The sequence below is a fragment of the Bremerella cremea genome (assembly GCF_039541315.1).
Classification (GTDB): Bacteria; Planctomycetota; Planctomycetia; order Pirellulales; family Pirellulaceae; genus Bremerella; species Bremerella cremea.
Map to the genome: position 1 here is coordinate 57672 of NZ_BAABFZ010000001.1, position 57671 is coordinate 115342.

The 57671-nt window shown below is 56.0% G+C and carries 54 protein-coding genes (2 of these 54 cut by a window edge); 25 read left to right on the forward strand and 29 right to left on the reverse strand.

The window, feature by feature from the left end; all coding sequences use genetic code 11:
- A protein-coding gene (locus ABD890_RS00260; RefSeq protein ID WP_345084177.1) for a DUF932 domain-containing protein crosses the window boundary here: on the forward strand, nucleotides 1–450 show its 3' end. 624 nt of this gene lie to the left of the window's left edge; 450 of the gene's 1074 nt are visible here — the last part of the coding sequence; the start codon falls outside the window, past its left edge; it ends in the stop codon at nucleotides 448–450.
- A gap of 109 nt (nucleotides 451–559) precedes the next feature.
- Here ABD890_RS00260 and ABD890_RS00265 read toward each other — a convergent pair whose 3' ends face one another.
- The 7 genes from ABD890_RS00265 to uvrA all read right to left on the reverse strand — a co-directional run bounded on the left by ABD890_RS00265 (nucleotide 560) and on the right by uvrA (nucleotide 10593).
- On the reverse strand, nucleotides 560–1750 hold the full coding sequence (locus tag ABD890_RS00265; RefSeq protein WP_345084180.1) for a metallophosphoesterase: 1191 nt from the start codon (nucleotides 1748–1750) through the stop codon (nucleotides 560–562).
- A gap of 159 nt (nucleotides 1751–1909) precedes the next feature.
- Nucleotides 1910–3628 (reverse strand): hybrid sensor histidine kinase/response regulator, encoded by a 1719-nt coding sequence (locus ABD890_RS00270; protein WP_345084183.1) that lies wholly within the window; start codon nucleotides 3626–3628, stop codon nucleotides 1910–1912.
- Nucleotides 3629–4031: 403 nt separating this feature from the next.
- Nucleotides 4032–5087: a hypothetical protein gene (locus ABD890_RS00275; RefSeq protein WP_345084186.1), complete on the reverse strand. Its 1056-nt coding sequence runs from the start codon at nucleotides 5085–5087 to the stop codon at nucleotides 4032–4034.
- Nucleotides 5088–5221: 134 nt separating this feature from the next.
- Complete coding sequence (locus tag ABD890_RS00280) at nucleotides 5222–5803, reverse strand: hypothetical protein (protein WP_345084189.1); 582 nt, start codon at nucleotides 5801–5803, stop codon at nucleotides 5222–5224.
- Between the two features lie 108 nt (nucleotides 5804–5911).
- A complete protein-coding gene (locus ABD890_RS00285; RefSeq protein ID WP_345084193.1) occupies nucleotides 5912–6946 on the reverse strand; it encodes a ThiF family adenylyltransferase in 1035 nt (344 codons plus the stop codon).
- Nucleotides 6943–7746: a hypothetical protein gene (locus tag ABD890_RS00290; protein ID WP_345084196.1), complete on the reverse strand. Its 804-nt coding sequence runs from the start codon at nucleotides 7744–7746 to the stop codon at nucleotides 6943–6945. The genes ABD890_RS00285 and ABD890_RS00290 overlap by 4 nt, the downstream gene beginning before the upstream one ends.
- A gap of 3 nt (nucleotides 7747–7749) precedes the next feature.
- Nucleotides 7750–10593, reverse strand: a complete 2844-nt coding sequence (uvrA, locus tag ABD890_RS00295) for an excinuclease ABC subunit UvrA (protein WP_345084199.1) — start codon at nucleotides 10591–10593, stop codon at nucleotides 7750–7752.
- 171 nt (nucleotides 10594–10764) lie between these two features.
- Here uvrA and ABD890_RS00300 point away from each other — a divergent pair, with 171 nt between their 5' ends.
- The 3 genes from ABD890_RS00300 (at nucleotide 10765) to ABD890_RS00310 (ending at nucleotide 14362) form a co-directional block, all read left to right on the forward strand.
- On the forward strand, nucleotides 10765–11139 hold the full coding sequence (locus ABD890_RS00300; protein ID WP_345084201.1) for a cupin domain-containing protein: 375 nt from the start codon (nucleotides 10765–10767) through the stop codon (nucleotides 11137–11139).
- Between the two features lie 76 nt (nucleotides 11140–11215).
- Nucleotides 11216–13243 (forward strand): NAD-dependent DNA ligase LigA, encoded by a 2028-nt coding sequence (gene ligA, locus ABD890_RS00305; protein ID WP_345084204.1) that lies wholly within the window; start codon nucleotides 11216–11218, stop codon nucleotides 13241–13243.
- Between the two features lie 132 nt (nucleotides 13244–13375).
- The gene (locus ABD890_RS00310; RefSeq protein WP_345084207.1) at nucleotides 13376–14362 is read left to right on the forward strand and encodes a glycosyltransferase family protein; all 987 of its coding nucleotides are present in this window, start codon (nucleotides 13376–13378) and stop codon (nucleotides 14360–14362) included.
- A gap of 114 nt (nucleotides 14363–14476) precedes the next feature.
- On the opposite strand, the gene ABD890_RS00315 is transcribed toward ABD890_RS00310, so the two are convergent.
- A complete protein-coding gene (locus tag ABD890_RS00315; RefSeq protein WP_345084210.1) occupies nucleotides 14477–14737 on the reverse strand; it encodes a hypothetical protein in 261 nt (86 codons plus the stop codon).
- A gap of 360 nt (nucleotides 14738–15097) precedes the next feature.
- On the opposite strand from ABD890_RS00315, the gene ABD890_RS00320 reads away from it, so the two are divergent.
- The 3 genes from ABD890_RS00320 to ABD890_RS00330 all read left to right on the forward strand — a co-directional run bounded on the left by ABD890_RS00320 (nucleotide 15098) and on the right by ABD890_RS00330 (nucleotide 18469).
- Nucleotides 15098–16102: a hypothetical protein gene (locus ABD890_RS00320; protein ID WP_345084213.1), complete on the forward strand. Its 1005-nt coding sequence runs from the start codon at nucleotides 15098–15100 to the stop codon at nucleotides 16100–16102.
- Nucleotides 16103–16389: 287 nt separating this feature from the next.
- Entirely contained in the window at nucleotides 16390–17460 is a 1071-nt protein-coding gene (locus tag ABD890_RS00325) for a DUF481 domain-containing protein (RefSeq protein ID WP_345084216.1), read from the forward strand.
- A 115-nt stretch (nucleotides 17461–17575) separates the two neighbouring features.
- Complete coding sequence (locus tag ABD890_RS00330; protein ID WP_345084219.1) at nucleotides 17576–18469, forward strand: ThuA domain-containing protein; 894 nt, start codon at nucleotides 17576–17578, stop codon at nucleotides 18467–18469.
- Between the two features lie 6 nt (nucleotides 18470–18475).
- Here the strand turns inward: ABD890_RS00330 and ABD890_RS00335 are convergent, their stop codons facing one another.
- Nucleotides 18476–18820, reverse strand: coding sequence for a rhodanese-like domain-containing protein (locus ABD890_RS00335; protein WP_345084221.1), 345 nt, complete (start codon nucleotides 18818–18820; stop codon nucleotides 18476–18478).
- A 133-nt stretch (nucleotides 18821–18953) separates the two neighbouring features.
- Here ABD890_RS00335 and ABD890_RS00340 point away from each other — a divergent pair, with 133 nt between their 5' ends.
- The 12 genes from ABD890_RS00340 to ABD890_RS00395 all read left to right on the forward strand — a co-directional run bounded on the left by ABD890_RS00340 (nucleotide 18954) and on the right by ABD890_RS00395 (nucleotide 29758).
- Nucleotides 18954–20234, forward strand: coding sequence for a CCA tRNA nucleotidyltransferase (locus tag ABD890_RS00340; RefSeq protein ID WP_345084224.1), 1281 nt, complete (start codon nucleotides 18954–18956; stop codon nucleotides 20232–20234).
- Nucleotides 20235–20294: 60 nt separating this feature from the next.
- On the forward strand, nucleotides 20295–20816 hold the full coding sequence (locus tag ABD890_RS00345; RefSeq protein ID WP_345084227.1) for a hypothetical protein: 522 nt from the start codon (nucleotides 20295–20297) through the stop codon (nucleotides 20814–20816).
- 100 nt (nucleotides 20817–20916) lie between these two features.
- Nucleotides 20917–21618, forward strand: a complete 702-nt coding sequence (locus ABD890_RS00350) for a hypothetical protein (protein WP_345084230.1) — start codon at nucleotides 20917–20919, stop codon at nucleotides 21616–21618.
- A 40-nt stretch (nucleotides 21619–21658) separates the two neighbouring features.
- Nucleotides 21659–21829: a hypothetical protein gene (locus tag ABD890_RS00355; RefSeq protein WP_345084233.1), complete on the forward strand. Its 171-nt coding sequence runs from the start codon at nucleotides 21659–21661 to the stop codon at nucleotides 21827–21829.
- Between the two features lie 85 nt (nucleotides 21830–21914).
- A complete protein-coding gene (locus ABD890_RS00360) occupies nucleotides 21915–24134 on the forward strand; it encodes an acetylxylan esterase family protein (RefSeq protein WP_345084236.1) in 2220 nt (739 codons plus the stop codon).
- A gap of 214 nt (nucleotides 24135–24348) precedes the next feature.
- On the forward strand, nucleotides 24349–24714 hold the full coding sequence (locus tag ABD890_RS00365) for a SpoIIAA family protein (protein ID WP_345084241.1): 366 nt from the start codon (nucleotides 24349–24351) through the stop codon (nucleotides 24712–24714).
- Nucleotides 24715–24770: 56 nt separating this feature from the next.
- Nucleotides 24771–26021: an RNA polymerase sigma factor gene (locus ABD890_RS00370; RefSeq protein WP_345084244.1), complete on the forward strand. Its 1251-nt coding sequence runs from the start codon at nucleotides 24771–24773 to the stop codon at nucleotides 26019–26021.
- 119 nt (nucleotides 26022–26140) lie between these two features.
- Nucleotides 26141–26542, forward strand: a complete 402-nt coding sequence (locus ABD890_RS00375; RefSeq protein WP_345084247.1) for a YciI family protein — start codon at nucleotides 26141–26143, stop codon at nucleotides 26540–26542.
- 30 nt (nucleotides 26543–26572) lie between these two features.
- Complete coding sequence (locus ABD890_RS00380) at nucleotides 26573–27061, forward strand: DUF1579 domain-containing protein (RefSeq protein ID WP_345084250.1); 489 nt, start codon at nucleotides 26573–26575, stop codon at nucleotides 27059–27061.
- A 62-nt stretch (nucleotides 27062–27123) separates the two neighbouring features.
- Nucleotides 27124–27681, forward strand: a complete 558-nt coding sequence (locus tag ABD890_RS00385) for an SRPBCC family protein (RefSeq protein ID WP_345084253.1) — start codon at nucleotides 27124–27126, stop codon at nucleotides 27679–27681.
- A gap of 86 nt (nucleotides 27682–27767) precedes the next feature.
- Nucleotides 27768–28181, forward strand: coding sequence for a DoxX family protein (locus ABD890_RS00390; protein ID WP_345084256.1), 414 nt, complete (start codon nucleotides 27768–27770; stop codon nucleotides 28179–28181).
- A gap of 365 nt (nucleotides 28182–28546) precedes the next feature.
- Nucleotides 28547–29758, forward strand: a complete 1212-nt coding sequence (locus ABD890_RS00395; protein WP_345084259.1) for a PcfJ domain-containing protein — start codon at nucleotides 28547–28549, stop codon at nucleotides 29756–29758.
- A gap of 99 nt (nucleotides 29759–29857) precedes the next feature.
- Here ABD890_RS00395 and ppdK read toward each other — a convergent pair whose 3' ends face one another.
- A complete protein-coding gene (gene ppdK, locus ABD890_RS00400; RefSeq protein ID WP_373356981.1) occupies nucleotides 29858–32530 on the reverse strand; it encodes a pyruvate, phosphate dikinase in 2673 nt (890 codons plus the stop codon).
- A 389-nt stretch (nucleotides 32531–32919) separates the two neighbouring features.
- On the opposite strand from ppdK, the gene ABD890_RS00405 reads away from it, so the two are divergent.
- Entirely contained in the window at nucleotides 32920–33597 is a 678-nt protein-coding gene (locus ABD890_RS00405; RefSeq protein WP_345084262.1) for a CPBP family intramembrane glutamic endopeptidase, read from the forward strand.
- Nucleotides 33598–33683: 86 nt separating this feature from the next.
- Entirely contained in the window at nucleotides 33684–34136 is a 453-nt protein-coding gene (locus ABD890_RS00410; RefSeq protein ID WP_345084265.1) for an SRPBCC family protein, read from the forward strand.
- On the opposite strand, the gene carA is transcribed toward ABD890_RS00410, so the two are convergent.
- Nucleotides 34133–35287, reverse strand: a complete 1155-nt coding sequence (carA, locus tag ABD890_RS00415; protein ID WP_345084268.1) for a glutamine-hydrolyzing carbamoyl-phosphate synthase small subunit — start codon at nucleotides 35285–35287, stop codon at nucleotides 34133–34135. The two genes, ABD890_RS00410 and carA, sit on opposite strands and share 4 nt — an antisense overlap.
- Nucleotides 35288–35695: 408 nt before the next feature.
- The gene (locus ABD890_RS00420; protein ID WP_345084271.1) at nucleotides 35696–36952 is read right to left on the reverse strand and encodes an aminotransferase class I/II-fold pyridoxal phosphate-dependent enzyme; all 1257 of its coding nucleotides are present in this window, start codon (nucleotides 36950–36952) and stop codon (nucleotides 35696–35698) included.
- Between the two features lie 201 nt (nucleotides 36953–37153).
- Between ABD890_RS00420 and ABD890_RS00425 the strand changes: the two genes are divergently transcribed.
- On the forward strand, nucleotides 37154–37618 hold the full coding sequence (locus ABD890_RS00425) for an OsmC family protein (protein ID WP_345084274.1): 465 nt from the start codon (nucleotides 37154–37156) through the stop codon (nucleotides 37616–37618).
- Here ABD890_RS00425 and ABD890_RS00430 read toward each other — a convergent pair.
- The 11 genes from ABD890_RS00430 to ABD890_RS00480 all read right to left on the reverse strand — a co-directional run bounded on the left by ABD890_RS00430 (nucleotide 37615) and on the right by ABD890_RS00480 (nucleotide 48265).
- A complete protein-coding gene (locus ABD890_RS00430; protein ID WP_345084277.1) occupies nucleotides 37615–38754 on the reverse strand; it encodes a hypothetical protein in 1140 nt (379 codons plus the stop codon). The genes ABD890_RS00425 and ABD890_RS00430 overlap by 4 nt on opposite strands.
- Nucleotides 38755–38946: 192 nt before the next feature.
- Nucleotides 38947–40857, reverse strand: coding sequence for a peptidylprolyl isomerase (locus tag ABD890_RS00435; protein ID WP_345084280.1), 1911 nt, complete (start codon nucleotides 40855–40857; stop codon nucleotides 38947–38949).
- Nucleotides 40858–41158: 301 nt separating this feature from the next.
- Entirely contained in the window at nucleotides 41159–41719 is a 561-nt protein-coding gene (gene frr / locus ABD890_RS00440; protein WP_345084283.1) for a ribosome recycling factor, read from the reverse strand.
- Nucleotides 41720–41859: 140 nt separating this feature from the next.
- Entirely contained in the window at nucleotides 41860–42336 is a 477-nt protein-coding gene (locus ABD890_RS00445) for a PH domain-containing protein (RefSeq protein WP_345084285.1), read from the reverse strand.
- Nucleotides 42337–42442: 106 nt separating this feature from the next.
- On the reverse strand, nucleotides 42443–43189 hold the full coding sequence (gene pyrH, locus ABD890_RS00450) for a UMP kinase (protein ID WP_345084288.1): 747 nt from the start codon (nucleotides 43187–43189) through the stop codon (nucleotides 42443–42445).
- Nucleotides 43190–43353: 164 nt separating this feature from the next.
- On the reverse strand, nucleotides 43354–44217 hold the full coding sequence (tsf, locus tag ABD890_RS00455; protein ID WP_345084291.1) for a translation elongation factor Ts: 864 nt from the start codon (nucleotides 44215–44217) through the stop codon (nucleotides 43354–43356).
- Between the two features lie 169 nt (nucleotides 44218–44386).
- On the reverse strand, nucleotides 44387–45106 hold the full coding sequence (rpsB, locus tag ABD890_RS00460; RefSeq protein WP_345084294.1) for a 30S ribosomal protein S2: 720 nt from the start codon (nucleotides 45104–45106) through the stop codon (nucleotides 44387–44389).
- A 302-nt stretch (nucleotides 45107–45408) separates the two neighbouring features.
- A complete protein-coding gene (locus ABD890_RS00465; protein ID WP_345084297.1) occupies nucleotides 45409–45750 on the reverse strand; it encodes an anti-sigma factor family protein in 342 nt (113 codons plus the stop codon).
- 71 nt (nucleotides 45751–45821) lie between these two features.
- The gene (locus tag ABD890_RS00470; protein WP_345084300.1) at nucleotides 45822–46583 is read right to left on the reverse strand and encodes a Crp/Fnr family transcriptional regulator; all 762 of its coding nucleotides are present in this window, start codon (nucleotides 46581–46583) and stop codon (nucleotides 45822–45824) included.
- Between the two features lie 388 nt (nucleotides 46584–46971).
- Complete coding sequence (locus tag ABD890_RS00475; RefSeq protein ID WP_345084303.1) at nucleotides 46972–47637, reverse strand: redox-sensing transcriptional repressor Rex; 666 nt, start codon at nucleotides 47635–47637, stop codon at nucleotides 46972–46974.
- 202 nt (nucleotides 47638–47839) lie between these two features.
- Nucleotides 47840–48265 (reverse strand): type II secretion system protein, encoded by a 426-nt coding sequence (locus ABD890_RS00480; RefSeq protein ID WP_345084306.1) that lies wholly within the window; start codon nucleotides 48263–48265, stop codon nucleotides 47840–47842.
- 670 nt (nucleotides 48266–48935) lie between these two features.
- On the opposite strand from ABD890_RS00480, the gene ABD890_RS00485 reads away from it, so the two are divergent.
- The 3 genes from ABD890_RS00485 to ABD890_RS00495 all read left to right on the forward strand — a co-directional run bounded on the left by ABD890_RS00485 (nucleotide 48936) and on the right by ABD890_RS00495 (nucleotide 52071).
- Nucleotides 48936–50501: a hypothetical protein gene (locus tag ABD890_RS00485; RefSeq protein ID WP_345084309.1), complete on the forward strand. Its 1566-nt coding sequence runs from the start codon at nucleotides 48936–48938 to the stop codon at nucleotides 50499–50501.
- A 132-nt stretch (nucleotides 50502–50633) separates the two neighbouring features.
- A complete protein-coding gene (locus tag ABD890_RS00490) occupies nucleotides 50634–51125 on the forward strand; it encodes a dihydrofolate reductase (RefSeq protein ID WP_345084312.1) in 492 nt (163 codons plus the stop codon).
- Between the two features lie 136 nt (nucleotides 51126–51261).
- Nucleotides 51262–52071, forward strand: a complete 810-nt coding sequence (locus ABD890_RS00495) for a GNAT family N-acetyltransferase (RefSeq protein ID WP_345084315.1) — start codon at nucleotides 51262–51264, stop codon at nucleotides 52069–52071.
- An 82-nt stretch (nucleotides 52072–52153) separates the two neighbouring features.
- On the opposite strand, the gene rplS is transcribed toward ABD890_RS00495, so the two are convergent.
- The 6 genes from rplS to ABD890_RS00525 all read right to left on the reverse strand — a co-directional run.
- A complete protein-coding gene (gene rplS, locus ABD890_RS00500) occupies nucleotides 52154–52504 on the reverse strand; it encodes a 50S ribosomal protein L19 (protein WP_105355473.1) in 351 nt (116 codons plus the stop codon).
- A 26-nt stretch (nucleotides 52505–52530) separates the two neighbouring features.
- A complete protein-coding gene (trmD, locus tag ABD890_RS00505) occupies nucleotides 52531–53247 on the reverse strand; it encodes a tRNA (guanosine(37)-N1)-methyltransferase TrmD (protein WP_345084319.1) in 717 nt (238 codons plus the stop codon).
- Nucleotides 53248–53261: 14 nt separating this feature from the next.
- Nucleotides 53262–53717: a 30S ribosomal protein S16 gene (gene rpsP / locus ABD890_RS00510; RefSeq protein WP_345084325.1), complete on the reverse strand. Its 456-nt coding sequence runs from the start codon at nucleotides 53715–53717 to the stop codon at nucleotides 53262–53264.
- A 51-nt stretch (nucleotides 53718–53768) separates the two neighbouring features.
- On the reverse strand, nucleotides 53769–55226 hold the full coding sequence (gene ffh / locus ABD890_RS00515) for a signal recognition particle protein (protein WP_345084328.1): 1458 nt from the start codon (nucleotides 55224–55226) through the stop codon (nucleotides 53769–53771).
- 290 nt (nucleotides 55227–55516) lie between these two features.
- Nucleotides 55517–56530: a nucleoside hydrolase gene (locus ABD890_RS00520; RefSeq protein ID WP_345084331.1), complete on the reverse strand. Its 1014-nt coding sequence runs from the start codon at nucleotides 56528–56530 to the stop codon at nucleotides 55517–55519.
- Between the two features lie 79 nt (nucleotides 56531–56609).
- Nucleotides 56610–57671 carry the 3' portion of a thioredoxin-like domain-containing protein gene (locus ABD890_RS00525; protein WP_345084334.1) on the reverse strand. 744 nt of this gene lie beyond the right edge of the window, so the window shows 1062 of its 1806 coding nt (coding positions 745–1806); its start codon lies beyond the right edge, outside the window; its stop codon occupies nucleotides 56610–56612.

The window sequence follows — 57671 nt, forward strand, 5'->3', positions numbered from 1 at the left end:
AGCTACGACAACGGCGAAGGCTATGCAGGTCTGCGGCAACGATTCGAGAGCTCGCAAACCTCGTGGGCTTCGCTGAACGAGTGCAACAAGCTTTACAAACTGCTGTTCAAATGGGATCGGGCGAAGTCGTTCGATCGTCCCAACGTGCTGACCGATTTCCATCGTTTAACCGGGCGTATGAACCAGCTTTATGGGCTGACCAACCTGGATGCCCTCAGTGAGAAACGACTGCGAGTGCTGCCCGCCAAGTGCCGGGTATACGACCTGGTGAACTTCGCCAGCGAGGTCGCCACGCATCACGCTGATGAAGGAGCCTCGCGAACGCTCCAGGCTTACATCGGCAGCTTGATTTCCGACGAATACGACATGGAGGGAACCGCGATCGAAGCTCCCGAATTCGCCGACTTCTTTGTCACCGACAATCGGCCTGCCAACGCCTTGATGAACTGAGTTGACTACTCCACTTGCCCTTGGAGTGTTGGCAACGCCCCAACCAAAGTGATCGGTCTTCACGCCGCCGCTTTGTTGGGGCTTGCTGCGTTCGAAGAGGGAGCGAACCTTAGTCGCGGGTTCGCAGGACTAACTGCGTAATCTCTGGCGGGCAATTCCAACGCAAAGGGCTGGTGCCTGAAATCCCACGACTAACGTGCATCAGCGTCGGATCAACGAAGAAAGTTCCACCAGCGTACCTGGTTCCGTAACGACTTGGACTGACCACAGGACCAATCACCGGCAAGCGAATCTGTCCGCCATGATTGTGCCCGGCCAGCATCAAATCGAAATCGTTCGCCCGCGCCCAGTTGATCTGGTCTGGCGTGTGGGAAAGTAAGATTCGGAACGGGCGCTGCTCGAATTGGCTTAGATCGAAGCTGTCCAAATCGGCGGCCGGTGGATGCCAGGGCAATTCGTTGCCTGCCATCAACACGGGATAATCGCGAATCATTAGGGTCAGATGTCGACTACCCAGATCGATCATTCCCTCGTCGACCAAAACCTTGCGGGCCATGCCCTTATCCAGCAAACGGTTCTCGTGATTGCCAAGGATGAAATAGGTTCCGCAGTCGGCCGTCAGACCGGCGAGCGTTTCTGTCCAAGGAAAGCATTTGTCACGGTCGAAGATGTCGCCTGCGATCATGATCATTTCACTCTGCAGGTCTTGGGCCTGGTCGACCACCTTCCGGTAGAAGTCCTGGGCCATGTGCCCCTTCAGATGTAGATCGGAGAGATGCGTGATCGTGAAGCCGTCGAGCTCTTCTGGAAGTCGCGGCAGAAACAGTTCTTTGCGATCCACTTCCAATCGCAGAATCTGGTTCGCTGGGATCATGCTGGCGACCTTCGTACTGGTCGAAGTGAGCCACTGCGGAGCCTTCTCGTCAAAGTTGAACGACGCGAGCAGCCGCTCATTAAAGTATCCTGCCGCGATATGAGCATCACGCTGATAAAGCAGCCACAGAAACGACGCCACGAAAAAGGCGATCACCGACAGCGTTCCGTAAACAAACCAAACGTAGTAAAGCGTCGAATACGTGACCGGATCGCCCTCAACCGGCTGCCAGTTGAGAGGTTGTTGAATCCACCACACCAGGAACAGCGAAGGAATCAGTACCGACATGATGTAGGTCGTGAACTCGGCCGTATCAATCAGCCACTGCTTGTAAGGAAAACTATGAACAAAGCAGTGAAGTCGCGTCCAGATTGCCAGATGGCCGATGCCTGCGATCAGCATCAGCACCGCCATGAGTGCATACATTATGAGCCGAAGTTTTGGTGGTTGTTGCCCTAAGACCGCTTAAGAATAGGTGGGATCATCTGGTGTTACCAGACGACATCGCGGCAGCCCTACGGAACTTTACATTGCGAAACGTCCCAGAAGCGGTACGAGCAAACGCCAGCTTCCTGAAGAAGTGCGTTAGGTAGAGTGCGTACCCGCGAACGCGGTCATAACCCGTTCAACCGTTTCGACCAGTTGATCGAGGCGGAATGGCTTGTAGAGGACCGCGTTCGGCAGCAGACCTGCCTGGCGAGCCTTCACAATCGAGTGGCCTGGGTCGTAGCCGAAGCCGGTCATCAGGACCATCGGGACGGGGGAGATAATGCCGCCCAATTTCACCATCAACTGATGCCCCGACATATCGGGCAGGTGCACGTCGCTGATGATGACATCGTATCCGGTGGAATGCAGTCCGGCCCGAACCATGCAAAGGGCTTCGGTCCCGTCGTGTGCCGTTTCGACGTCGCAGCCGTATCGATCCAAGAGGGCGTGAGCCGCACTGCGAACCGATTCGTCCGCGTCGGCAACCAACACGCGAGCCGCTTTCAACAGCGGACGCTGCTCTTGCTTGGCCGAAGCTGGGACCGCTTTGGCAGGCGTCATTTTTTCGCCAACGCGCTGGATCACGCGTTTGATGTCGCGGCTATTCTGAATGATGTTCTTCAGCCGCTCGACCACTTCTTCATCGTGACCGATGTAACGCTGCATCACGTTCACGGCGTCGTTCAAGATCTCGTCGATCGGCAAGGCGACCGCGCTATGAATCGCTTCGACACTCGCTTGAGCCGTATTGGCTTGCTGAGCGACGAGCAATTCCAGCGTGTTCAAGGCGACCGCCAGATCGCGGCAGAAGATCTCGAGAAACTGCAGATCGCTGTTGGTGAAGGCCCGTGGTTCAGGGCTTTCGACGTTGAACGATCCAATGACTTGGTCGTGCAGCAGCAGCGGAACGGTCAGCGAGCTCTTCGCTCCCTTGAAGCCTTCCAGGTACAGCGGATCTTTGCTGGTGTCTTCGCAAAGGTAGCTCTTGCCGGTCGAGGCCACGAAGCCGGTCACGCCATTGTTCGTGCTTTGAGCGTACAGTTCGCGTTCGGCTGCTTCTTTGTCGATACCCACCGACAGCAGCGGAACCAGTTCTCCGGTTCGCTGATCTAGCAGACGAATTTCGATCACATCGAAGCTGAGCAGATCCTTTGTGTAGTGCAGGATGTTGCTCTTCAGCAGTTCGATCCGCTCGGAAACCTCCATGTTGAAGATTTCTTCGGTCGTCAGATCGGCTAGTTCCATCCCGGCCCGATGAATTGCGTCGAGCTTTTGTCGCTGAATGACTTCATCGGTAACGTCGCGGACGGTAACGATGAGGTTATTCGGCGGAGCCGACGGTGTCATGACCGGGGCCGCGTGTACATGGAAGTAACGATTGTCTTCCGTGCGAAGCGTCGACCCGCTCGCCTCCCCGGTCGTCATGGCCGTATGAAACGGACAGTAATCCGGACCAAGGATCTCGGGGCTGTTAAGAGCTGCGTAGAAGTTCTGGCCAACCAGATCGCCTCGGTTGGCCCAACGCGCCAAACAGGCATTCACCCACAGGATGGTGTTGTCGCGATCCAACATCGCAACACCGTCGGGCATACCGTCGAGGATGTGCTCGTTCTCAAGCAGATTGCTGATGCGGCTCGAGACCTCCTGATGGGAAGTCGAGATGAACAGGCCGCTATAGGGGGCACTTCGAAGTTTGGCAATCACGCGAAGTGGATTATGCACTTCCGTGACTTCAAAATCCTGGCGAAGTTCCTCAACGACATTGGTGTCGTTAGTAGCATCGCACAGGCACAGGATTTTGGGTTTCGCCGCCAACCCCAATACTCCCTAACAAATTTGCTTTCGCGTCAAACCGACTTCAACGAAATTATACGCTCAGATTCCGTGTGTACAATTCAAAGCCCGTCTAGTACCGATTCGGCGATCTAATGGGCAAAAATTAACCAACACGCAAACTTTGCCGAATTTCCCGGGACGCGAAGTTATTCATAATGCTTATTCCGAAACTAGGAAAACCCAATTCGCAAAGATTTTGGGTCGCCTCATCGAAATTTTATGAGTGACTCGCGGGAGATTCTCCCAGGCTTCTCATTGTTACCATTATCTATCGTAATGGAAGCATTGTCCCCCGAATTCTTGGAAAATCCAGGTCGAAAGTAGAAGTCCTCCAACCTTGCCTCACCAGCCCCATCGTTCCTTCGGACGATCGGAATCCCCACTACCGAGAGGCAGTCGACACTTGCGTGGTGGGATCTAAAGAGAGCCCCACTCCTGACTCGGCAAACTGGGGGTTCCAGGCCTGAAGCATCCTGAGGCCAAGATAGCCCCCTAGATGCTCATCGGAGGGTTCCAGAATCATAACCGACACATCTTGCATCGAGATCGTGCCGATCCTTAGCTGCGTAAGCTTTCCGCTTCGCGCACTCGCTTTTTGCCCGCCAGGCAGGGTGATCGATTCGACTTCGCCGAGACTTCGCAGCCCGACCGAGTAAGCCATGTTTGAGGTAAGAATCAGCTCGTTGGTCTTAGGGGAAACCGTAACGACCGTTGGATACTGGTCACCTAGGACAATTCCAATTCGCTTCTGCTGTCCTTGAAGAAACAACGGAATCTCATCCAGGTTCATCGATGCTCGCGCTTTGCGGACAACCTGTTCGACCTGCTCGGCACGAAATAGCGGCCCCAGGTTCTCACGTGGCTGCTCGGCAATCCACATGTGTGCGGACTCGGGCAATTCGTGATAACGAGCATGGATCTGTCCATTTTGTGCTTCGATGCGAATCGCCAACACTGAAGCTTGTTGATGCATCAACGTCAACGATTCAAGCATGGCCCGCATATGAGGCTGCCCGCCGAAGCGATCGGGAGCAACGCCGTCCCGCAGTTCACGCTTTAAAAGATCGATCTGCTGCTGGACCTTTTTCTCTTCGTCGGTCCCCACTGCGTTGCGTTTCATGGCAACGGCAATCTGGTCGATCAACTTCGAGGCGACCTGCTGACGTTGCCAACGCTGGGCGTTGTCGGCCACGGCCAATTCGACCTGGCGACGCAGAGGAGTCGTCCGTTTGACGATCTCTTCCAGCGTGTCGATATCGCGTTTTAGAGCCAGCTCTTCCTTCAAAACCCACTTCGAGCCGAATTTCTCGAAGCCTCGACTTTCCAGTGGATTGCCCTGGTCGGCAGCATGAGCCAGACAGGAAATCAAGCCAATCAGGCCGATTCCGAGTATGGCAGCCGAGAATGAAGGGCGCGCGAGCGATCGCTGCATGGACATCACAAACTGGGATGAGCTGGAAAAGGAATCGGAGGGAGCGAGCATTACTCCCCCCGGGAACTACCCAGTTTGCAGCGAATCGAGAAATCTTGCAAACGATTCGCGGAAAAAGATTGGGCAAAAGCCCCCCGGGTTTACGGGAAGGTCGCTTCGATCTCGGCAAGGCGGGCATCCTCCGCCTTATTGGTACGATCGCCAAAGCGGCCCAGCACATCGCCGACCGCCATGGCCACGGCCCGCGATCGCTTCATGATGCATTCTTTCATTTCCGCAACTTGCTGCGGATTCATCTGGGCCAGAATGGCTTGCATGTACTTCTGCCAGGTCGCCAAGCCATCTTCGGTCGGGCCAGACGACAGCCAGTCGTTCAGAACCTCGAACCCTGGATCGCCCGGCTTCATGTTCCATTCGCCAGCCATCTTCATAATCAGGTCGCGTTCTTCGATGCCCAAAATGCCGTCTGCGTAGGCGACACTTACCATTGGGTACATCGTAAGTGCGGCCATACTTCGAGCCGTAATGCCCATATCCAGCAGCGATTGAATCAGCTCTTTGTCGTCGATGCCGATTGCCTTGGACAGTTCATCAACGCGCTGTTCTTCGGCAATCTGTTCCCGCAGTCGACTCCAAAGCTCCTCGTTCTGCTTCACGAACATTGCGTCCAACATGTGTTGGTAATCGGACTCTTTGAACGGATGATGAGGTTGTTGCGTCACGGGAAAGTTCCTTGCTCGCATGGGGGTTAATCTACGAATGCGAATAGCCGTCTGCTGCTCTCTGTATTGTACTGCGATCGACTGGCTGAAACCAGAATACCCGGGGAGCTAAGTCCCGATATAGCGGGCATGTAGCGTGCGTGCTTCGGCGGGATCGCTGGTCCCGTGAACGATGCACCGGCCATCGCCAAATAGCGTGAAAGCATGATCGCCAATATTGGCCCGTAGAAGGTACGCGTTGGCCTCGACACTTCCCAGCGGCTTCAGCTTTTCCGCGAAAGCCGTCAGGTCGATCGGGTCGCCATCGGGGAAGCTCAATTGCACCGCATCGCGACCACACAGCACCGCCGATTGACTGCCACGCTTGCCATCCAGCCACTCGTAATTGCGCTGACCACAGGCCGGGCAACTCGCGTTGCCTGCCACGTTGCCAAGTTTCACTTGCCGCAGGCGATTGTCCCAAAGGTCGATCACATTCAGCGTGCGGCTGACCTGGTCTTGATGGCCACTTAAGATCTTCAGCACTTCCATGCTCTCCATCGAAGCGATCACGCCGATGATCGGTGCGAGAATACCTGCCGTGTCGCAGGTCGGCGTGGTGCCCGGAGGGGGCGAGTCGGGCACGATGCACCGCAGACAGGCGCCTTCGCCCGGCAGGATGGTCATCGTCTGCCCTTCGGCACCGATGCATCCGCCATAGACCCAGGGAATCCCCAGCTTCAGCGATGCATCGTTCAACAGAAAGCGGATCTCGAAGTTATCCGTTCCGTCGACAATCACATCGACGCCCTGGCAAAGCTGCTCGATATTGCGATGATCGACGTCGGCAATCTGTGCGTCGATGCGAATGTCGGCGTTGGCTGCTTGCAGATGGTTCTTCGCCGCGATCGCTTTGGGAAGTCGGCGGCGAACGTCTTCTTCGGTGTAGATGAACTGCCGCTGGAGGTTGTTCCACTCGACGTAATCGCGGTCGACGATCCGCAGCGTGCCGACCCCGGACCTAGCGAGCGTGTTCGCAATGACCGAACCAAGAGCCCCCAGACCAACGACCAACGCAGTCGATCGAGAGAGCTTCTCTTGGCCTTCGCGACCGACTCGCGCGAAGCTCATCTGACGGGCATAGCGGTCAAAAGGATCGGTCATTGATTTTCTTTCGCTAAAAGCCACAGACCGGCGTACTCGGCACCTCGACTTAGTTCCGCCTGAAATCGATCGCAATCGGTCCGAAGCTGCTGTGGCGATGCGCCATCGGTCTTCCATTGTCGCGTTGCCACAACCGGAAGTCGACGACCGGGCGTCCAACCTTCCACCAACAACTCTTCCGGCACCACCACGAAATGAGCCCAATCCGGCAGAGTGCTTTCCCCAGAGATCGCCGCACCGATCAGCAGATGTGAATGGACCAGTCCTGTGGGGTTCGATTCCGCGGGCAATACCACCATTTGTACCGAGGCCGCCTGACTTGCTTCGGCCAGCATGGCATCCGCGGGGCCATCCATCCAAACAACCAAAGGCTGGCCCGAAAGCGAAGCAGCCTGAAGCATCTCCGGCGTTGGCCGCCTGACGATAGGCACCAGATCGGACGTTTGCCAGCCGACGAATTCACCAGAAGAACTCGAAGCCGCGCGGATCAGCCAGCGGAATTCATTTTGGTAGAAGCTCTCGCCACGAGCGCGAAGTTCACGCAGGCCAATCACCTGATCGGTGTCGTTGACTTGATAAACGGCCGGGGCCTGGGGCGTCCAAAGACTTGGCTCCGGTACGATCGCTTTCCAAGCCGCTTGCTCCCCAAGCATGGCCGGGCGAAACGGCAAGCGGGAAGTCAGCGTCTTGCCTCCCTGAATGAACGGGCCCTCTAGGTACTTTGGCTCCCCAGTCGGTGAATCGCCGGGCACGTACCAAACTTCCACCTCCAGCGACGAGGTCTTCCCCTGACGCAGCATGCCCTATGCCTTCAACGTCTTAAGAGCCGCCGCCAAATGCTTGCCGGTCACCGAGGCAGGATTCTCTGCGATCTCCTCAGGCGTTCCCATAGCGACCACGTTGCCACCCTCATCGGCGGCACCTGGGCCGAGGTCGATGATATAGTCGGCCGCCATCATCACATGGATGTTGTGCTCGACCACAATCAACGAGTGACCGATCTGCAGCAAGTTCGCGAAGCAGTCCAACAACTGGACAATGTCGGCGAAGTGCAAACCGGTGGTCGGCTCGTCCATTAAGAACAGCGTTCGAGCCTTTTTCGTCGTCGCGAGATTTCCGGCCAGCTTCAAACGCTGAGCTTCCCCGCTCGATAGCGTATTGGCCGGCTGTCCCAGACGCAGATAGTCGAGGCCAACTTCGTTCAGCAGGTTCAACTTGGCTTGAACCTTCGGCTGCCCGCGGAAGAAGACGAACGCTTCACGCACCGTCATATTCAAGACGTCGGCGATGCTCTTGCCGCGATAGGTGATCTCGAGGACTTCCTTCTTGTAGCGTTGCCCCTTGCACTCAGGACACTTCACATAGACGTCCGCCATGAACTGCATATCGATGGCGATATGCCCATCCCCGTTGCAACTTTCGCAGCGACCACCTTGGACGTTGAAGCTGAAATGGCTGGCCGTCAGATTGCGAGTCCGGGCCTGCATGGTCGAGGCGAAGACGTTACGAATTTCGTCGAACGCCTTGATATAGGTCACCGGATTGGATCGCGGCGAACGTCCGATCGGTCCTTGATCGACCAAAACGACATCATCGATCTGTCCATCGCCGAAAACGTCGTCGTAGGGCAGGCTTTGAATGTTTTCTTTTCGCTTGCGGCGGCAAAGAGCCGGGTAAAGCGTTTGATCGACCAGCGAGCTTTTGCCGGCCCCAGAGACGCCCGTTACGACGGTCAGAACGCCGAGCGGGAACTCGATCTCGAGGTTTTTCAGGTTGTTGCCCCGAGCTCCCTTCAGGCGAACGCGGCCGTGGGTAGTCGATCGGCGATCTCGTTTCCGCACAACACTTCGCCGGCCAGAAAGGAACTCGCCAGTGAGGCTGTCTTCGTCCCCTTCGATTTCATTGGGAGAGCCTTGGAACATGATCTCACCGCCACGTTCGCCGGCGCCGGGACCGAACTCGATGATCTGGTCGGCGGCACGAATTAGTGTCTCTTCGTGCTCGACAACCACCACCGTATTGCCTCGATTCCGCAGATCGACAATTGCTTTGTTCAACCGGGAAATGTCGCTGGGGTGTAGCCCGGCAGTTGGTTCATCGAGAACGTACAGCATGTTCACCAGGCTAGATCCCAGGGTGCTGGTCAGCGTCACCCGTTGGGCTTCGCCTCCACTGAGCGTCCGCAACGAACGGTCCAGTGCCAGATAGCCCAGCCCGACAATGCATAGGTATTGCAGTCGAGCTAGCACCTGAGGCATCACCTGGCGGCACAAAGCACTTTGATAGTCGGTCAGTTCCAGGGCATGAAAGTGAGCCAAGGCGTCGACGATCTTCATCGACGAGATCTCGGCGATGTTCTTGCCCCCAACCCGCACGGCCAACGCTTCTGGCCGAAGACGGGTACCATGGCAGGCCTCGCACATGCGGAAGCTTCGCCATCGGCTGAGGAACACTCGCATGTGCATCTTGTACTTGCGGCGTTCGAGCCAGGCAAAGAAACCTTTCAGCCCGCCAAACTCTCGTTCCGGAACCCCTTCGACAATCAAGTTGACTTGCTCTTCGGTCAAGTCGCGGTAGGGGGCATTGATCGGCAGATCGTAATCGGGAGCCAGGGCGATCAGCTCTTCCAGCTCGTGCTTGTAGGCCGGCGTGTTCCACGGAGCGATGGCACCCTCCGCGATCGATTTGCGTCGATCCGGAACAATCAGGTCCATGTCCATGTCGATAATGTTGCCGAAGCCTTCACAGTCGGGGCAGGCCCCCAGCGGGCTGTTGAAGTTGAACAACCGTGGATCGGGTTCGATGAACTCAAGCTGACACGCTTCGCAGCGAAGCTGGGTGCTATAACGCAGGCTTTGCCATGGTTGTCCGTCGATCTCGACCGGAACGCTGTGCCCTTGCAGCTTCCCGCTCTCTTGTGGTTGAACCAGGATTTCGCACACGCCGTCACCATGGGCGAAGCCAGCTTCCAAAGATTCTCGCAAGCGTTCGGCCTTCAGCGACTCGAAGGTGAGACGATCGAGCACCACCGAGATTGTTTCGCCTGCCTCCAGGCGTTTGGTGAGCGGTTCGTCGAGATCTGGCGTCAGCGAGATGGTTTCGCCACCGACGATCGTGCGACTGAAACCATCTTCACGAAGCTGCGTGATCACCCCTTCGCATTCGTCCTTCTCGCAAACGACCGGGAAGGCGACCATCATGCGGCCAGTTCCCTCGGAAGCGATGATCTGATCTGCGACACGGCCAGGGGTATCTTTCGTGATCGGCTGCTGACATCCAGGACAGACGATCGTTCCTATCTTGCTGAACAGCAGCCGTAGATAATCGGTCGTCTCGGTCGCCGTGCCCACGGTCGAGCGGCTGGAGCGAGTATCGTTAACTTTGGTAACGGCCAGCGCCGGTGGAATGTTATCGATCCGGTCGGCGTCGGGTTTTTCCAGCCGGTCGAGGAACTGCCGGGTGTAAGCGGAAAAGCTCTCGATATAGCGTCGTTGCCCTTCGGCATACAACGTATCGAGGGCCATGCTGGTCTTTCCACTTCCACTCACGCCGCAGAAGACGATGAGTTGGCGATGCGGTATGTCGAGGTCGACCTTTTTCAGGTTATGAACTTCGACCCCTCGGGCTTCGATCTGCAGTGTCGACAAGGTTCGCCTTTCCCTGGAGTTTTTCCATCATGGCAAATGAATTTTTTATGGTACCGGGAATTTCGGCCTGAGAATACCAGGGGAATAGGTGTCCGCTTGTTCAGCGGTTGGGGGTGCGATAAGTTTTGAGATGTTCCCTATTTCCAGGCCAAATCGTAGTTGGGTAGCGTGATGAAGATTCAAAATATCGACCAGGGAGAAGCAACCAAGGTCGAAATGGCCGGCGTTGCCGGGTGCCAGGTGAAGCAATTGATCAGCGAACGGGACGGTGCCCCACTGTTTGCCATGCGTCAATTCGAGGTCGCCCCAGGCGGGCATACGCCACATCACCATCACCCCTACGAGCACGAAGTTTACGTAATCGCCGGGGAAGGTGTCATTCTAGAGAACGAAACGCCCCGTCCGATCAAAGCAGGCGATGCCATTCTGGTCGAACCGGACGAGATCCACCAGTTCCGTAATACGGGCGAAACTCCGCTGAAATTCCTCTGCCTGGTGCCGAATGCGGCCAACAATGCCCAGTTTCCGCCTGAGTGCCAGGACTAGTCGCACGTAACCTCTGCTTTCGAGAAGCCCTGATCCCCTGCCCTGGCCAAGCTCGGGCAACATTGGAAGGTTTGTCATGTCGATCGAGACGGATATCGAGAAACTGCGCGACGAGATCCGCATTCACGACCGCAAGTATTACGTCGAAGCGAATCCGGAACTTACCGACCTCCAATACGATCAGCTTCTCAACAAGCTGAAGCAGCTCGAAGCGGAAAACCCTGAGCTGATCACGGCCGACAGCCCCACACAGCGAATCGGTGATGCGCCGGTCTCGCACCTCGATCAGTTCGAGCATCGCATCCCGATGCTCTCGATCGACAATACCTATAGCATCGAAGAATTACAGAAGTACGGCGAGCGAATCGCCAAGCTTCTGCCGGACGAAAAGATTGCCTGGGTCGTCGAGCTGAAGATCGACGGGGTGGCGGTCTCGATGCTGTATGAAAATGGCGTCCTGACACGGGCTCTTACCCGTGGCAACGGAACCGTGGGGGACGATATCACTCACAACGTGCGAACCATCGCCGATGTCCCGCTCAGGCTCACCGGTGACGACGTGCCCCCGGTGCTCGAAGTTCGGGGCGAAGTCTATATGACCAACGCTGACCTGGTGAAGCTGAACGAAAAGCAAGCCGCCGCCGGCCAGCCTGCCTACAAAAACACGCGCAACGTGACCGCTGGCACGATTCGTCTGCTTGATCCCCGGATCGCCGCAGAACGTAAACTGCGGGTATTTTGCCACGGCGTGGGATATGTCGAGGGGCTGAAGGCGTCGTCGCACTCCGAGTTTTTAAAGGAACTCAACTCGTATGGCTTGCCGGCGACTCCCTTCGTGCAGTCGTTCGTTGATTTTGAGTCGGCGATCGAGCACTGCCAGGAACTGATCGAGTCGCTGCACGAGCTTGAGTTTGAAGTGGATGGCCTCGTTTTGAAGGTCGACCGCTTCGAGCAGCGGGAAAAGCTAGGCTCGACCTCGAAAAGCCCACGATGGCTGATCGCCTACAAGTTCGAGAAATACGAAGCGATCACCAAGGTCAACAATATCGAAGTCCAAGTGGGCAAAACGGGGGCAATCACGCCGGTTGCGATCCTGGAGCCGGTGGAGCTGGCCGAAACAACCGTTTCGCGTGCCAGTCTGCACAATGCCGAGGAAATTGTCCGCAAGGATGTTCGGATCGGCGACGTCGTGGTGGTCGAGAAAGCGGGAAAGATCATCCCGCATATCGTCCGGACCGAGAAGCACGAGCGCAAGACCGACCTGCCGCCGTTCCCCTTCCCGACCGAATGCCCTTCGTGCAACACGCCCGTCGTCAAAGATGAAGGTGGCGTCTACATTCGCTGCCCCAACTGGCAAGGCTGCCCAGCCCAGATCAAAGAGCGAATTCGCTACTTCGCGACGCGCAACGCGATGGATATCGAAGGTCTGGGAGACAAGCTGGTCGATATGCTGGTCGACGAGAAACTGGTGAAGACCTACGGCGACCTCTATCGCTTGACGTCCGATCAAATCGCCGCCCTGCCCCGCATGGGAAAGAAGTCCGGAGACAAGCTTGTCGCCGCGGCGGAAGACAGCAAGTCGCGTGGCCTCGGCCGGCTGCTCAACGCCCTTTCGATTCGCCACGTCGGTGCCCGCGGGGCCGAACGACTGGCGGTCCATTTTGGTTCGATCGAGAAGCTGATGGATGCCTCGCAGGAAGAGATCGCTGAGATCGAGGACATCGGTGAAGTGATCGCAGCTTCGGTTCGCGAGTTCTTCCAAAGCGAGTTCGGCCAGGAAACGGTCGCCGATCTGCAAGGCGTGGGGGTCTCGATGGAGTCGGCCAAACGGAGTGAAGCGGCTGGCCCGGCGGTCTTCGACGGTTTGTCGTTCGTCGTCACCGGCTCGCTCGAGAAGTTCACTCGGGACGAAATCGAGCAGCTCATCCGCGATCGAGGGGGGAAAGCCTCGGGAAGCGTCTCGAAAAAGACCAGCTATCTGGTGGCCGGCGAGAAGGCAGGCAGCAAACTGGCGAAGGCGGAGTCGCTAGGGGTCCCGGTGCTGACCGAAGATCAGTTCGCCGAGCTTCTGGCCGAGAAAGAAGCGGGCGCCAGTTCTAACTAACCTCGCTCAGATTGGGTTAGTTTCAAAACGGACTATTTGATATTGTCCGTGTCATCTTATGGAACAATCGACTTCGGTCGGGGCGGGCAGATCTACCCGGACCGATATGCTAGCGTCGCAAGGATGCTTTCAATGCGAGTTTGTGGTTTTACGATCCTGCGGGATGGCGTTCGTTTCGGCTACCCATTTGTCGAGAGTATCAAATCGGTTCTCCCGTTGGTGGATCGTTTTGTCATTCAGGTCGGCGACTGCTCCGATAATTCACTGGAAGTGCTGAAGTCCATCCGCGATCCCAAGATCGAGATCGAAATCACGCCTTGGGATCCGGCGATGCGCAAAGCAGGCGAAGTTCTCGCTTACCAAACCAACCTGGCATTCGATCGCTGTGACGGCGATTGGTGCTTCTATATCCAGGCCGACGAAGTCATCCACGAATCGGACTATCCGGCGATTCGGAAGGCGATGGAAACCAACTGGAACAAGCCTTGGGTCGAAGGGCTTCGTTTCCGTTACCTTCACTTCCGCGGCGACTATAACATTCGCGATCCGCTTGGTTATCGCCGGCAAATTCGCATCGTTCGCAACGATCGTCAGATCCGCAGCGTGGGCGATGCATGCGGCTTCGGCAAGAATGGCCGCCGGCTGAACTCGGCCATGATCAATGCCCGGGTCTTCCACTACGGGTATGTTCGTCCTCCGAAGGCGATGGCCGAAAAGAGTGCCCAGTTCGAGCAGTTTTATGTGTTCGATAAGAAGGGCAAGCAAGTCACCAAGATCAAAGATCGTCCGCTGGAAGCAGTGGGCGAGTACATCTACGACATGCAGTCGTGCGTCCCCTATCGCGGTACCCACCCAGCCTTGATGCACGATCGTATCGAGGCCAAAGACTGGGAAACGCCCGACTTCAAGCATGTTCCGCTGTGGCGAAACAAGTTCTGGTGGCATGGCCGGCTGAAGAAGGCCTTTCCACAACTGTTCAACCCGCGACGCCCTCGCGTGGAGCAACCGAAAGCAGAACCACAACCGGAGCCTGAGCCGGAAGTGAATCCGATTGCCGGCAAGATCACGCCACCGGTCCAAGCGACCACAACGAAGAGCTCGCAGGCCAAGGCCGCTTAGGTCCTGCGACTTTGTTCTGCGAATTGAAACAACAACCACACGAAAAAAGCCATCCGCTTTGAAACAACGGATGGCTTTTTCTGTTTTGTGATCTGCTGGATTAGCCAGCGTCGACTACTTGGTCGATGGCTCGATGTCTTTCAGCGAGCGACCCAAACGCTTACGAGTACCGCCGCGCGTGCTGCTGCTGCTGGTGCTCGACGAGTTGGTCAGCTTCTGCTGTGCCTTGGCGTTCTGCATAAAGCCCAGGATGTTGTTGTCCGACCCATCGGCTTCGGTCGGCATGCCGATCTCTTCCACGGCGTCAGAAACGCCGAGCAACACGGCCGACTTGACCCCGTTGCGCATCCATTCAAAGAAATTGAAATTGCTCATACTCAGTACCCTTTCGTGAACCGCCCGAGACTTACGTGGGGGCGGAGAGTATCAAAGTCCCGGTTCCCAGGTCCAGGGCAAATCGGTGCTGTTTCTGGCTGATTCTGGTCGTCAGACAACCAGGTGCTGGCATGCCTCAAGGATCGTGCAACGTTGAAATCTTCGCTTTTGGCCCCTTCTGATGGCTGATCAGACGCACAACCTGAACACCCGGCACAATCTGATCGCGCGAGCCCGCATTGAAAATAGGCAAGGTAAAAAGACCTGCATGCTTGCATAAAGCTTGACGATAACCAGTGCTATCGTATGGAAACGATTGGCTAATTTGGATCAATGCTGGCCGCAGGAGGCAGGTGCACGATGAGGGACGGATATCGCAACACCCACGACTACGATGGGGAAGAACACGGGTATGAACCCTATAGCTGGGGTTCATTTGCTTTTGGGATCATTCTAGGTGTGATCCTGGTTTACATCTTTGCCGTTCGCCCGTCGGAGGAGCAGCTACACGATCTGAACATTCGCGTATCGCGGATGGATCGTTCAGTCGAGAAACTCGGCAAGGCTGCCAAGACGATCACCGGCACAAACGATTTGCTCGTTTCGCTCGAGCAGCAGAAAGATCTGGCGCAACGCGTCAGCACCATCAACGACAAGTTGCTGGCGCAATTTGCTCGCCTCTCGAAGATCGAACTGGCGATGAACGATGCCGAAGTCACGCTCGATCGCATTGCGAGTCTGCACGACCGCGTCGCGCAGCAGTACCCAGCGGCAATTCAAGCCGAGAACGTCTTTAACCAGTCGGCCAGCTTGAACTCGCAGTTGATTCTCGCTCAAGACGACGTTCGCCGTGCCAAGCTGACGCTGGCCGACCTGGTGAACATGCAGAACAACGTTTTGCTGCAAGCAGAGCACTCGAAGCGAGCCGACCTGGTGATGAGCAATATTTTTGCCATGCAGCGGGAACTGGCTGAAAACGCTTCTCGTACCGAAAAAGCTCGACGCGTTGCGGATCAGATGATCCAGATTGAAGCGGATTTGATCTGCCAGACGGGAGATTCTCAATTTGCGGTTCAATCTTTGGAGCAGCTTCTGACGATGCAAAAACAATTGAATCGCGCTGGTCGCACCATGGAGGATGGACAGTCCACCGTGGGGGAGCTGGTAGCTCGGGAGCAAAACCCGCAGCCCGCTTCGTCTCCGTCCTCACTCGGAGCACCGTGGAAAGCAGTCCAGAGCCTGACCACGCAGCAGCGACTCCTACCGATCAATGCTGTGGAGTTGCAACGGTTTGTGAAGCACCTGACTCAGGATGCTCCACCGTATGTTGCCGACCTTGTCGCGCCCGCTGCCAAGGTACGCTAAAGCGACTGCTCCACCGCCGATGCCGGTAGAGCCACGCGATCGACAAAACATGTGCAGTTAAATACGGCGGCACGGAGGTCATAAGTCCTTGTACGCCAGCACTGAAGAGCGTCCCTAGTTGCTTGCAACCGGGGACGCTCTTTTTTTGTTTCTTGCTCGCTTCCGCCAGCTTTACGCTGGTAATTCTTCAGAGCGCTAACGATTGGTATTGGCGTCATACCGGAATTTCCTTATACGACTCATCTCCATGATTCCCCTCCAAGGAGTTCGAGAAGGAAATTCCCCGTATGGGATGGTTCTCCCCAAAATCCATCTGCGCATTGGCTCTGCTAACGCTGGCAGCGATAGCAGTCCCGGCTACCGGTGACGAAATCGAATCCTTCGATTCGATTGGACTCAGCTACTTCGAACAATCGCCTGGCGATATCGCCACGGCCGAGTTCGTCCATTACCTGATGCCGGCCGACGACGTGCAATCGTCTATCGATGGCTCTCTCGACGTCCCCGAGCTGCTGCCTCCTTTGCCGGCCGAACCAACTCTCGCTAAACAAGCCGAAGCGGAAACGGTTGAGAAGCCGGAAGGGGAAAAGAAAGATCCTCCCGAGGATGGCGAAGAAGAAGGTGAGCCGGTGGAAGAAGAACCTTCCTATGGTTACCTCGATTACGTTCCCTACGGCCAATATGGCCATATCGACTACTGGCTGGGTGAATCGAAGTGGAGCAAAAGTGCCGAGCTTGGCTTGAACGGCCAAACAGGTAACACCGAATCGAACAGCTTGCGTGTCGGCTCAAAAATCAAGCGTGAAGGCCAATACACGATCTTCACGTCGGAATTCAAGCATCTGCGAACCGCCGGCCCGCAAGGCCTCACGCAGAACAACGCCTTCTTCAAGCACAAGCTGGAATGGCCGTTGAAGGTCTATAAAGACTGGTCGCTCTACGAGAACACAAATCTCGAATACGACGAGTTCAAAGCCTTCGATCTCCGCCTGGTCTTCAATGGTGGTGTGAGCTACAAGGCATATAAGACCGACATGACTGATTTCACGCTCAATGGTGGTGCGGGTTTTAACCAAGAGTTTGGCAGCCCACAGAAAGGGATTGTCCCGGAAGCGAATCTGGGATTCGACTTCAATCACTCGATCACCGTTGGGCAAAAGCTGGCAATGAACTTTGACTTCTATCCCTCGATGGAAGCAGACCAGGGATACCGCTTTACGAACGAAGCGAGCTACACGGTCGCAATCCGCGAAGGCCTGTCGCTGAAGATCAGTGCCAACGATCGCTACGATAGTACGCCCAACAATCGCAAAAGAAACGATCTGGATTACGCCTGTTTGCTACTTTGGGAATTCTAAACCATCCCAATGGGCCGTTCTTTCGCATGGCACCTTAGGTTCATCTATACTTGAGACGCGTCGAGTGACACGTCTCGACATCACCTAAGGAAATTCCCCCTCGGAGCTGCCGCCCATGCGTACCCTTTTGCTGAGCTGTGCCTGCTTGTTGCTGGCTGCCTTCTCGACTGTTGCCCAAGCTGAAGACGCCAAGCTGAAGGCACTCATTGTCGATGGACAGAACAACCATGGCGTGTGGCCGAAGACGACCCAGATGATGAAGCAATATCTGGAAGAGAGTGGCAAGTTCACCGTCGACGTCGCTTCGACCGAGTCGAACTCGACCGCCGGCTTCGCCCCGAAATTCGCCGACTACGATGTCGTCATCAGCAATTACAACGGCCAACGCTGGCCAGCCGAAACCGATCAGGCTTTCGTGGAATACGTGAAGCAGGGAGGCGGTTTCGTCGTCGTGCACGCCGCCAACAATGCCTTTGGCGACTGGGACGAATATAACCGGATCATCGGCCTGGGTGGCTGGGGCGGCCGCAACGCCAAAAGCGGACCGTATGTCTACTTCGACAAAGAAGAAAAGCTCGTTCGGGATACCCAGCCGGGCAACGGTGGCCATCATGGTAGCCAGCATCCGTTTCAGGTCGTCATCCGCGATGGCGATCACCCGATCACTGAAGGGATGCCGAAGTCTTGGATGCACACGCAAGACGAGTTGTACGATCAGCTACGTGGCCCTGCAGAAAACATGACCGTTCTCGCCACCGCCTATGCCGATCCAGCGACTGGTGGCAGTGGCCGGCACGAACCGATGATCATGACGATCGACTACGGCAAGGGACGTGTCTTCCACACGCCGATGGGGCATGGCGACTACTCGATGGAATGCGTCGGCTATATCACCACGTTTTTGCGTGGTACCGAGTGGGCCGCGACCGGCAACGTGACGCAGCCCATTCCAGACGACTTCCCGAAGCCGCACGAATTGTCGAAGCGGCCTTACGAAGAAAAGAAGTAGCCGAGATTAATAGGTCGGCATGCTCGGATCGATGTCCTGGGCCCAGGCATTGATCCCGCCGGCCATGTTCTGAACCTTCGGAAAACCTTGCTGGCGAAGCCACTGCGTCACCCGCATGCTTCGCCCGCCATGATGGCAATGCACCACGATGTGCCGCTGGCGATGCGGTTCGAGCTCGCCGACGCGATCTTGCAGTTCGCTCATCGGGATCAACGTCGAGCCCTCGATCCGCACCAGGTCGAACTCGTTCTGTTCGCGGCAATCGAGCAGCAGAAAGTCGGCGTTTTCTTTTTGCAGGTTGTTCACATCGAGACAGGTCGTCTCAATCGGCAGGCTGGTTTCTTCAGACATTCCTATTTCCTGGAGAGTGTAACGGACTCGCAAGGTCGAATCTAAGGGATAGCACTGTCCATCGTCCAGTGGGACGTAATCTGCTAAGGTGGATGCTTTCCCCTTCGCCCCACTTTCCTTCGCCAGTGAAACCATGAGTCTCGATCTCGCCGCAACGCAGGCATTTTCGATCGAAGTAATCCAGACTTTGAAACAGTCCGGGTTTCAAGCCCTCTGGGCGGGGGGATGCGTTCGCGATCTTTTGCTGAATCGCCCCTCGAAAGACTTCGATGTTGCCACCAATGCGACGCCGGACCAAGTACGAGACCTGTTCGGCCATGATCGAACCTTGCCGATTGGTGCCTCGTTTGGTGTGATTACTGTCCAGGGAGGCAAACGTCGGGGCCAGGTCGAAGTCGCCACCTTCCGCACCGACCTGGGCTACAGCGACGGGCGCCGCCCCGACGAGGTCCGCTTCACGTCTGCCGAAGAAGATGCCCAGCGTCGCGACTTCACGATCAATGGCATGTTCTACGATCCGATCGAAGAGCAGGTCCTCGACTTTGTCGGAGGCCAACGTGACCTGAAAGCGGGCCTGGTCCGCAGCATTGGCAATCCCTATCTGCGATTTGAAGAAGACAAACTGCGGATGCTTCGGGCAGTCCGGTTCAGTTCGACGTTCAACTTCGCCCTGGAGTTACAAACGCAGCATGCCATCCGCGAATATGCGACCCATATCAGCGTGGTCAGCGCCGAACGCGTCGCGGCCGAGTTGCGGCGAATTCTGACCGACGAACATCGTATGATCGGCGTGCGGATGTTGCGCGACCTCACCTTACTCGACGAGATCTTGCCGGAGGTCGCTCCGGTAGTTGGCCATGCCCTGCGTTGGAGCGAAACTTACCATGCCCTGCAGCGGCTCCGGACGCCAGACTTCCGTGCGGCGATGGCGATCTTGCTGCGGTACACCTGCCAGCGAGACTTGGCCGAAACGCATCCCTTCAAGCCGATTGCTCCGGTGCTGGAAGTTTGCCAGCGGCTGAAGCTGACCAACGACGAGACGAAGACGATCCAATGGCTTATCCGCCACGAACATACCGTTCGCCATGCCGATCAGGTTGCCTGGCCGAAGTTGCAGCGGTTGCTGATCGAAGAGAATGCTCCACTGCTGATCGAAGTCGGCCGAGCGATCCAGACATCACGGTACAACTCGAGCACCGGCGTGGAATATGCCGAGTCGCGGATGAGCCTGCCCGAGGAAGACCTCAATCCCGATCCCCTGCTGGCGGGCAACGACTTGATTCAAGCGGGTTTTAAACCAGGCCCCCGTTTCCAGTCGCTGTTGGAAGCAATCCGGGACGAACAACTCGAGAAGCGGATCCACACCAAGGCCGAGGCACTCGCTTTTGCCGAAACGCACTGGAACGATTCGTAAAACGAAAACTTCAACCGACCACCGACAAGACAACTACGGACCTACCACAAGGATATTTCGATGGAAATGCTGCTCGATTTGGTGATTCGCTGGGCTCATATTTTGCCGGCAATTATCTTGGTCGGCGGAACGCTGTACATGGTGATTGCCCTGCACCCAGCCATGAACGCGACCGAGTTCGCCGAAAAGCCGGAACTGAAAACAGCCATTCGCCAGCGATGGTCCAAAGTGGTGATGATGTGCGCCGGCTTGCTATTGCTCAGCGGAATTGTCTCGCTGGTTCTGCAGGCCACCCGGTACGACTTTCCGCAGAAGTACTATCATGGCGTCGCTGGCATCAAGCTGCTGATCGCTCTGGTCATTTTCTACATTGCCAGCTTGCTGGTCGGCCGAAGCCAGAATGCCGAAAAGTTCCGGGAAAAAGAGGGGTTCTGGCTGAAAGTGAACGCCACGCTGGCCATTATCGTCGTGCTGATGGCTGGTACGCTGCGAGTCGCCGAGCGGGTGCCCAAGCATTCCGGTTCTGACGATTCTCCGGCCTCGGAGGCCGCGGCCACGCCTTCCCATGCCGAGAATTCTTAACGTTTGAGGGCGGACTGACTAAGATGGAAGATGCGGGCAAGCCATTTTCGATATGGCTGCCCCTCCTTCATCTCCCCCTCGACGTTAGGTGCTTATCCCCATGTCCAATACCGCCCAGGCGTTGGCCATCCTGAAACAGGCCCGCGATACCCTGATGGCTCGCATGACCGAAGCCATCGTAGAGCAAGCCGAGGAAATCCAAGCAGATGCCGCTGGCGAGTCGTTCCTCAGTGAGATCGAATCGCTGTACGACCAGATGGGACACAAGTTGTCGCATCTCAACCAGATGATCTCGAATCTTCCGGCTGATTCAGCGAGTGAATCGCCTCCTCCGATCTACGATCTCGAGGAAGAAGAGGAGGAAGAGGTAGCCACGGAGAACGTACGCCTGCCCCACTTCCCCTTGGCCAAGCAACCATCGTCCGAGGTACCGGTAGTCGTCGATCGAGGCGATATGATTGGTCTGCCAGCCCCTGGAGTAAGTCAGCCCAAAGCTCCAGCATTTGCACGCTTTGTATCGCTGATCGAACAAGGGGAACTCGACCCTGCTGGTGACCTGATTGCCCAGATTCTGGGCCTCTCTCCTTATGTCGGAATGCAATGTGCCAAGGCCTTCTCGGCCCGGTATACCGAAGACCCGATCGTTGTTACCAAAGCGATGAAGATTCGGGAACATGTCACCCACAATCGCTACAACGATGCCCTGATGCTCATTCACCACTGCTTCGGATTGCAGGGCATCGAAGCAATGATCGCCATGCAAAAGATGCGTGAGATTGTTGCGGTGGCGTCCAACAGCTAGTAAAACCACCCTTTTCAACGACCACATTCAGGAAGTCTTCATGGACAAGAAGCAGAAGAAGCGTCTCGATATCCTGCAGAAGAAGATGCAGACCTTGAACCAAAAGCTGGCCGGCGTCAAAGCTCAAGCCGACGAGCCAGGCGAGGTGGAAGCCGTCGAGCAGGAAATCATCAAGACCCGCGAAGAAATCGAAAAGCTCAAGGCGTCCTAAAAAGACTCGCATCCCACTCGCGCGTCACGTAAACTGCTAAGCACTCCTCGTCCCTCGCCTACCTCCGTTCTGGACGAACTACGTGATGCGATCAACTCATGCTTCCCATGTGGCAGGCAGTCTTGTGCTGCTTGCTTTTCTATTGGTATCGACCGTCGCGGCACAGCAGTCGGTCCGAGTCCTTCCCCAAGGACAACTACCCGACGATGCCCGTCTGGCACCTCCCAAAGATCTGGAAGGGTACTTTCCCTTTACGCCGCCCGAGAGTGCCCCGCAGTGGCAAGCCCGGGCCGAGAAGGTCCGCACCCAGCTAAAAGTGGCTTTGGGGCTCTGGCCGATGCCTCCCAAGACTGATTTGAACTTCGAACAATCCGGCCGCCGCGAGTTCGAAGACTATGCGGTCTCGAACGTCAAGTTCGAGGGAATGCCAGGATTGTTTGTCACCGGCAACCTTTACGAACCGATTGGCAAACAAGGCCCCCTGCCCGGCGTGCTGTGCCCGCATGGTCACTGGGAGAACGGCCGTTACTACGTTGCTGACGATAAAAGTCTCGACGAACAACTGGCCAACGGTGCCGAGACCGATCGAGAAGCGGCCAAAAACCCGATCCAGGCCCGCTGCGTCCACCTGGCTCGGATGGGCTGCGTGGTGCTGCAGATCGATATGCTTGGCTATGCCGACAGCCAACAGCTTTCGTTCGACCTGGTTCACAAGTTCGCTCGCCAGCGTGCGGAAATGAATACCAACGAGCGTTGGGGTTTCTTCAGCCCCCAGGCCGAATCGCACTTGCAGTCGGTCATGGGCCTGCAGATTTGGAACTGCATTCGTTCGCTCGATGTTCTTGAGTCCCTTCCGAATGTCGATCGCAAACGACTGGCGGTCACCGGTGCCAGTGGCGGTGCCACGCAAACAATGCTGGTCGCCGCGATCGATCCTCGCGTCTCGACCTGTTTCCCGGCTGTGATGGTTTCCACCGCGATGCAAGGGGGATGCACTTGCGAGAACTGTTCACTTCTTCGTATCGGAACCGGTAACGTCGAGTTTGCCGCCATGTTCGCACCAAAACCACAAGGCTTGACTGCGGCGGACGACTGGACCGTCGAGTTCGAGACGAAAGGCTATCCCGACCTGAAGAAGCTGTACGCCTTGCTCGGTGCCGAAGATCAGGTCGAACTGACCTCACGTACCGAGTTCGGCCACAACTACAACGCGGTCTCGCGAAGGGCGATGTATACGATGTTCAATCGTCTGCTGGGCCTGGAAGCGTCGGTCAACGAACGCCCTTTCCAGCGGCTCTCGCGTGACGAGCTTTCGGTCTGGACGAATGAAACGCGACCGACCTATCAGGCTGAATTCGAGCGAGACCTGCTGGAGCTTTGGACCAACGAAACGGAAAAGCAGATTCAGCCTCTTTTGAGTGGCGATCAGGCGGCATTTAACAAGTACCGCGAGATGATTTCGACCGCGTTCGAGGCAATGTTGCCCGAAGCAGATTTCCAACCAGGTACGCTCGATATTTCGATCAAAGTCAAAGAGCAGCAGGAAGACTATCTTCTGATCGCTGGACTGCTGAACGACACCACTGGCAAGACACAGTTGCCGACGCTGTTTCTTTACCCCAAGGACAACTGGAATGGGCACACTGTCGTCTGGCTGACCAGCCAGGGCAAAGCAGGCCTGTTCGATGAAGGAGGCCGACTCAAGGCAGAGGTCGCCAAGCTGGTTTCCGCTGGGGTTTCAGTCGCTGGCGTCGACTTGCTTTACCAAGGCGAGTTCCTGCCGGATGGTCAGCCGTTTCAACAGACCCCGCGCGTCGACAACGAACGCGAAGCAGCCGCTTACACACTGGGCTACAACTACAGCGTCGCTGCCCAACGCGTCCACGATATTCTCACCTCGGTCGCCTTCATGCGAACGCACGATCGCGAGCCGAAGTCGATTGGCCTGGTCGCCCTCGAAGGTGAGATGGCGGCCATCGGGGCTGTCGCGATGGCCCAGCAGCCTGATGCGTTTGACTTCGCACTGCTGCAGACCGATGGCTTTCGGTTTGGCGAGGTCGATTCGATTCGCTCTCCAAACCTGCTGCCTGGCGGGGCGAAATATGGCGACGTGCCAGCCTTCCTCGCGCTGGCGGCACCCAAACTGATGCGAGTGATTGGCGAAACCGATCCGGCCAGCCGGAAGATCGTCCGTCACGCTTACGAACTGGCCGGAAAGCAAGATCAACTGACCGATGGCGACGGTGACATGCCTCCGGTAGATTGGCTTTTGAACGTGCTCGGCGGCGTTAGTTCAGAAAAATAGTTTCCAGCATTGGTAGCTTTCCACCCGTATTGGCTGGCAAGCTGTAACTCTGAGGCATAATGGGCAGGCAAGTTTCGATGGTTCGAGGACTCGCCTTTTGGGAAAACGTCTCCTAGGATTCAACTGGCCCACGCTGCCCCGTAGAATAAATGTGTCTACTGGGGGCTGATTCAACACCCACGGAAACGTATGCAAACTAAGGGAGCGACACGCAATGAGTGATAACTTGGAAGTTGTGCATCTGAAAGATCTGACGATCGTCCGTATCACTGGCAAGCTGACGGCTGCCGATTACGAAACGTTCGTACCGGAAGTCGAAAAGCAGATCCAAGAGTTCGGTAAGCTCCGCCTCCTGGTCGAACTGCATAACTTCCACGGCTGGACCATGGGCGCTCTGTGGGACGACATCAAGTTCGATTCCAAGCACTGGGGCGACATCAAGCGTCTGGCGATCGTTGGCGAATCGAAGTGGGAAGCAGGCATGGCAGTCTTCTGCAAGCCATTCACTTCCGCCAATGTGAAGTACTTCGACCACACCAAGCTGGAAGAAGCCAAGAAGTGGTTGGTTGAGGAAGAATAAATCCTCGGTCGGCTGTTCCTCTTTCCCCGCACAAACGCCAGGAGGAACTCTCCACGATGGTGGAAGAGGATCCGCAATCGGTTCGTCAATTTGTCGACGAACTTTACCGCAACGAATCGCGCCGCATCTTTGCCACGCTGGTGCGATTGCTGGGAGACTTTGACCTGGCCGAAGAGGCCATGCACGAAGCCTTTGCCAGCGCAGTTCAAAAATGGGAGGCCGAGGGTATCCCGAATAACCCTCGTGCCTGGCTCGTTTCGACGGGCCGATTCAAGGCAATCGACACCATCCGGCGGCGTGTTCGTTTCGACGAATCGCTCGGCGAGATTGCCAAGCGACTCGATGCCGACCACGACCAGTTCGCCGCCATCGACGACGAGAAAATCGAAGACGATCGCTTACGACTGATCTTTACTTGTTGCCACCCGGCAATCCCGGCCTCCGCCCAGGTCGCGTTGACCTTGCGAGAAGTGTGTGGCCTGCGAACCGAAGAGATCGCCTCGGCTTTTCTCACTTCGCCCCCGACGATCGCCCAGCGGATAGTGCGTGGCAAGCAAAAGATCCGCGACGCCGGGATCCCGTTCGAGGTCCCCATGATCCCGCAGATGCCATCGCGGCTCGATTCGGTCTTGGCCGTGATCTACCTGGTCTTCAACGAAGGCTATTCGGCATCGTCCGGCGAAACGGCGACGCGACGCGATCTCTCTGAAGAAGCAATTCGCCTGGGAAGGCTGCTAGTATCGCTTCTACCCGACGCGGAAGCGATGGGCCTGCTCGGACTCATGCTGATCCAGGAATCGCGAAGGCAGGCCCGTACGGCCTCCAACGGCGATATCATCCTGCTGGAAGACCAGGACCGCTCGCTTTGGAATCAGCAGGCCATTGCCGAGGGTGCCAAGATGATTCAGGATGCCCTCAACACGCGTCGGTTTGGCGTTTACACGATCCAAGCAGCGATCGCTGCAGTGCACGCCGAAGCAGCTTCCTCGGCCGAGACCGACTGGTCACAACTTGTTGCTCTGTATGACGTTTTGGCACGCATCGAGCCCTCGCCGGTCGTTTATTTGAACCGCGCGGTCGCCGTGGCGATGCGGGACGGGGCCGAAGCTGGTCTCGCCTTGGTCAACGAAATCCTTTCTTCTGGCTCGCTGGAAGATTACCATCTGGCGCATGCTGCGAAAGCTGATCTGTGCCGCCGATTGGGCCGAAATACCGAGGCAATCGCCTCGTACGAGCGCGCCCTTCAATTGGCCAAGCAAGAACCGGAACGACGGTTTCTGGAAGGTCGCCTGCGCGAGCTTCGTTGAGGCAACTCTACCTGGCGATCCGATTCTTTTTCAAAATTCTTTTCGCACGTTGTCGAAATGGCCTCTTCTTGAGCGACCAATAGGCAAACACCAAACTTCTTGTGATGGGAATCGATGACATGAAATTTGTCTGCCTCGGATATATCGACGAATCGGTTTGGGACAGCTTGAGCCCGGAAGCCAGCCAGAAGATCTTTGAAGAGTGCATGGCATATGATAACGAGCTCCGCAAAGGAGGCCATTTTGCTGGCGGCGGAGCGCTCGATAACTCGAAGAATGGCGTGACCCTCCGTTACCGGAACCCCGACGTCGACGTGACTGATGGCCCGTTTGCCGAAACCAAGGAACAAATCGGCGGCATCTTGTTGCTCGAGGCCCGTGACTTGAACCATGCGATCCAACTGATGTCGAAGCATCCAGGCGTTCGCATGGGACCGTTCGAGATTCGTCCGGCCGACGAAGCCACCAACCTGATGATCATGGAAACGTCGCAGCGTTTGGCTGCCGAACGTGACAACTAACCCTTTTGCTCTGACACCTGGAGAAAACCAATGCGTGAAGAAGCTCAAGCCGAGCATGCCTGGCTCGACAACCTGGTCGGCACCTGGACGATGAAATCGGAAATGGTCATGGGCCCGGACGAACCGCCCCATACCAGCGAAGGAACCGAAGTGGTCCGCAAGCTTGGCGACTTATGGGTGATTGGTGAGATGGAAACCACCAGCGAGACAATGGCCGACTGCACTGGCAAAACGATCCTGACGCTGGGTTACGACCCGAAGCAGAAGGCGTTCGTCGGAACCTTCATCGCGTCGATCATGACGTACCTCTGGATCTACGAACGAGGCACTCTGGACGATGCTGGAAAAGTCCTGACGCTGAATGCGAACGGGCCAAGTTTCGTCAGCGAGGGGACGGTCGCCTATCAGGACATCATCGAAATCGTTGACGCCGATCATCGCATCTTGCGTTCGCAAGTGATCGACGACAACGAAGTCTGGCATCCGTTCATGACCGCCCACTATTATCGGCAAAAGTAGTCCGCCGAGTCTTACCTGGCTGAAAGTTTCGCCCGATGTCTTCCACTTCGGTTCCACGAAAAATGCTTACCATCGTTCTGTACCTCATCGCAAGCCTGGTCGGGCTCGTGGTGATCTTACTGATCGTCCTGGCGTTCCGTCCAAACGAGTTCGCCATTTCTCGCTCGCTGAAGATTGATGCTCCGGCCGAGGTCATCTTCCCGCACGTGAACAGCATGGCGGCCTGGGAAACCTGGTCCCCTTACGAGAAGCTCGATCCCAACATGCAGAAGACGATCACTGGTCCGGAATCGGGCGTCGGCTCTGAGATGAAGTGGAACGGCAATGGCAACACCGGATCAGGCTCGACAACGATTGTCGCCAGCCAGCCTTACGAATCGATCGCGATTGATTTGAAGATGAGTGCTCCGATGAAGTGCGACAACGATGTGCTGTTTACTTTCCAGCCAGAAGATGGTGGAACCGTCGTGACCTGGAGCATGTCCGGCAAGCTGAATATGATGGCGAAATTCGCCCATCTGATTTTGAATGTCGACAAGATGTGCGGCGATCAGTTTATCGAGGGACTTACTTCCCTGAAGGAACTGAGTGAGCAGCAAGCCGCCGCGTCGGAAACTTAGTGCAGCCGAATCTTAGAGACATTTGATACGCAACCGCGATACAATCAGCTATTCCGTTCAACTGGCACATACGACGAGACGACGAAATGAATGAACCATCCCCAGAACCGCCCCCCATCCAACCAGGGGCAACGCCTGCGGCGGCCAAATGGACCGGGCGGGTCCTGTCGGGCCTGATTGGCTTGCTGCTGATTGCCAGTGCGCTGGGCAAGCTGGCTGGCGGTGCCCCCGTCGAAGAAGGCTTTTCGCAATTGGGCCTGCCACTGGAAATGCGTTTTCCGCTGGGCGTGCTGGAACTGGTGATCGCGATCATCTACCTGGTCCCCTACACGTCGATCCTCGGGGCGATCCTGCTGACTGGCTACATGGGTGGCGCGATCTGCACGCATTGGCGTGTCGGCGATCCGTTCATCATTCAATCGGTGATTGGCGTGCTGATCTGGTTGGGTGTGTTTCTGCGAGATCGTCGGCTCTGGTCGCTGATTCCTTGGCGAAGCTAATGCGCTGCGACGCCCCGGCGATCGGATTCGCTCGAAGCATTTCAAGGCCCTGACGTTCGTTCTGGTGACGCGTCCAGGGCCTTTTTCATGCGCCTGATCAATTTCCGGGCGAACCTTTCCCGGCCGACTTGTCTCTCTTTTGCCAATGCGGGGAACTATCTTGGTTCGATTGTGCCCGCCAACATCGTTCACTCAAACTGCCCTGCGATGGTTCGCAGAGGCGTCAGGATTTCAAGCCATGCTCTTGTATTGCGGACAAGTGGATTTCTAGCCAGGTCGTCTTTGACCTGACCTTCACTAACGTCGTCAGTCGTTGATTGCGCTGACGATAGGTCCGTACATATCGATAGAGAGCATGGATTTCTATGAGATCTCGTGATCATTACTTTCACCAAATCATGGACGAGCTCCTTGCTTGCCATCAGCCAAGTGGTGGCAACAATCGACGTGCCTATTGGAATCTCGTCACTCAGGTTCGCCGCCTTTCCGATCTGTTAAGCCCTGGTCCCAGTCGACCGATTCGCGATCCGATGGAGCTGCGGGCCTACATCCGCACGCTGAAGACGGTTGCCGAGAAACGACTTCACTGGGCAAACACTCCTGAATCGTGGATTCCACCGCAAGCGAAAGGGGGGCCGCTTAGTCACCGCGTGACGTTGCGTTCGCTGCTGGGTCATTTGTTCGAGCGTTATCCGGTGCCGGACTTCATGGCCTACTCGTGGCTAAGCACAAACGCCGTGCGCTGGCACGAAGCACTTTACTTGCACCTCGCATCGGGCAAAGGGGTTCGGCAGTTTCCGGATCGTCCTGCGATTCCGCTCCCTCCGAAGGCGGCCCGGTTCTTCATGCAGGCCCCGGATGACTTCACGCCGACCGAGGCGATGCGTTGGAGCCAACTACGAAGCTACGGCGTGCGCAAGAAGATCGCCACAGAGATTGCCAGGTACACCACTGCCGGGTCCGAAGTCGGCAACGAGAGCTTCTGGGAAACCGTCTTCCGATTCTTCGTTCGCGAAAACGTTACGAATGAAGACGAAGCGTTCGCGATCTACGATTTCATCGAAGAGCAGAAGTTTCGCCCTGGGATCGAAGTCTGGGGACGTGGTGCCGATGAGCGCCCACTGCAGCCAGACTTCACCATGAAAGGCCGCACGCTCAAGTCGCTGAGACGGAACATGACCAACTGGCGTGAACAGATCCTGGCCAAACGGCCTGAGCTGGCGATGAAGACATTCCAGTGGGACAGCTCGCCGTTTCGATCGATGGTGCACCAGGAAGGCAATGTCAAATGGCTGATGTTCGAGCTGCTGAGCGATCGAGCTTTAATCCTGGAAGGAGCCGCGATGGATCACTGCGTGGCGACCTACATCGACTCGTGTGCGAAGCACCGATGTTCAATCTGGTCACTGCGTGTGCACGAGCAAGGTATTCCGAAACGGATGGCCACGATCGAGGTCATGCCGAACGAGAAGAGCATTGTTCACGCGAAAGCAAAGTGCAACAACCAGATCGACGACAACTCGCATCGGATTCTGAAGTACTGGGCCGAGCGGGAAGGCCTGAAGCTTGAGATCTAGCTGGGCACTCAAGAAAAGAAAAACGCCGACCTGGGTTCAGGTCGGCGTTTTGCGTTTTATCATTTCGCCGAAGCAGACCACGCGAGGCGTGGTAACGGCTTACTTGTTGTGACGGATCGCAGCCTGAGCAGCGGCCAGACGAGCGATCGGCACGCGGAATGGCGAGCAGCTCACGTAGTCCAAGCCGACGGTGTGGCAGAAGTCGATCGAAGCAGGATCGCCACCATGTTCACCGCAGATACCGCACTTCAGACCATTACGTCCCTGACGTCCCTTGGTGACGCCCATTTCGACCAGCTGACCAACACCGGTGGTGTCGAGCGACTGGAATGGATCGGTCGGCAGGATTTCCAGACGGGTGTAGTCTGGCAGGAAGGTGTTGACGTCGTCACGGCTGTAACCAAAGGTCATCTGCGTGAGGTCGTTGGTACCGAAGCTGAAGAATTCAGCGTACTCAGCGACTTCGTTCGCCGTCAGAGCAGCACGCGGAATTTCGATCATGGTACCGATCAGGATATCGAGCTGACCGCTGTAGCCCTTGTCGGCCTTGGTCTTTTCGATGGTTTCTTCCGTCTTGGAACGCAGCAACGAAAGTTCGGCAGCCGTACCGACCAGCGGGATCATGATTTCCGGCATGGCGTTGATACGGTTCTTCTTGCATTCGATCGCCGCCTCGACGATCGCGGTGACCTGCATTTCCAGGATTTCTGGATAGGTCACGCTCAAGCGGCAACCACGGTGACCGAGCATCGGGTTGGATTCGTGCAGAGCAGCGACGCGCGACTTGACCTTGGCTGGCGAAACGCCGAGCATTTCGGCCATTTCCTTCTGAGCCTTTGGATCGTGCGGCAGGAATTCGTGCAGCGGTGGATCCAACAGACGAACGGTTACTGGCAGGTTCTTCATCGCGGTGAAGATACCGACGAAGTCTTCGCGCTGGTAAGGCAGCAACTTGGCCAGAGCGGCACGACGATCTTCTTCGGTTTCGGCGAGGATCATTTCACGCATGCTGGTGATGCGATCTTCTTCGAAGAACATGTGCTCGGTACGGCACAGGCCGATACCTTCCGCACCGAAGTCGCGAGCACGCTGCGAGTCTTTCGGAGTGTCGGCGTTGGTACGAACACCCAGGGTGCGGTACTGATCGGCCCACTTCATGACCTTGGCGAAGTCGCCCGACAGCTTTGGTTCGCTGGTTTCAACGGAACCTTCCATGACCTGGCCGGTCGAACCGTCGATCGACAGGACGTCGCTGTGCTTGTAGGTCTTGCCACCGACTTTGATCTTGCGACCCTTTTCGTCGATTTCGATTTCACCGGCACCGGCGACACAGCAACGGCCCCAACCACGAGCAACCACAGCAGCGTGGCTGGTCATACCACCGGTCGAGGTCAGAATACCAACGGCCGAGTGCATGCCGTCGATGTCTTCCGGGCTGGTTTCCTTACGGACCAGCAACACTTTTTCGCCAGCGTGGGTACGTTCGACAGCTTCTTCAGCGGTGAAGGCCAAAGTACCGACCGCGGCACCTGGCGAAGCTGGCAGACCGATCGTCAGAACCTTGGCGTTCTTCTTCGATTCTGGCGTGAAGCTTGGCAGCAGAAGCTGGGTCAGGTCGTTCGCTGGAATACGCAGCAGAGCGGTCTTTTCGTCGATCAGACCTTCTTTGACCATGTCGCAGGCGATCTTCACGGCAGCCGCACCGGTACGCTTACCGTTACGCGTCTGCAACATGAACAGCTCACCCTTTTCGATGGTGAACTCGATGTCCTGGACGTCTTTGTAGTGAGCTTCCAGGGTGTCTTTGATTTCAAGCAGTTGCTTGTAGACGGTCTTGTTCCACTTGCTCATTTCGGCAACTGGCTGCGGGGTACGAATACCAGCAACCACGTCTTCGCCCTGAGCGTCGATCAGGAACTCGCCGTAGAACTTGTTTTCGCCGGTCGAAGGGTTACGGGTGAAGGCCACACCGGTACCACAGTCCTGACCCATGTTGCCGTAAGCCATGCTCTGGACATTGACGGCGGTACCCAGCAGACCACGGATGCCTTCGACTTCGCGGTAGCGAACGGCACGGGTCGTGTTCCACGACTTGAAGACCGCTTCGATGGCCAGCTCGAGCTGCTTCATCGGGTCTTGAGGGAAATCTTCGCCGGTGTACTTCTTGTAGATCGCCTTGTACTCGTTGCACAGTTCGATCAGACCTTCCGCAGGAACTTCGTTGTCCTGACCGGCGTTGTACTTCTTCTTGATCGCGGTGAACGCGTGCTCGAAGTGATCGCGATCGACTTCCATCACCACGTCGCCGAACATGTCGATCAAGCGGCGGTAAGCGTCGTAAGCAAAACGCTGGTTGCTGGTGGCATTGGCCAGGGCGACCACCGATTCGTCGGTCAGACCGAGGTTCAGAATCGTGTTCATCATGCCCGGCATCGAGACAGCTGCACCGGAACGAACCGAAACCAGCAGCGGGTTCTTGTTGTCGCCAAACTTCTTCTTCAGTTCCTTTTCGAGGGTGGCGACACCTTCGTGAACTTCGTCCATCAGACCCTTAGGCAGCTTCTTACCAGCCTTGTAGTAGTCAGCACAGACCTGGGTGGTAATGGTGATCCCGGGAGGAACTGGCAGACCGATCGAGGTCATGTCGGCCAGGTTCAAACCCTTACCGCCGAGCAGATCCTTACCGACACCTTTGCCTTCGGTCTTCGTTTTACCGAAGTAGTACACCATCTTCGTAGGCTTGGATTGCTTCGCTGCCTTTTTCTTGGCCATGTCTGGAAACCTTTGAATGTCACAAACGCTGGAGTGTTGATCGGTTTGAGGGCTCACCCATTCTGCCTGCTCACAGGTTGGTCCTGTTAGCTCTATACAGAGGGGCCGCATTTCGAGCGAATATAAGCTGAAAAGTTTACTTGAGAATGCAAGCAAGCGTCAACCAGCCCCCATTTTGCGTCGATTAACAAGGCAGATTCCGGGAATCGGACGATTGAAAGCTGTCTGACGGTTTGGCGCCAGGCGTGGTAAACGAGACAATGCAGCAGGCATTCTCGTTGCGATTGGGTTAAGATCGATCCTTCACCGATCCGATTGGCCCTCTTCGAGAGGTTACCTCAGCAAGCCTCCGACCTCCCTGGCGACCACCGCGTTTCCTGGCATTTAGCGTGTTTGACGACGAAGACGATTACGATTTCGAAGATCCTATCGGACCGACCGTGCCTGCACGCGAACGGGCCGAGTGGTTTATTCGAACGGCCGTCTTGTTCGAGTCGTTTCTGGCCTTCGTCGCGATCGGCTTAGGCTGGGCCGTTGGGGTCGCTCCGTGGATCAGTGCCAGCTGGAATAGTGGTAGCGTCACCGCAATTTTAGGGGCGATGGGCCTGGGAGCCGTTGCCACCCTGCCCTTGTTGGCCGCATTCATGTGGCTGCAGCATACCGAGTTGGATGGCCTGGAAGATTTAAATGACTTCATGGAGCGGCAGATCGTACCGCTGTTCCGCGAAGCGACGGTGATTGAACTGCTGCTGATCAGCCTGGCCGCAGGGATCGGGGAAGAAGCTCTCTTTCGCGGCGTTATTCAAACGTTTCTGCAAGAGATGGTCGGTGCCAACGCTGGGCCTGCCGTCCCGATTATCTTGACCAGTTTGCTCTTCGGCGTGGTCCATTTTATGACGAAGGAATATTTCGTCATCAGCGGCTTGATGGGGGCGTATCTGGGGATCTGGTTCTGGTGGACCGGAGACCTGATCGTGCCGATTGTGATCCACGCCCTCTACGACTGGTTTGCTTTGGTCTATCTACGTCAATCGACGCCTGAAGACGAAGACACCGCGGCGGAATAGCTTCGGCGTTTCTGATTGCACGGGTCTGGTTCACGCGGCATGCTATCTAGCTGAGATGGCACTCTCCGCCCTGAAGAAAAATTGCAATGCGTGAAAAGATCGAAGCTCGCACAAGCTATCCATTTTCCGTCGCGGCTGAAAAGGTCTACGATGCCTGGCTCGAACCGGCTTCGATCCGTGTCTGGTTGAGCCATTCGCTGAAGAGCCATGGCCTCAGCGGCGAGATCGTGCGGGTCGACGTCGATCCGAAAGTTGGCGGCCAGTTCTTCTTTTCCGATCGACGCGGTGAAAGCGTCGCGGAGCATTGGGGACACTATCTACAGCTAGAGCGCCCCGGCACGATTGCGTTTACCTGGATTGTGGATGCCAGCCAGAAAGAAGATCCTTCGATCGTCACGTTATCGCTTCAACCCACTGCCATCGGCAGCGAAGCAACCATCGTTCATCAGATGGATGCCCAGTGGATTGAATACGTCGAGCGAACCGCCGAAGGATGGCATCGCATGCTGGCCAATATCGACCAGCTACTACAGCCTTAAGCGGTAGCAGCACCCTTCTCGGCATCCATGGCAGCACGGAAGCGATTGAAGAGGTACTCGCTATCGTGCGGACCAGCCGAAGCTTCCGGATGGTACTGCACGCTGAAGGCCGACAGCTCTTTGTGCTTCACGCCAGCAATCGTGTTGTCGTTCAGATTGCGGTGGGTGATTTCCAGGCAAGCTGGCAGGCTTTCTTCTTCGACAGCGAAGCCATGGTTCTGCGAGGTGATTTCAACCTTCTCGGTCCCCATGTCGAGAACTGGCTGATTCGCACCACGGTGACCGAACTTCAGCTTGAAGGTCTTCGCGCCACAAGCCAGCGACAGCAGTTGATGCCCCAGGCAGATACCGAAGATTGGCTTCTTGCCGAGCAGGCCCTGAATGGTCGAGATCGGACCGGTCAACGGTTCTGGGTCACCAGGGCCATTGGAAAGGAAGATGCCGTCAGGATTGTGGCTCAGCACTTCATCGGCCGACGCAGTCCCTGGCAGCACGGTCACTTTGCAGCCCAAATCGCGCAAGTGACGTGGGATGTTCCATTTCATGCCGTAGTCGAGCGCCACCACGTGCAGGTCTTGCTCTTTTCGACTCGCTTCCGCGCGAGCCTTGTCTCCCATTTTGATCCATGGGCTGAGGTCTTCTTCCCACAACTTCTGCTGATCGGGCAGGACTTCTTGCACCAGGTCTCGACCAACCAGGCCAGCGCTGTTCTTTGCCTTTTCGATCAACGACGCGTCGTCGAGATCGACGCTCGACAAGATTGCCTTCATCGAACCGGCGGAACGAAGTCGGCGAACCAAAGCCCGCGTATCGATGCCCCACATACCGACAATGTTGTTCTTCTTCAGGAATTCGTCGAGCGAACCATCCGAGCGGAAGTTGCTGACCACACGGCTGGGCTCGCGAATGATGAAGCCTGCCATGTGAATCTTGGCGCTCTCCATGTCTTCGGAGTTGACGCCGTAGTTGCCGATCAACGGATAGGTCATGGTCAGGATCTGACCGCGATAGCTAGGATCGGTCAGGATTTCCTGATAGCCAGTCATCGAGGTGTTGAAGCAAGCCTCTCCGGCCACTTCACCGATCGCTCCGAACGCAGTTCCGGTGAATACGGTTCCATCTTCCAGAGCAAGTTTGGCAGGCTGAGTCATTTCGGATTGCGTTCTTCTTCAAGGATCGCGGCGGACTATCGAGACGAAACAGGAAGGAAACCATTCCCATTAGGGACATGGTTAAAGTCTTCCCGAAGGTGCTCCCGATACCAAGGAGTACGGCTGTGGGTCTCCAAGCGAAAGTTTGGACAGCCTTTGGGAAAGCACTTGTTTCGGCGAGCAGGTGCTTTCCTTTTTTCATGCACTTAGTGCAGCCCCTCGGAGCGGGCAAATTTCCGCTATTATAGACCTCTGCAAGCACTCGTACAGGGGCTTATAACCAGAGGTGCGGGAATCTGTCGCGAAGAGCTTCAGCCACAGGCTTTGGGCAGAAAGAACCACCGTAAGATGGCCATCGAAGGGGAAACCTCCGATAGCCATCCGGGATATCAACAGATCGCGTCGCGATTAGCTCGACGTTGCCACCGAACCAGATTCGGCGTCTTTCAGGCAACCCTTGATCTGACGAACGGCCTGACGCAGACGGTTTTCGTTTTCGACCAGGCTCATACGCAAATAGCCTTCGCCGCTAGGACCGAAGCCGCTACCAGGGCTGACAGCAACGTCGCCTTTCTCTAGTAGCATCATGGCAAAGTCCATGGTGTTCATTCGTTCGAGCCATTTATCTGGAATCTTGGCCCAGACAAACATCCCGGCTCGCGGTGGCGTGACTTCCCAGCCGAGGCGGTGCAGACCGTCGACCAACGCATCGCGGCGGCCCTGATAGATCTGGCTCTGAGCTTCGACTGCGGCATCCCCTTCACGCAGAGCGATGATCGAGGCGATCTGGATTGCCTGGAACATGCCGTAATCGTAATAGCCTTTGATGGTGCCCAGCCCGCGGATCATCTCACGATTACCAGCACAGTAGCCAACACGCCAGCCAGCCATGTTGTAACCCTTGCTCATCGTGGTGAACTCAACGCCCACGTCGATGGCCCCAGGAGCCGAAAGAAAGCTGGGGGGTTTGTAACCGTCGAAAGCGACGTCGGCATACGCGAAGTCGCTGATCACCATCAGGCCGTATTTCTTGGCGATTTTCACCACATCGACAAAGAATTCCGGCTCGACGGTGACGGTCGATGGATTGTGCGGATAGCAAATGATCAGCAGCTTTGGCTTGGGATACAAATGCTCGCAGGTGTAAGCGATGTTCGATAGAAACTTCTCGCTATCAGCCACGTCGAGCGAGATCACGTTGCCGGAAGCCAAGGCGACCGCATAAGTATGAACCGGGAAGTAAGGAGCCGGAACGATCGCCGTGTCGCCTGGGCCCATCATCGCCAGGCACATGTGCGAGAAGCCTTCCTTCGATCCCAGACAGACCATCACTTCCGATTCGGGATCAAGGCGAACGCCATACTTCTTCAAGTACTTGGCCGAAACCTCGCGGCGCAAGTTACGGATACCGTTGGACTTGCTGTAACCGTGATTGCGGACATCCTGGACCGCCTCGCACATCTTTTCCATCACGTAGTCGGCAGGCGGATCGGACGGATTGCCCATACCCATGTCGATCACGTCGTTCCCGGCAACTCGCTTTTCGTACAGCAAGGCATTGATCCGCCCGAACATGTATGGCGGCAAGCGATAAACGCGCTGCGCGAATTGGACCTCGAAAGGAGGGTCGTTGGACGGTTCGGAGGATTGGACGGAATCAGACATGGAGGTCGTGTTTCAACTAGGTGGTGAAAGAATAAACTTGCCGAATTTTATAGGAAGGCTCGGCCTGCCTATTCTAAAATCGACAAACCATAAAGCCAAGGCGAGACGAATCGATCGGCACCTCTTGGTTGACAGAATGGACAAACAAGGCGAACTAGAGTTCGCTTCGGCCCCGCGAAAACATCCTGACAGGCCCGAAAGATGGAAAAGTACTCGGCAAAACTCAGCTGGAAGCGTGGGGAAGAAGACTTTCTCGACAAACGTTACAGCCGAGCCCATACCTGGGAGTTCGATGGCGGAGCGGTCGTTCCGGCCTCTTCCTCCCCGAACGTAATCCCGGTTCCGATGTCCGATCCACACGGAGTCGATCCCGAGGAAGCGTTCATCGCGTCGATTTCGAGCTGCCACATGCTCTGGTTTCTGGCTTTGGCGGCTAAGCATCGCTGGCGGGTTGACTCATACGAAGACCAGCCGACCGGCGAAATGGGCAAGGACACGGATGGAAAAACATCGGTCCAGCGCGTCACGCTTCAGCCGAGAACGGTCTTCAGTGGTGAGAAGCAGCCTACGTGGGACGAAATCGAGAAACTCCATCACGAAGCCCACGACCTGTGTTTCATTGCGAACTCCGTGAAGTCAGAGATTCGCGTCCTGCCTCAGGCCTAGTCCCCGGCTCCAATCAGTTCGACACCGCGCCGCGTGACTTCGTACGGCTGGGTGAGCGCACTCTGGTCTCCAAACCCTTCACCGTCGCCGGTGCAGATACCGTTCTCGAAGCAGAATAAGATCCGCAGATCCCCTTTCTCGTGATCGAGCTCTTTCACGTCGACCGAGAAGTGCCCCTTCTCGTCGACTCGGCCCGCGAATGATTTGCGGAAGTAGCCATCGGTTCCTTCTTCAATCACCACGACACTGTGGGCTGGGATATCGGTCTCGATGTCGCCGGTCAGTTCGAGGTAACGTCCCTGGCGATTGAACTCACCTTTGAGGTTCTTCATCTCGAATTTTGGTTTTTGTCCTCGCTGGTCGTGGGTACCGCTAAAAATCGGATGCTTCCACAGCATGGCCGCCGACGCATCGCACAGGTAAACATCCTTCTTGCGGTCATCGACCTTCTTCGCGTAGACCTTCGCTTGTGGTCCCATCAGCGTGTTGCCCCGGCGGTCGCGAGCCATCGGTCCGAGGTGAGGCAGTCCGAAGCCATGCCCCAACTCATGAATGCAGGCCTTCAAGGTGAAATCGAAATGAAAGCCGGCCGCCAGCGGGACTTTCGGATCGATCTCACCAGGGATGTTCGTGTAATTGCAAATCGCCCAGCCGCCGTCGATCGAGTTGCCGGCTCCTCGATAGTTCGAGTACCGCTTGGGTGGATCACCAAGATACATCCAGATCCACCAGACGTGGCGCGATCGGGGCAGTTCGTACTTCTTCACGGCCGCCTCGATGATCTCCATATTCACGCCGCCTTTCTCCCAGCGATCGCTGTCCGCTTTATGATCACCCTTCACAAAGAGGAACTTGAAGTTCCCTTTTTCATCGCGGGGGAAGATCTGCTTCACTTCAGGGGGATAGCCTGCCCGGGTCATCTCATTGACGAGATATTGCTCGGTATAAGCTGCGATTTGGATAAAGCGTTTGCCGATATCGGCCGGCGGATCCACATCCGATGGAACATAAAGCACCATGTTCAGCTTGGGATGGGCTGGATCGGAATCTTCCGCCAGGCACCAGGTCGTCGGTACGAGAACCAACGACGCAACGAGAAACAGCCATCCAGCAAAGGGGCGAGACAAAGCACGCATGAATAGATTCCTGGCGGGGAGCATGATGAGGAGGCCCGATTCATCCGGGCCGCTCCATCCTACCCTAAAGATGTAGCAACTTCATCCGGAATTTTTCGACCGAAATCCCAGCCAGCTCAGCGCATGAAAAAACCCGATCGATCCAGAGGGAACGATCGGGTTCTGTTGAATTTCAATCGGCGAAGCGAGCGTTTACTTACGCTGCATCTGCTGACGAACGGCGGCGTCGAATGCTTTACCGGCCTGGGTGGTATTGGCCAGGAAGTTGTCGATCTGAGCCGATTCACGCAGGGTTTCAAACTTGTCGGCCATGGCCAGACGCAGCTTCTTTTCGTGCAGTTCTTTGACCAGTTCCGAGCGAACGTCTTCGATGTTGTTGATCAGAGGCTTGGTGCGCCCCAACCCGTACAGAATGATGTACTGGTTGCCAACCGCGACGATGCCCGAGATCTCGCCTGCCTGCAGACGGAAGGCTTCGTTTTCGATGGTTGGCTGACCACCATTCATGCGGATCGGAGGAACCTGACCGTCGTTGTTCTTCGAGACTGGCTCGATCGAGTACTGACGGGCCAGTTCGCCAAAGAACTGTTCGGTTGGGTTACGGCGAGCCATTTCCCAAACCTCTTGAGCACGACGCTGGCTGTCGAGAACGATCGCCAGGACCTGGGCACGTTCGCCGTAGTTGGCGACGAAGCCCTTCTGAATGTCGTCGTCGGAAATCTTGACCTGATCGTCGACCAGTTTCTTCAAAGCAACCGTAGGCCAGACCGCATCGCGGACATACAGTTCGACCGAAACGCCCTGTTCTCCGGTAACCTGCTTCAACCACGCTTCCATGTCGGGTTTGCCTTCCTTGGTGAGGAAGCCAAACGAATCGGCGGCACGAACGATTTCGGCCTCGAGATCTGCTTCGGTGACTTGCAGCTGGCGGCGAGTCAGTTCCTGCTGCAGGATCTTGCGGTTGATTTCACCATCCAGGACTTCCACCCCGTGACGGCTGATGCATTCTTCTTTCAATTCCTGAAGGCTGACCGGCTGACCGTTCAGCGTGGCGGCCACCCCAGGCATCCGCGAAGCCTTGCTTGGATCGTTGTAAACATTCACGATCTGAGCACTGGCCTGCAGCTTTTCGTAGATGTCGCCAGCAGCTTCACGCATCTTCGATTCGCGAACGACGTCGGCCATGCGCTGACGGATACCATTCAGGCTGCCTGCTGGGATTTCGTCGGCAGACAGGTGCTCTTCGCACTTGAAGATCAAGTACTGACCGGCCACGAAGACCACCGGCGAAACTTCGCCAGCCTGCAGTGCGAAGACGGTGTCTTCGATTTCTTTGTTACCGATGTGACGGCGAATTGGCGGAATCAAACCACGAGCTGCCGCACTGTTGACGTCTTGCGAGTGATTCTTAGCCATGTCCGGGAAAGCGTCCGGGTTGGCGGCTGCCTTGGCTCGCAGCTCTTCAGCCAGACCACGATCATTCACCGAGATCATACGAACCTTGACCTTCGGGCCGTAGTTCTTGTCCATTTCGACTTGAACTTCAGCGTCGGTCACTTCCAACTGCCCGGCGGCCAGCTTTCGCAGAGCCAGCGTTGGCCAGATGATGTCGCGGCGGTACTGACCAGGCGTCACGTTACGTTCTTCCTGAAGCAGTCCCAACCAACGATCGACCGAGAGGCCGAACTTCTTGGCGATGTTGTTGATTTCGTTGTCGATGTCCGCCTCGCTGATCTGGATGCCGTTCTGCTGGCACGCCATGGCGATCAGATGGCGATTGAGCAGGCTCTCGAGAACCTGTTCGCCGTGACGACGGAGGGTTTCTTCGCCGAGGGCGTCGCGAGTGATTGGTTCACGATTGACAACCGCGACCGTCTGAATCTTTCCGCTGGGGCGGCCAGCTGGGGCGACTTCTTCAGCCGGAGCGGCCAAAGGTGCCGCTTGAGCCTGGCGTTGAACCGGGGCTTGAGCTTCGGCCTGTTGTGGACCTCCGGAGATTTGTCGCCAAGCGACAACACCAACGGTCAAAATCACAAAACCAACGGCTGCCAGTACCCAGGACTTACCCAGGGGAAGTCGGCGAGTAGCATCCTTGCCAGTCATTCCGCTTGCTCCAAAAATTTTTTGCAAGATTTTCTCAAGGAGAGGTGTTCGAGTTTCCGATACCACTAGGTTCGGGCAGCGGAATATACGAAGTACCGCGAGAGCGGGTCAAGATTGATTCGGTGATGCCATTGCCACGATTTCCAGCATTGCCAACGCTAGCAGAGCGAAGCCCTTGCGTGCGTTGCCTCAAGCATCGCGGCCAGCGCACAAAAAAGCGGCACGATCAGTCACTGGGACCAAGCGTGCCGCTTGAATTTCTTCTCGACCGAAAATCGATCGGGTGAAGCGAGGAAGCGAACTAGTCTTCCATCACTTCCTTTTCTTTATTCTTAGCCAGTTCGTTGACCTGATCTTCAAACTTCTTGGTCAAGTCCTGAACGTCAGTCTTGATGTCGTCGCGAATGTCTTCGCTGATCGTCTTGTCCTTTTCCGCGGTATCGGCAGCCTTGTTGGCATCGCGACGGATGTTTCGGATCGAAACTCGCGATTCTTCCGCCAGGTCTTTGATACGCGAAACGAGCTTCTTACGAACTTCGGTCGACAATGGCGGAACGTTTAAACGAACGACACGACCATCGCTCTGCGGGGCCATGCCCAGATCGCTGGCGACGATTGCCTTTTCAATGTCTTTGATCGCACCGGTGTCGTAAGGACGGATCAACAACTGGCTCGGTTCTGGAACGCTCACCGAGGCAATCTGCTTGATCGGCTGCAGCGATCCATAAACTTCCACTCGCAGCGAATCGACCAGACCTGGGGTGGCCCGACCGGTACGAACGCCACTGAGGCCGTTCTTCAGGACGTCGATTGCTTTTTCCATACGCTGCGTAGCGTCTTGCTTGATTTGATCCGCGTTCATCTTGTTACCTTTATCGCAGGAATGATCCTCGCTATTTGACCATGGAGGCGGGGTTGGCCTCCGAGAATAACCTACACCACGCAATGCAGCGTGAAAAGATAACCCAGTCTCTTCTGCTGGCAGAAACAATTGCCCCAAGGCTATGCGGTGACAACATTTGCCGCTGGAGCCGCTTCCTGCAGAGCTTGGGTAAACTCGTTCCGATTCTGCGGTGAAATCAATACCGCAGGCTCGACCAGGCCGTACCATTTTTGGCCTGGCCGTTTTTCGTAGTGAATCATCAACGCTTCCGGCGATAGTGCGAACCTTAGATGAGTCCCCCCCATCATCAGCGCAGTGCTGGAAGTCTTTTCGATCTTGGTGATCGCTTCGAGCGGGATTCGCCAGCGAATCGGCCCGGACCAGATTACCAAGTGCGATCCGTTGATGGTGTAGGTGGTCCGCATCCAGATCGACTGCATCAGACCACCAGTGGCCATAAATGTGAGTGCTGGAAGCTCACCTGAACCTGGAAGGAAGAGGGTGCCTACACCCAATGCCAATAATAGCATCGCCCCGCCGGCCAACAGAGCGGTGATTGCGGGAGCGATTTTGGCTGGATACACCTGCGGTGACATGGGTCGAACCTCCTCGAAAAATCAATTCAAACGCCTCTGCGATGAAAAGGGATTCGTCTGAGGAGATCCAATCTTGTGATCCATTTCGGACCACCCCCACAGGAAACTAGAGGCTTGGGTTGATCAGAGTTCCGACCTGTTCGCCTCGGACGGCCTTCTGGATATTGCCGTCGGTCTTGAAATTAAAGACCAGAATCGGCATGCCATGCTCGCGGCATTGGCTGATTGCGGTGCCATCCATCACACGCAGGTTTTCGCTAACGACCTGGTCGAATCCGAGCGTGCGATAGAAGACGGCGTGTGGGTTCTTTTCCGGGTCGTCGCTGTAGACGCCATCAACACGGGTCGCCTTCATCAAAATGTCGGCTTCCAGTTCCAAAGCTCGCTGAGCTGCCGCAGTATCGGTGGTGACAAACGGACTGCCGGTTCCGGCGGCCAGAATCACAATGCGACCTTTCTCCAGATGACGAGATGCCTTGCGGCGGATGTAAGGCTCGGCCACGCCTTGCATATGAATCGCCGTCATTAGACGGGTCTGCATATCGAGGCTTTCCAAAGCATCTTGCAGCGCGAGACCATTGATGACCGTCGCCAACATTCCCATGTAGTGGGCAGTGGCTTCCTGGATCGAAGCACTTTCATTTTTGAACTGACCACCACGGAGAATGTTTCCTCCGCCGATCACAACAGCGATCTGGCAGCCCAACTCCGATGCCTGGCGAATCTGGCGCGAAATGCTGACCACTTCGTCCATGGCAATCCCCCGTTCGCCTGCTCTCGAGAAGCTTTCGCCCGAGAGTTTCAGAATGATGCGTTTGTATTTGGGGGAAGCGTTTTCAGGCATATCGGACATTGTTGGGCCGTCCTCAGGGGCTATGGTGTCAAAGTTGACGCAGTGGGCAGATTTTAACCGAGATCGGTTGCCCTGTGCAGGAGAACGATGCGCATAAAAAAATCCCTCGAGCAATGAACCCGAGGGATTTTTCAGTTTTGATCGATTGGCATCCGCCGGAAGGACTAGCCTTCAGCACCTTCTTCAGCGGCTGGAGCGTCGTCGCCGATCACCCAGTGCGTGAAGTTCTTGATGGTGACGCCGTTGTCTTTGGCGTATTGAGCGACGGTCTGCTTTGGTTCTTTAACGAACGGCTGTTCCAGCAGAGCGACCTGGGCGTAGTAGTTACGCAGTCGACCTTCCACCATCTTGTCGATGATGTTTTCAGGCTTGCTCGAATCTTCGTTCATCGCAGCAGCCTTCAGGATCGCACGTTCCTTTTCGACCAGAGCAGGATCGATGTCGTCCTTGCTCAGCACCGATGGGCTCATGGCGGCCACGTGCATGGCAACGTCACGAACAGCAGCGGCGTTGTCGCCTTCGACTTCCACCAGAACACCGCTGACGGTGCTCGAGTTGTGGCTATAACCACCGGTCGAACCTTCAACCCGGATCATGCGACCGACGTTAAAGACTTCGCGAATACGGTTGAACATGTCGTCCTTCAGGTCACCCAGGGTGCTACCTGCTTTGACATTAGACGGCTGAGCCAACAGTTCTTCGGCGGTGGTGATGCTTGGGTTTTCAGCCAGCACCTTGGCCAGGTCGTCAGCCAACGAGATGAACTCTTCCAGCTGGGTAACTGGAGCGCTTTCGCACTTGAATTCGACCATGGCACCCTTGTCGCCATCGGTGTAAATGCCGACGCGGCCGAATTCAGTGGTACGATCGGTGCGGTTCAATTGCTTGACCTTACCGTTTTCACGCAGCCACAGGATTGCCTTTTCTTCGTCGCCATTCGACTCGGTCAGGGCCTTTTTGCATTCCATCATAGGAAGGCCGGTCTTTTCGCGAAGTGCCATGACCGCACCGGCGGTGATTGCCGTCATCGTCTTATCTCCAATGCTCGAATTTGGTCGCTCTAAGAATTTGGGGAGCTCTACGTGGAAAATTCTACCGCTGCGGGATTCCCTCGGCGAAGGCCGATTCGGTTAACATTTGAAGGAGATTGATTTCTCCTTCAAGGTTCGCCGGGGACCCCTCTGCTGGTAACAAAGCTTACTTGGCAGCTTGTTCCGTCTGCTGGGCAGCGTGATGCTTGCCGTCGATGGCAGCGTCGGCCATCAGCTTCAGGAACATTTCGATCGAACGGATACCGTCGTCGTTGCCTGGGATTGGCAGGTCGACCTGATCCGGATCGCAGTCGGTATCGGTCAAAGCCACCGTCGTGATTCCCAGCGACTGGGCTTCCTTGATGGCGTTCTTTTCTTTCTTTGGGTCGACGATCACCAGGGCTTCTGGCAAGCGGTTCATCGTACGCAGACCGTTCAGGTTGCGGTACATCTTACGGTACTCACGCTGCAGCGAGGACTGCATCTTCTTCGAGTACTTGGCGAGTTCGTCGCCTTCGATGATTCGTTCCAGCTCTTCCAGACGGCTCAAGCGGCTACGAATGGTGCGGAAGTTGGTCAGCGTACCACCGAGCCAGCGTTCGTTGATGAACGGCATGCCGCAACGTTCGGCTTCACGTTCGATGGCAGCACCAGCTTGACGCTTGGTACCGACGAACAGAATGAGGCTACCACCTTCAGAGACCTGGGCCAGGTACTTCTTGGCACGCAGGAGACCACGAATCGTTTCGCGGACGTCGATGATGTGGATTTGGTTCTTCTTCGCGTAGATGTACGGAGCCATCTTCGGGTTCCACCGGCTGGTGCGGTGACCGAAATGAATGCCGCATTCGACGAGTTCCTGAACGAACTGTTGTCCGCTGGACATGGCGCAAATTCCTTTCTTTCAATGGGTTGCCACTGATCGAACGTCCCAGGCTCTTATGCTGGCGCCATACCAGCCAAGTGGAAGCGATACCTATGCCGCGACCTATCGTGAGCCCGAAAACCTCACTTCCCACACAGTTTTCGGCGATCTGGTCGTAGCTGGACGGTCGAACCATGGCTGATCTCCGTTAAGGAAACCGTCCCGGTTCTTAGTAGTTCCCCTACTAGACTCCTGCAGGGGAAAAGGAAGCTGATGAAGGTACCAGCAACCACCGAAATCGTCAATAACCCCCCAGCGGAAGGCTAAATCAACGCCTCGAGCTCTTCCAGATGACGCTGGCACTTGGGGCAGCGGTCGAGATGGGCTTCCAACGAAGTCCGGGCCTGCTGGTCGGTGAGCGTGCCATCAATGTAGCTCGGCATTAACTCTACCGCCGCAATGCAGGTTAGATTCTGGCAGTCTCCTTGCCTCTGTCCCAAAGTCAGGACAAGCAAGCCACCACCCGCGACGGCCGCGGCAGCCCCACCCCCAGCCATCAGAAATCGGCGGCGAGAAAGCGTCTGGGCATCGCGTGCCTGGAGCGACTGCTGAAGCTTCGATAGCTCTCCAGCAGGGCATTGGATCCAAGGCTCGCGTTCAGACATGGCAATTGCTTTCGAGACACCCTCCGCACGGTTGGCCTCCTTTTATATGGCAACCATCCGGAAGATCCGTCTTAGGCTCCGAAGGAATGTCGCAAATAGACAGTCGGAGGCGTGTTCCGCTGCACGGTCGAATCGAGACGAATCGGTTCGATCCCAATCTGATGGGCCAAACGATCGGGAGCTTTCAGAATCACCTTCCGGCGGCCCAACTCGATCAGACCTTCCGTCTGCATCGCCCCCAGGACGACCGTAACCGTTTCGCGGGTACTTCCCACGATACTCGCCAGGTCCTGGTGCGAAAGCCGAATCGACAATTCGACACCCTTTTGCGTTTCTCGACCATACTGTTCCGCAAGTTCCAGCAGAAGATGACTCAGACGCTCACGATTCGAGAGATACAGCAGGTTCTTCACGCGACGTTCAATTCGTCGACGACGAAAGCCAATGACCTTGGTTACGCCCAGGCAAAGATCAGCGTGCTCTTCCATCAGGCGTCGCATTGCGTCGCCTGGGATAGCGATGACGCGCGACTCTTCGACCGCTTCGGCATATTCGTCGCGGCTGCCGACATCCAGGATCGCCAGCTCGCCGAAAATTTCGCCTGGTTCGATGAACGCCAGGATCGACTGCTTACCGTCGCCGGTAAGATGACAGATTTTGACGCGGCCACTGGCCAGTACCAAAACGGAATCGGCCTGATCGGCCGGCAAATAAACCGGACTTCCTTTGGCGATGGTCTTGGATCGGCTCGCGGTCTCGAGCCTTTGAATCTGATCGGTCGTGCAAGTCTCGAAGAGACGGCATGCTTTGAGGTACCAGATGTGTCCCGCCATAGGTTTTCCTCTTGAGGGCGACAAGCGACCTCGCCATTGGCGAGGCATTCGTGGTTGTGTTGGTTCCCTTTGGGATGCCGTCACCACTGAGATGTTACGCCGGAAGTCGCTTTCCGAACGTTAGCCATCCAACACTCGCGAGATAAAATCCCCTTAGCAGAAAGCCATCTCGGCCCACGGGGGACGAACCGCGCATAAAAAAAAGCACGCCATTTTCAGACGTGCTTAGCTACCCCCCGAGGATTTGAACCTCGACTGACAGAGCCAAAATCTGTAGTGCTACCATTACACTAGGGGGTAATTCCCGTTTCAGGGACTATAGATAGTACCGGAAAACCTTTCGTTTCGACAAGAGGACCCCGCAACAAAGATTCGGTTCAGGGGCAAACTAGTTATTCATCCGCGAAGTCATCGCGAATGACAACTGCTCCATTTCGATGGCCAGGTCGACTCCGATCACGGTGACCTCTTCCGGCAGGCGAAGGGTGACCGCGGCAAAGTTCAAAAACCCGCGAATCCCCGCTGCCACGAGCCGTTCTGCGACCTCTTGGGCTGCGGCGGCAGGCACGGCAAGAATCGCCAGTTGAATTGATTTCTCGCGAACGATTTTGTCGACGTTCTCGAGACTGTAGACCGGGATTCCCTCGATTTCCGATCCAACAATTTTTGGGTCGAGATCGAAGGCCGCAACGGTATTGAAACCTTGGTTGGAAAACCCACGGTATCCGAGAAGAGCTCGACCCAGGTTACCGACCCCCACCAGGGCCACCGGCCAGCGTTGATCGGTCCCCATGATTTGCCGGATGGTCGCAATCAACTCGGAGCAACGATAGCCAACGCCGGGATATCCGAACTGGCCGAAGTTGGCCAGGTCTTTGCGAACCTGGGCATCGGAAAAGCCCAGCATCTCGCCCAGCTTGGTACTGCTGGTGGTCTCGATTCCATTGCGTTCCAGCCGCGATAGTTCGCGAAGATAGAGACTCAGACGACTGACTACAGCCTTAGAGACGCGCTGATCGCTGGAAGACTTCTTATTGTCTTTGCTCTTCGCCATGGCGTGCGTGATCGCAGTGACGCGGAAGCGCCCTAGGTTGTTTCTCGGATCGGTGAATATCAGGGTCTTTCAACTCTACTCTCTGGGCTAACTGCCCAACAAGGGTGGTTACGTATCCTGGGGGCCAACAAGAAACAACAAAAGCCCGACTGAGGATGCAGTCAGGCTTTTGTGAAATCTTTTCGAGTTCTCGCCGCGGCGATTACTCGCTGAGCAGGTCCGCGTCATTGACCCAGATTTCACCGGTCGTGCTGTCGTACAACCAGCCGGCACCTTCGACGACAGCCGAAGGAGCTCCGGTGGTCGAAGAAACAGTCGCACTGTTGGTGAAGTTGTTCACTGGGATCTTCGAGAGGTAAGGACCGAACGAACCACCGGCGTTGCCATCGGCATCGGTGGCGATCGTCAGTTCGGTCAGGGCAGCCCCAGGGACCTTGCCATCGTGATGAGCTCGGTAGAGCTGAATCTGCGAGCGGAGTGTGTGCAGATTGAACAGCACGCTGCTCTTTTTGGCATCGGTGGTCGAATCCGTGAATTGCGGAATGACCGTAGCGGCCAAAACGGCCAGGATCACCACGACGATCAGCACTTCGATCAGCGTAAAACCATTTTTCTTTGAATGCGACATGTCCCAAGACTCCAAGTCATAAATTACTGGCGGACAAGCTCTGTTTCTCACGGCCAGGCCAGTCAGGTTTTCTTCTGCGGGGGCAATTTAAAGCTACGTCAAATGCAGCAGTTGTTGTTTCCTTCTGAAGGTAGATACGTCACAGCGTGGCGCGGTCAAGAATATTTCCCCGAAATACCACCCCCAACTTTTATCGATGGGAAAGCTGATATCACGGCAATGCGCGCAGTGCCTTCATGGGCGTCCAACGATGGGCCAAATTCTCGCCAACCCCGCGTTTTGACCGTATTTCTCGTGCAAGTAGCGAACGTCCTGCGATCGCTACAACGCGTACAGTGAGTAGAACCATGCTCAATTGGCGCATTCAAACTGATGCATGCACTCTGTGCATTTGCCTTACTCTTCCCATGATTTGAAAAACACCTATTTGTTCGATCTCAAGCAGACATCCCAAATTGACGATACAGAAGGACATCTGGAAGCTGAATGGGCGACTTGGGCAGTCAATGACAGCCAGAAAAGACGTACCGAGTAAGCAGTCCAGGTAAACGGGCGATAGCAGGAGATATTGCACGATTCAATGTTTGAGGGCACAGGACACGGCAAGGATTTGCCCAAACCAGGCCAGGCCCTTAGTCGTACGGCGTTTTGTCATCGAAGGAGAAGGAAAATGCGAGCTGTATTGGGATTGCCGATCCTAGCGGTCATGTTGGCTGCTTTTTCGGCGAACTCGGCTGAAGCCGCTTATGGCGGATTGTTCAGCTTCCGTAACGCTGGCTGTTGTGAGCCAGCAACTTACGAGTGCTGCAAAAAGCAGTGCTACACCGTTAACAAGACCTGCAAAGAGGTCGTCTACGAAAAGCAGGAACAAACCTGCTACAAGACTGTTTATGAAACGGTCTACGAAGACAAGACTGTGGATTGCGTGACCTATGAAACGGAAACGCGCTACAAAGATTGCACCTACACTGTGTGCAAGCCAGTTTGGGAAACCAAGACTCGCACGGTGAACTACACCACCTGCAAGCCAGTCTGGGAAACCCGCACCAAGGACATCTGCTACACCGTGTGCAAGCCTGTCTGGGAAACCAAGACCAAGGAAATCTGCTACACCGTGTGCAAGCCTGTCTGGGAAACCAAGACCAAGGAAATTTGCTACACCGTGTGCAAGCCTGTCTGGGAAACCAAGACCAAGGACATCTGCTACACCGTGTGCAAGCCTGTCTGGGAAACCAAGACTAAGGAAATCTGCTACACCGTGTGCAAGCCTGTCTGGGAAACCAAGACCAAGGACATCTGCTACACCGTGTGCAAGCCAGTTCGTGAAACCAAGATGCGTGAAGTGTGCGAAACGGTCTGCAAGCCGGTTCACTACACCAAGACGGTCAAGGTTTGTGGCGGTCACTGGGAAACCAAGACCGAAACGATCCCTGGTCCAGTCGTGAAGAAGTGCATCCAGGAACCAGGTTGCTGGACTTGGGACCCTTGCTGCTGCAAGTGCGTCTACTGCCCAGGCGAAACCAAGGTTGTTGAAGTTCAGTGCCCACCAAAGACCTGCTGCAAGAAGGTCTGGGTTCCAGAAGTCACTGAAAAGACCATCGACTGCGTTCGCTACGAGCAGGAAGTGATCAAGAAGCAGGTTCCTTACGAAGTCTGCCGCATGGAAAAGGAACAACGCGTCAAGACTTGCACCTACAAGGTTTGCAAGATGGTTCCTGAACAGCGTACCAAGACTTGCACCTACAAGGTCTGCAAGATGGTTCCTGAGCAGCACACCAAGACTTGCACCTACAAGGTCTGCCACATGGTCAAGGAAAACAAGACCAAGACCTGCACCTACAAGGTTTGCAAGATGGTTCCTGAACAGCGCGTCAAGACTTGCACCTACAAGGTTTGCAAGATGGTGCCAGAACAGCGTACCAAGACTTGCACCTACAAGGTCTGCAAGATGGTGAAGGAATGCCACACCAAGGAAGTTCCTTACAAGGTGTGCAAGATGGTCCAAGAGACCCACACCAAGCAGGTTCCTTACTGCGTCAAGAAGCCTGTTCACACCACGAAGACCGTCAAGGTTGCCAAGTGTGTGCCAAAGCAGGTTGCTTACACGGTGACCCGCTGCGTCCCTAAGGTTGTCTGCAAGACGGTTCCGGTCACGGTTTGCTGCCCGGTTCCTTGCTGCGACCCATGCTGCGGTGGCGAAGCTGCTCCCGCCAGCAATTGTGGCTGCGGTGCGTAACGTTGCAAAACCGGCTCCTTTGACTCTCTGCCGGAGAGTCTGAGGTACTGGCCTGGTAGTTTGAGGCGGTTCGAGACTTCGGTCTCGAACCGCTTTTTTTGTTTCTTGCCCCTCGCTGAAAGGCTTTCAAAAATGACACGTCCCGACAACTCCCCTGCCCCGGTGATCCTGATTGGTGCGATGACTCCCAGCCGAGTGATCGGAATTGGCGACGGAATGCCCTGGGAGATCCCCGAAGATTATCAGACGTTCTTAGATAACGTGCGCGGTCAAACGGTCATCATGGGTCGCAAGTCGTACGAAATCTTCGGGACTGATTTAACCAGCGTTCACAACATTGTCGTTTCGCGCGGAGAACCAAATGTCAACGCGATCGTTACCCACTCGATCGAAGAGGCCCTCGAAAAGGCCCATTCGTTTGGAATGAAAATCTTCGTGGCCGGCGGTTCCGAGATTTACGAATTGGCCCTTCCCCTGGCCAATTGGATTTACCTCAGCGAGATCAAGAAGGACTACGAAGGAGACCGCTACTTTCCTGAGTTCGATGAAAACGAATGGGAGATCGTCCGCGAAATCGACCACGCCGAATTCATCTATCGCGAGAGAAAACGCCGTTCCCAATGAATAACTGCCCGACCACCGAGATCGAAGATATCGCACCGCACCAAACGGCGTGCTCGGTGAACCCTTTTCCCAGTCCAGTGTCCGGGAGTGAGGGAAAGGCAGCGGACCTTTCGATCGATCTCCCGGAGATGCCCCGTTGAAATATTTCGAGCCGGACGAGTACGCGGCGATTGCATTGGCGATCGAGCAAAACGATACCGAATTCTGTCAACACTGGGCCAACTGTCCGGAAGTCTCGCTGACCCAAGAGGATCGCTGGTACCGGCTCATCAGCGATATCGATCACCCGTATTTCAATAGTATCTTCGTTGCCAACCTGGCCGAGGACAGGCTGGCCGAAGAAATCGAAGCCGCAATTGGCCCATTTCGCGAGCGCAATCTGCCGGTTACCTGGTGGGTTGGCCCGACAACTCGGCCAACGAATCTGGGAGAAGCCCTCGTCCAGCATGGCCTGACTCACACGACGCGCGAATCGCTAATGGCCGCGCGGTCGTATGGTGTGAACTTTGAACTGCTGAGTCTCGATGTCGAGATTTTGCTCGTGCGTTCTGCCCCGCAGCTTCGCACGTGGGTCGAGATCATGACGGGCTTGTTCAGCGACAACTCATTTCCGCAGGAACCTTGGCGAAAGATTCTTCTAAAGGCTGGCCTTCATGAAGATGCCAAACTGCAGCATGTTTTAGCCCTGGTCGATGGCGAACCTGCTGGCGTGGGTTCCGTGTATTTCGGATCCAGTGCTGGTGGAATCTATAACATCTCGGTCTTGCCAGCCTATCGCCGCCGCGGGGTTGCCACTTCGTTGACCCTGACTTTGGCATCCCTGATTGAAGAGCAAGGTTACGACCTGGTCACCCTCTGCGCTTCGGCACAAGCGGTGTCTCTGTACAAACGTCTTGGCTTCGGGAAGTTTGGCGAAGTGAACTGCTTCGCGCAGATGCCTGACTGAGATCGGCGCATAGAAAAACACCGCCTTCCGTTTCCAGCAGGCGGTGCTTTGATTTCGTCTCGCTGTAGGAGAATGATCGCGATTAGACGCGACGTTCTCGCAGACGGGTTGCCTTACCAACGCGATCGCGGAGGTAGTACAGCTTGGCGCGGCGAACGACACTGCGACGAGTGACTTCCACCTTGGCGATTTGTGGGCTGTGAAGTGGGAACTTCTTCTCGACACCTTCGCCAGCCACGATGCGGCGAACGGTGAACATTTCACGGGTGCCGCTGCCGCTCTTGGCGATCACGGTACCGATGAACTTCTGGATACGTTCCTTCTGACCTTCGAGAATCTTGGTGTGAACCTCGACGGTGTCGCCGATCTCGAAGAAATCGACTTCGCTCTTTTTGTAGGCCGCTTCGACCTTGTTCATCAAATCTTGGCTCATTGCCAGTTTCCTTCTGCTACAGCGTATTAACGTTTATTTTCGTTGGCATCGTCCGCTTGCTTCTCGAGCAAATCGGCTCGCCTTATTTTTGTCTTTTCCAGCGACTGAGCTTTCCGCCAGGCGAGGATCTCTTGGTGATTGCCACCGAGTAACACCTCGGGCACATCGAGGCCGCGATATTCGCGAGGCCGCGTGTACTGCGGGAATTCGAGCAAACGATTGCCTTCACTGAAGGAGTCGTCTACTGCGCTTTGCTCGTCGCCGAGCACGCCAGGGATCAGGCGAATCACCGTGTCGATGATTGCCATCGCCGCAACTTCACCTCCATTGAGGACGAAGTCTCCTAGCGAAATCTCTTCCGGCTGCAGAAGATCGATCACGCGTTGATCGAATCCTTCATAGCGGCCGCAAATCATGGTCAGTCTTGGCTCCTGGGCGAGTTCTTCGACCAGGGGCTGATCAAGGGTTCTGCCTTGCGGGCTGAGCAAAATCAATCTTCCTGGCGACGGGGCCAAGGGACGAATCTGCTCGATGGCTTCGACAACCGGTTGCACGCGGATGACCATTCCTGGTCCGCCGCCAAAGGGCCGGTCGTCAACTCGATTGTGCTTGTCGTTAGCCCAGTCCCGCAAGTTGTGGACATGGGCTTCGACCAGTTCTTTCCCGATCGCCTTGTTGAGCAAGCTTTCTCCGAGATAGCCGGAGAAGATCTCTGGAAACAGCGTCAGGATATCGAACCGCATGGCAGGCTAAGGCCTTAGCCTTCCGCTTTTTGCTCTTCACCACCTTCGGTGGCGGCAGCTTCCACGGCTTCACCTTCAGCAGCAGCATCTTCCGCTGGGGCTTCGCCCTCGGCAGGTGCTGGAGCTTCTGGTTCTGGTTCCTTGATTTCCACTTTCGGAGGAACGTAAGCAGTCTTGGTCGCCATGCGAGCCAAGGCTTCTTCGCGAGCAGCCACGTGCGAACCGTTGGTGCCGTACTTACGAATCAAAACGGCAACCTTCGGGGAAGGCTGTGCACCGACGCCGAGCCAGTAATCGACACGGTCGGTCTTCAACGAAACGCGAGCATCCTTTTCCTTGACGAAAGGATCGTAGGTTCCGAGGTATTCAATAGCCTTACCATCTCGCGGGGTGCGAGAATCCATGGCGCAAATACGATAGAACGGACGATGAGTCCGGCCCATCTTCTTCATGCGAATGCGAACTGCCACTACGTAACTCCTAAAGGTAAACCTTCTGACGAACTAAGCTCAACGACGAGGTTAACGACGTCGTTTTTTGAGCTTCTTTTTAAGCTTGTTTTGTTTGGCAACGTCTTTGGTTGTTAAACGTTTGCCGGTCCCCTGCTTGGCCTTTTTCATTTTGCCAGTCGGGTCCATCAACTCTCCGCTGCGAAGCTTTCGCATCATGTCCATTGCGCTGGACATGCCGCCACCAGCCATTCCCTTCATCAACGAAGCCATGCTGTCGAACTGTTTGATCAGTTCGTTGACCTCTTGCGGCGAAACACCGGCACCCTTGGCGATACGCTGACGTCGGCTGTTGTCGATCACTTTCGGATCGTTTCGTTCAGCCGCGGTCATCGAGTCGATCATACCGCCGAGACGCTTCATCTCTTTTTCGTGATCGCCACCCTGCAGCATCTTGCTCATTTCACCCATGCCTGGCATCAAGCCGAGCATCTTGGTCATCAGACCTGGGCGAGCAATTTGATCGAGCTGCTTGCGGAAGTCGTCCAGGGTGAACTGCCCTTTTTGCAGTCGTTCCTGGGTCTTCTGGACCTGTTCCTGATCGAATTCACGCTGGGCGATCTCGAACATCGAGACCATGTCGCCCATACCCAGAATTCGACTGGCCATACGGTCAGGGTGGAACGGCTCGAGGCCGTCCATGTGTTCGCTTACGCCGATGAACTTGATCGGCACGCCGGTGACATGCTTGACCGACAGCAACGCACCACCACGGGCATCGCCATCCAGCTTGGTCATCATGACGCCGTCGAGTTCCAGGGCTTCGTTGAATGCCTTGGCACTGTTCACCGCGTCTTGACCGGTCATGCCGTCGACCACCAGGAAGACCTGGTCAGGCTGCACCTTCAAGTCGATCGTCTTGAGCTGTTGCATCAGCTCTTCGTCGATTGCCAATCGACCGGCCGTGTCGAGGATCACGACATCGAGGCCGTTTTCGCGGGCAAACTTCACCGCGTTCTGGCAGACAGCGATCGGGTCGGTTGCCCCTTCTTCGCTATAGACTTTCGCCCCAACACTTTCGCCGACCACGTGCAACTGCTGCACGGCTGCCGGACGCTGAAGGTCGGCGGCACACAGCAAGGCCTTTTTGCCTTCGGTGCCGATCAAACGGGCGAGCTTACCGCAGGTGGTCGTCTTACCCGCACCCTGCAGACCGCACATCATCAGCACGGTGACATCTTTTTCGAGCTTCAGAGTGGGGTCGACCGGGCCCAGCAGATCGATCAGGGCCTGATTGACGATACCAACGAGCTGCTGCTCCGGCTTCAAGGCTTTCAAGACATCCTGACCGACAGCTTTGTCGGAGACGTCTTTCATGAAATCCTTGACGACAATGTAACTTACGTCCGCTTCGAGCAGCGCGTTCTCGACCAGTTTCAGGCCTTCACGCATGTTCGATTCGGTCAATCGGCCTTGTCCGCGCAGCGTCTTAAACGCCGATCGTAAGCCGTCTTGTAACGAGTCCAGCATGGGAAGCTACGCCTAGGGGTCGAAATACAGTTGGGTCGGGCGGTAAAGTGCGGCAGATTGCTTCGCCCCGGAAGGGCAAAACATACCTACGGACCACTCCCGAGAGATGGGTCGAAACGCGTATTCTAGCGAACCCCACAGCAGGTTGGCAATTGGTAATGGGTAGCCGAGGGGGTGTTTTTCCGGCAAGACACCCCCGCCAACGTGTGACACGCAACCACTCATGCGGAGATCGTCACCTGCCAGGCCGTGATTAACGAGGGAGCCAGGTCACCTAACCCAATTTGCCGTTAAGGTTTACCGGGGGCCTGTTTCGAGAGCTTCACAAGCGTTTCACGAACCTTGGGCTGATCCTTTTCTGTCAGGATCAGGTAGCGATCGCGGCCCTGGGGATTCTCGGTGAAGATCGTGTGACCTTCGTCGTTGACGCTGACCTGGCCTGGGGCTGAGAGAGCAAAGTACTGCTCAGGATCACGAACTGCCACCAAGACTGAGGTCAAATCCCAGGTCGGGCGATCGTGTGGCGGAGGACTATATAAGTAGTAAGCCTCCGACAGAGGATGATGTGGCACGTAGCCGTAATCTCCTTCGATGCTTTCGTGCGGGTAGGTCAGCGCGATGCCGATTTCGTAACCACTCCACTGAATCGGAGTCGGCCACTGCTGCGTCAGTTTTTGGGCGGCGGCCAGGTCTTTGATGATGTTGTACTCGCCGTAGCGACCTTTCTTACCTGGGATCTGCCGGAAGGCACCTCCCATGATCGAAAGCAGCTTGACCTTCTTCTTAACAAGGTCGACACCGCCCAACGAACTGGTGTCGTCCGGCTGCGAAGCGAGCAGATTGGCAAGATTCGTCGAGAAACCGACCTGAGCGATCACGACGCTATGGTCTTCCGCCGCGGCCAAGGTCTTTCGCAACAAGGCGACCGCATCAGGAGCGTCGGCACCTGATTTCAAATCGTGGGGAAAACGCTGCTTGTCGCCATCCATCTGCTGAGCGAGTCCGAGAAACTTGCCTGCTTCCGGAGTTACCCCACTACGACAGACCCCAATCGGAATTTCTCCCCGACCATAGAACGTGTTGACGGCGTCGGTAAACGGTGCCGCCAACGGATTGTCTTTGGTAATGGTGACCGCCAGCAATTCACATTCGCCACTGCTTTGCAGCGTGTGGATCATGCCGAGTGCCAGAACGTCGTCGACATCGTTGCCAATGTCGGTATCGAAGATCAGCGGCACTGGCTTGCGGGCATCTTCGGCCGAGGCGAACGTCGTCAACGCCACGGCCAGAAGTAAGGTAGCCATCGAGGTTTTTGTTTTCGTCATGGGGCAATCATCGAGGTGGGCTGGGGAGGAAAGGAGGAGCGAGCAGGGGTGGCAGAAGCTATTTCTGTGTGGCGTTCTCGGTGGCAGCCGGTCGCTTCTTGACCGGCATCGGCTTCAAACCTTGGATCTGCAGCGTCGAAAGCTTCTTCGTTTCCAGGTCGAAAACGCGGATCATGTGGTTGTTGGTGTCGGCGATATATAGCTTGCCATTGGCATGCGAAATCCCGGCCGGTTCGTCGAACTGAGCAGGATCGTCAGCGATCCCTGGCTCTCCGGTTCCGACCAGGGTCGTCACATCGCCCGTCGCAGCATCGACCGCCTTGATTTTGTTGTTGTAGGTATCAGCGGTGTAGATGATGCCGTCGACATAACAAACCCCGAGGGCGTGCTGCAGCTTTGCAGTCTTCGGCGGCCCATCGACGTCACCGAAGGTAAACAGACGGCCATATTGCAGGTGAGAAGTCCCAATCACCGTCCGGACACTTCCTTCGGGATCGAAAGGAACGGCACGAATCGAGCTCCCTTCGCTATCGGCTACGAACAGCGAATTGCCGTCGGAAGTCAGCCCCGATGGCTGGGCGAACGAGGCAAAACCTTGCTGATACGGAACCGGCGGTAGTAGCGGGCCATCGACGATGTCTTCGCGGCCGTTGCCAGCGAAAGGACCGATTTCCGATTCATCCAGCTTCATCTTCCAGATCTGGTGCGGACCTGCCATGGCGATGTAGAGGCTATCGCCACGAGGCCACAAGGCCCACGGGCTGTTGATCGCTGTCGTTTTGGGGGTTCCGATAAAACGATCTGGCAGACTGCTGACAGTCGCATTTTCCGAGACACCTGGCCAGTTGTTGCGGGCCTGCTCGCCGATTCCGGCGATCGTGGTGACCTTTTTCTCCTTCAGATCAATCTTTCGCAGCAGATGGTTCTCGGTATCGGCGACATACAAAGTGTCCTGCACGAGTGCCACGCCTTGCGGGTGATCGAACTGGGCCACTTCATAGCTTCCATCGGCCGAGCCGATTTCGCCGTTGCCGATCACTTCCTGCAGTTCGCCATCAAGCGAGGTGATGACAATGCGGTTGTGATTGCTGTCCGAAATGAAGAGCCGATTCGACTTCTC

Bases quoted from the DNA above. Each gene is read 5' to 3' on its own strand.
- ABD890_RS00265 (WP_345084180.1), bottom strand. From the start codon at position 1,750: ATGTATGCACTCATGGCGGTGCTGATGCTGATCGCAGGCATCGGCCAT.
- ABD890_RS00275 (WP_345084186.1), bottom strand. From the start codon at position 5,087: ATGTCCATGCAGCGATCGCTCGCGCGCCCTTCATTCTCGGCTGCCATA.
- ABD890_RS00285 (WP_345084193.1), bottom strand. From the start codon at position 6,946: ATGACCGATCCTTTTGACCGCTATGCCCGTCAGATGAGCTTCGCGCGA.
- ABD890_RS00290 (WP_345084196.1), bottom strand. From the start codon at position 7,746: ATGCTGCGTCAGGGGAAGACCTCGTCGCTGGAGGTGGAAGTTTGGTAC.
- ABD890_RS00300 (WP_345084201.1), top strand. From the start codon at position 10,765: ATGAAGATTCAAAATATCGACCAGGGAGAAGCAACCAAGGTCGAAATG.
- ligA (WP_345084204.1), top strand. From the start codon at position 11,216: ATGTCGATCGAGACGGATATCGAGAAACTGCGCGACGAGATCCGCATT.
- ABD890_RS00310 (WP_345084207.1), top strand. From the start codon at position 13,376: ATGCGAGTTTGTGGTTTTACGATCCTGCGGGATGGCGTTCGTTTCGGC.
- ABD890_RS00315 (WP_345084210.1), bottom strand. From the start codon at position 14,737: ATGAGCAATTTCAATTTCTTTGAATGGATGCGCAACGGGGTCAAGTCG.
- ABD890_RS00320 (WP_345084213.1), top strand. From the start codon at position 15,098: ATGAGGGACGGATATCGCAACACCCACGACTACGATGGGGAAGAACAC.
- ABD890_RS00325 (WP_345084216.1), top strand. From the start codon at position 16,390: ATGGGATGGTTCTCCCCAAAATCCATCTGCGCATTGGCTCTGCTAACG.
- ABD890_RS00330 (WP_345084219.1), top strand. From the start codon at position 17,576: ATGCGTACCCTTTTGCTGAGCTGTGCCTGCTTGTTGCTGGCTGCCTTC.
- ABD890_RS00335 (WP_345084221.1), bottom strand. From the start codon at position 18,820: ATGTCTGAAGAAACCAGCCTGCCGATTGAGACGACCTGTCTCGATGTG.
- ABD890_RS00340 (WP_345084224.1), top strand. From the start codon at position 18,954: ATGAGTCTCGATCTCGCCGCAACGCAGGCATTTTCGATCGAAGTAATC.
- ABD890_RS00345 (WP_345084227.1), top strand. From the start codon at position 20,295: ATGGAAATGCTGCTCGATTTGGTGATTCGCTGGGCTCATATTTTGCCG.
- ABD890_RS00350 (WP_345084230.1), top strand. From the start codon at position 20,917: ATGTCCAATACCGCCCAGGCGTTGGCCATCCTGAAACAGGCCCGCGAT.
- ABD890_RS00355 (WP_345084233.1), top strand. From the start codon at position 21,659: ATGGACAAGAAGCAGAAGAAGCGTCTCGATATCCTGCAGAAGAAGATG.
- ABD890_RS00360 (WP_345084236.1), top strand. From the start codon at position 21,915: ATGCGATCAACTCATGCTTCCCATGTGGCAGGCAGTCTTGTGCTGCTT.
- ABD890_RS00365 (WP_345084241.1), top strand. From the start codon at position 24,349: ATGAGTGATAACTTGGAAGTTGTGCATCTGAAAGATCTGACGATCGTC.
- ABD890_RS00370 (WP_345084244.1), top strand. From the start codon at position 24,771: ATGGTGGAAGAGGATCCGCAATCGGTTCGTCAATTTGTCGACGAACTT.
- ABD890_RS00375 (WP_345084247.1), top strand. From the start codon at position 26,141: ATGAAATTTGTCTGCCTCGGATATATCGACGAATCGGTTTGGGACAGC.
- ABD890_RS00380 (WP_345084250.1), top strand. From the start codon at position 26,573: ATGCGTGAAGAAGCTCAAGCCGAGCATGCCTGGCTCGACAACCTGGTC.
- ABD890_RS00385 (WP_345084253.1), top strand. From the start codon at position 27,124: ATGCTTACCATCGTTCTGTACCTCATCGCAAGCCTGGTCGGGCTCGTG.
- ABD890_RS00390 (WP_345084256.1), top strand. From the start codon at position 27,768: ATGAATGAACCATCCCCAGAACCGCCCCCCATCCAACCAGGGGCAACG.
- ABD890_RS00395 (WP_345084259.1), top strand. From the start codon at position 28,547: ATGAGATCTCGTGATCATTACTTTCACCAAATCATGGACGAGCTCCTT.
- ppdK (WP_373356981.1), bottom strand. From the start codon at position 32,530: ATGGCCAAGAAAAAGGCAGCGAAGCAATCCAAGCCTACGAAGATGGTG.
- ABD890_RS00410 (WP_345084265.1), top strand. From the start codon at position 33,684: ATGCGTGAAAAGATCGAAGCTCGCACAAGCTATCCATTTTCCGTCGCG.
- carA (WP_345084268.1), bottom strand. From the start codon at position 35,287: ATGACTCAGCCTGCCAAACTTGCTCTGGAAGATGGAACCGTATTCACC.
- ABD890_RS00420 (WP_345084271.1), bottom strand. From the start codon at position 36,952: ATGTCTGATTCCGTCCAATCCTCCGAACCGTCCAACGACCCTCCTTTC.
- ABD890_RS00425 (WP_345084274.1), top strand. From the start codon at position 37,154: ATGGAAAAGTACTCGGCAAAACTCAGCTGGAAGCGTGGGGAAGAAGAC.
- ABD890_RS00430 (WP_345084277.1), bottom strand. From the start codon at position 38,754: ATGCGTGCTTTGTCTCGCCCCTTTGCTGGATGGCTGTTTCTCGTTGCG.
- ABD890_RS00435 (WP_345084280.1), bottom strand. From the start codon at position 40,857: ATGACTGGCAAGGATGCTACTCGCCGACTTCCCCTGGGTAAGTCCTGG.
- frr (WP_345084283.1), bottom strand. From the start codon at position 41,719: ATGAACGCGGATCAAATCAAGCAAGACGCTACGCAGCGTATGGAAAAA.
- ABD890_RS00445 (WP_345084285.1), bottom strand. From the start codon at position 42,336: ATGTCACCGCAGGTGTATCCAGCCAAAATCGCTCCCGCAATCACCGCT.
- pyrH (WP_345084288.1), bottom strand. From the start codon at position 43,189: ATGTCCGATATGCCTGAAAACGCTTCCCCCAAATACAAACGCATCATT.
- tsf (WP_345084291.1), bottom strand. From the start codon at position 44,217: ATGACGGCAATCACCGCCGGTGCGGTCATGGCACTTCGCGAAAAGACC.
- rpsB (WP_345084294.1), bottom strand. From the start codon at position 45,106: ATGTCCAGCGGACAACAGTTCGTTCAGGAACTCGTCGAATGCGGCATT.
- ABD890_RS00465 (WP_345084297.1), bottom strand. From the start codon at position 45,750: ATGTCTGAACGCGAGCCTTGGATCCAATGCCCTGCTGGAGAGCTATCG.
- ABD890_RS00470 (WP_345084300.1), bottom strand. From the start codon at position 46,583: ATGGCGGGACACATCTGGTACCTCAAAGCATGCCGTCTCTTCGAGACT.
- ABD890_RS00475 (WP_345084303.1), bottom strand. From the start codon at position 47,637: ATGGCGAAGAGCAAAGACAATAAGAAGTCTTCCAGCGATCAGCGCGTC.
- ABD890_RS00480 (WP_345084306.1), bottom strand. From the start codon at position 48,265: ATGTCGCATTCAAAGAAAAATGGTTTTACGCTGATCGAAGTGCTGATC.
- ABD890_RS00485 (WP_345084309.1), top strand. From the start codon at position 48,936: ATGCGAGCTGTATTGGGATTGCCGATCCTAGCGGTCATGTTGGCTGCT.
- ABD890_RS00490 (WP_345084312.1), top strand. From the start codon at position 50,634: ATGACACGTCCCGACAACTCCCCTGCCCCGGTGATCCTGATTGGTGCG.
- rplS (WP_105355473.1), bottom strand. From the start codon at position 52,504: ATGAGCCAAGATTTGATGAACAAGGTCGAAGCGGCCTACAAAAAGAGC.
- trmD (WP_345084319.1), bottom strand. From the start codon at position 53,247: ATGCGGTTCGATATCCTGACGCTGTTTCCAGAGATCTTCTCCGGCTAT.
- ffh (WP_345084328.1), bottom strand. From the start codon at position 55,226: ATGCTGGACTCGTTACAAGACGGCTTACGATCGGCGTTTAAGACGCTG.
- ABD890_RS00520 (WP_345084331.1), bottom strand. From the start codon at position 56,530: ATGGCTACCTTACTTCTGGCCGTGGCGTTGACGACGTTCGCCTCGGCC.